Annotated in this window: 51 protein-coding genes and 2 pseudogenes; 23 read left to right on the top strand and 30 right to left on the bottom strand. The window is 72.9% G+C overall.

Annotated features, from left to right (window positions below):
- Positions 1-105 precede the first annotated feature (105 nt).
- Positions 106-396, top strand: a complete 291-nt coding sequence (locus ACRWND_RS12935; protein WP_431948866.1) for a hypothetical protein — start codon at positions 106-108, stop codon at positions 394-396.
- 75 nt (positions 397-471) lie between these two features.
- Here ACRWND_RS12935 and hutH read toward each other — a convergent pair whose 3' ends face one another.
- The 6 genes and pseudogenes from hutH to ACRWND_RS12965 form a co-directional block, all read right to left on the bottom strand.
- Positions 472-2,037, bottom strand: coding sequence for a histidine ammonia-lyase (hutH, locus tag ACRWND_RS12940; protein WP_431948938.1), 1,566 nt, complete (start codon positions 2,035-2,037; stop codon positions 472-474).
- A gap of 141 nt (positions 2,038-2,178) precedes the next feature.
- On the bottom strand, positions 2,179-3,330 hold the full coding sequence (locus ACRWND_RS12945; RefSeq protein ID WP_431948867.1) for a diguanylate cyclase domain-containing protein: 1,152 nt from the start codon (positions 3,328-3,330) through the stop codon (positions 2,179-2,181).
- Between the two features lie 102 nt (positions 3,331-3,432).
- Positions 3,433-4,236, bottom strand: coding sequence for an enoyl-CoA hydratase/isomerase family protein (locus ACRWND_RS12950; RefSeq protein WP_431948868.1), 804 nt, complete (start codon positions 4,234-4,236; stop codon positions 3,433-3,435).
- 69 nt (positions 4,237-4,305) lie between these two features.
- Positions 4,306-4,542: pseudogene (locus ACRWND_RS12955) on the bottom strand (adenylate/guanylate cyclase domain-containing protein); the annotation flags it as partial.
- 65 nt (positions 4,543-4,607) lie between these two features.
- Positions 4,608-5,756 (bottom strand): adenylate/guanylate cyclase domain-containing protein, encoded by a 1,149-nt coding sequence (locus ACRWND_RS12960; RefSeq protein WP_431948869.1) that lies wholly within the window; start codon positions 5,754-5,756, stop codon positions 4,608-4,610.
- A gap of 91 nt (positions 5,757-5,847) precedes the next feature.
- Positions 5,848-6,690, bottom strand: a complete 843-nt coding sequence (locus ACRWND_RS12965) for a biotin--[acetyl-CoA-carboxylase] ligase (RefSeq protein WP_431948870.1) — start codon at positions 6,688-6,690, stop codon at positions 5,848-5,850.
- Between the two features lie 218 nt (positions 6,691-6,908).
- Between ACRWND_RS12965 and ACRWND_RS12970 the strand changes: the two genes are divergently transcribed.
- From ACRWND_RS12970 to ACRWND_RS12985, 4 genes are all read left to right on the top strand, one after another.
- Positions 6,909-8,498, top strand: a complete 1,590-nt coding sequence (locus ACRWND_RS12970; protein WP_431948871.1) for an acyl-CoA carboxylase subunit beta — start codon at positions 6,909-6,911, stop codon at positions 8,496-8,498.
- A 15-nt stretch (positions 8,499-8,513) separates the two neighbouring features.
- Positions 8,514-8,720 carry an acyl-CoA carboxylase epsilon subunit gene (locus ACRWND_RS12975; RefSeq protein WP_431948872.1) on the top strand — a complete coding sequence of 69 codons (207 nt, stop codon included), beginning with the start codon at positions 8,514-8,516 and terminating at the stop codon, positions 8,718-8,720.
- Between the two features lie 144 nt (positions 8,721-8,864).
- The gene (gene mmpB / locus ACRWND_RS12980) at positions 8,865-8,996 is read left to right on the top strand and encodes a morphogenic membrane protein MmpB (protein ID WP_431948873.1); all 132 of its coding nucleotides are present in this window, start codon (positions 8,865-8,867) and stop codon (positions 8,994-8,996) included.
- Positions 8,997-9,010: 14 nt separating this feature from the next.
- The gene (locus ACRWND_RS12985) at positions 9,011-9,622 is read left to right on the top strand and encodes a nucleoside triphosphate pyrophosphatase (protein WP_431948874.1); all 612 of its coding nucleotides are present in this window, start codon (positions 9,011-9,013) and stop codon (positions 9,620-9,622) included.
- Between the two features lie 60 nt (positions 9,623-9,682).
- Here ACRWND_RS12985 and ACRWND_RS12990 read toward each other — a convergent pair whose 3' ends face one another.
- Positions 9,683-10,144, bottom strand: a complete 462-nt coding sequence (locus ACRWND_RS12990; protein ID WP_431948875.1) for a hypothetical protein — start codon at positions 10,142-10,144, stop codon at positions 9,683-9,685.
- Positions 10,145-10,519: 375 nt separating this feature from the next.
- Here ACRWND_RS12990 and ACRWND_RS12995 point away from each other — a divergent pair, with 375 nt between their 5' ends.
- On the top strand, positions 10,520-12,292 hold the full coding sequence (locus ACRWND_RS12995; protein WP_431948876.1) for an acetyl/propionyl/methylcrotonyl-CoA carboxylase subunit alpha: 1,773 nt from the start codon (positions 10,520-10,522) through the stop codon (positions 12,290-12,292).
- 91 nt (positions 12,293-12,383) lie between these two features.
- Here ACRWND_RS12995 and ACRWND_RS13000 read toward each other — a convergent pair whose 3' ends face one another.
- Positions 12,384-13,373, bottom strand: coding sequence for a DeoR/GlpR family DNA-binding transcription regulator (locus ACRWND_RS13000; RefSeq protein WP_431948939.1), 990 nt, complete (start codon positions 13,371-13,373; stop codon positions 12,384-12,386).
- A gap of 190 nt (positions 13,374-13,563) precedes the next feature.
- On the bottom strand, positions 13,564-15,012 hold the full coding sequence (locus tag ACRWND_RS13005; RefSeq protein WP_431948877.1) for an NAD(P)H-quinone dehydrogenase: 1,449 nt from the start codon (positions 15,010-15,012) through the stop codon (positions 13,564-13,566).
- 63 nt (positions 15,013-15,075) lie between these two features.
- On the opposite strand from ACRWND_RS13005, the gene ACRWND_RS13010 reads away from it, so the two are divergent.
- The 3 genes from ACRWND_RS13010 to ACRWND_RS13020 all read left to right on the top strand — a co-directional run bounded on the left by ACRWND_RS13010 (position 15,076) and on the right by ACRWND_RS13020 (position 18,560).
- The gene (locus ACRWND_RS13010) at positions 15,076-15,513 is read left to right on the top strand and encodes a gamma-glutamylcyclotransferase (protein ID WP_431948878.1); all 438 of its coding nucleotides are present in this window, start codon (positions 15,076-15,078) and stop codon (positions 15,511-15,513) included.
- A 253-nt stretch (positions 15,514-15,766) separates the two neighbouring features.
- Positions 15,767-16,600: a purine-nucleoside phosphorylase gene (locus tag ACRWND_RS13015; protein ID WP_431948879.1), complete on the top strand. Its 834-nt coding sequence runs from the start codon at positions 15,767-15,769 to the stop codon at positions 16,598-16,600.
- A 235-nt stretch (positions 16,601-16,835) separates the two neighbouring features.
- Positions 16,836-18,560 carry a phospho-sugar mutase gene (locus ACRWND_RS13020; protein ID WP_431948880.1) on the top strand — a complete coding sequence of 575 codons (1,725 nt, stop codon included), beginning with the start codon at positions 16,836-16,838 and terminating at the stop codon, positions 18,558-18,560.
- A gap of 114 nt (positions 18,561-18,674) precedes the next feature.
- Here ACRWND_RS13020 and ACRWND_RS13025 read toward each other — a convergent pair whose 3' ends face one another.
- The 3 genes from ACRWND_RS13025 to ACRWND_RS13035 all read right to left on the bottom strand — a co-directional run bounded on the left by ACRWND_RS13025 (position 18,675) and on the right by ACRWND_RS13035 (position 20,971).
- Positions 18,675-19,328 carry a PH domain-containing protein gene (locus tag ACRWND_RS13025; RefSeq protein ID WP_431948881.1) on the bottom strand — a complete coding sequence of 218 codons (654 nt, stop codon included), beginning with the start codon at positions 19,326-19,328 and terminating at the stop codon, positions 18,675-18,677.
- A 78-nt stretch (positions 19,329-19,406) separates the two neighbouring features.
- Positions 19,407-20,369 (bottom strand): hypothetical protein, encoded by a 963-nt coding sequence (locus tag ACRWND_RS13030; RefSeq protein ID WP_431948882.1) that lies wholly within the window; start codon positions 20,367-20,369, stop codon positions 19,407-19,409.
- The gene (locus ACRWND_RS13035; protein ID WP_431948883.1) at positions 20,369-20,971 is read right to left on the bottom strand and encodes a SigE family RNA polymerase sigma factor; all 603 of its coding nucleotides are present in this window, start codon (positions 20,969-20,971) and stop codon (positions 20,369-20,371) included. The genes ACRWND_RS13030 and ACRWND_RS13035 overlap by 1 nt, the downstream gene beginning before the upstream one ends.
- Positions 20,972-21,101: 130 nt before the next feature.
- Here ACRWND_RS13035 and deoC point away from each other — a divergent pair, with 130 nt between their 5' ends.
- From deoC to ACRWND_RS13050, 3 genes are read left to right on the top strand one after another with little or no spacing between them, the layout of a single operon-like run.
- Positions 21,102-22,097: a deoxyribose-phosphate aldolase gene (gene deoC / locus ACRWND_RS13040; RefSeq protein ID WP_431948940.1), complete on the top strand. Its 996-nt coding sequence runs from the start codon at positions 21,102-21,104 to the stop codon at positions 22,095-22,097.
- A gap of 9 nt (positions 22,098-22,106) precedes the next feature.
- Positions 22,107-23,603, top strand: a complete 1,497-nt coding sequence (locus ACRWND_RS13045) for an aldehyde dehydrogenase family protein (protein ID WP_431948884.1) — start codon at positions 22,107-22,109, stop codon at positions 23,601-23,603.
- Complete coding sequence (locus ACRWND_RS13050; protein ID WP_431948885.1) at positions 23,596-24,489, top strand: aldehyde dehydrogenase family protein; 894 nt, start codon at positions 23,596-23,598, stop codon at positions 24,487-24,489. The genes ACRWND_RS13045 and ACRWND_RS13050 overlap by 8 nt, the downstream gene beginning before the upstream one ends.
- A 119-nt stretch (positions 24,490-24,608) precedes the next feature.
- Here the strand turns inward: ACRWND_RS13050 and ACRWND_RS13055 are convergent, their stop codons facing one another.
- Positions 24,609-24,959: a hypothetical protein gene (locus tag ACRWND_RS13055; protein WP_431948886.1), complete on the bottom strand. Its 351-nt coding sequence runs from the start codon at positions 24,957-24,959 to the stop codon at positions 24,609-24,611.
- A 172-nt stretch (positions 24,960-25,131) separates the two neighbouring features.
- Here ACRWND_RS13055 and ACRWND_RS13060 point away from each other — a divergent pair, with 172 nt between their 5' ends.
- On the top strand, positions 25,132-25,755 hold the full coding sequence (locus tag ACRWND_RS13060) for a uridine kinase family protein (protein WP_431948887.1): 624 nt from the start codon (positions 25,132-25,134) through the stop codon (positions 25,753-25,755).
- 189 nt (positions 25,756-25,944) lie between these two features.
- Here ACRWND_RS13060 and ACRWND_RS13065 read toward each other — a convergent pair whose 3' ends face one another.
- Entirely contained in the window at positions 25,945-26,727 is a 783-nt protein-coding gene (locus ACRWND_RS13065) for a SigE family RNA polymerase sigma factor (protein WP_431948888.1), read from the bottom strand.
- Positions 26,728-26,914: 187 nt separating this feature from the next.
- Here ACRWND_RS13065 and ACRWND_RS13070 point away from each other — a divergent pair, with 187 nt between their 5' ends.
- The 5 genes and pseudogenes from ACRWND_RS13070 to ACRWND_RS13090 all read left to right on the top strand — a co-directional run bounded on the left by ACRWND_RS13070 (position 26,915) and on the right by ACRWND_RS13090 (position 30,620).
- Positions 26,915-27,592: a response regulator gene (locus ACRWND_RS13070; RefSeq protein ID WP_431948889.1), complete on the top strand. Its 678-nt coding sequence runs from the start codon at positions 26,915-26,917 to the stop codon at positions 27,590-27,592.
- On the top strand, positions 27,490-29,142 hold the full coding sequence (locus tag ACRWND_RS13075; RefSeq protein WP_431948941.1) for an ATP-binding protein: 1,653 nt from the start codon (positions 27,490-27,492) through the stop codon (positions 29,140-29,142). Before ACRWND_RS13070 ends, ACRWND_RS13075 begins: the two co-directional genes overlap by 103 nt.
- A complete protein-coding gene (locus ACRWND_RS13080; protein ID WP_431948890.1) occupies positions 29,139-29,795 on the top strand; it encodes a hypothetical protein in 657 nt (218 codons plus the stop codon). Before ACRWND_RS13075 ends, ACRWND_RS13080 begins: the two co-directional genes overlap by 4 nt.
- Positions 29,792-30,337 carry a VanZ family protein gene (locus ACRWND_RS13085; RefSeq protein ID WP_431948891.1) on the top strand — a complete coding sequence of 182 codons (546 nt, stop codon included), beginning with the start codon at positions 29,792-29,794 and terminating at the stop codon, positions 30,335-30,337. Before ACRWND_RS13080 ends, ACRWND_RS13085 begins: the two co-directional genes overlap by 4 nt.
- 83 nt (positions 30,338-30,420) lie before the next feature.
- Positions 30,421-30,620 (top strand): annotated as a pseudogene (locus tag ACRWND_RS13090) (PspC domain-containing protein).
- 78 nt (positions 30,621-30,698) lie between these two features.
- Here ACRWND_RS13090 and ACRWND_RS13095 read toward each other — a convergent pair.
- Positions 30,699-31,034 carry a hypothetical protein gene (locus tag ACRWND_RS13095; protein ID WP_431948892.1) on the bottom strand — a complete coding sequence of 112 codons (336 nt, stop codon included), beginning with the start codon at positions 31,032-31,034 and terminating at the stop codon, positions 30,699-30,701.
- A 164-nt stretch (positions 31,035-31,198) separates the two neighbouring features.
- The gene (locus ACRWND_RS13100) at positions 31,199-32,392 is read right to left on the bottom strand and encodes an adenosine deaminase (RefSeq protein WP_431948893.1); all 1,194 of its coding nucleotides are present in this window, start codon (positions 32,390-32,392) and stop codon (positions 31,199-31,201) included.
- A 100-nt stretch (positions 32,393-32,492) separates the two neighbouring features.
- On the opposite strand from ACRWND_RS13100, the gene ACRWND_RS13105 reads away from it, so the two are divergent.
- Entirely contained in the window at positions 32,493-33,278 is a 786-nt protein-coding gene (locus ACRWND_RS13105; RefSeq protein WP_431948894.1) for an alpha/beta hydrolase, read from the top strand.
- 254 nt (positions 33,279-33,532) lie between these two features.
- On the opposite strand, the gene ACRWND_RS13110 is transcribed toward ACRWND_RS13105, so the two are convergent.
- Complete coding sequence (locus ACRWND_RS13110) at positions 33,533-34,513, bottom strand: LysR family transcriptional regulator (protein WP_431948895.1); 981 nt, start codon at positions 34,511-34,513, stop codon at positions 33,533-33,535.
- 63 nt (positions 34,514-34,576) lie between these two features.
- On the opposite strand from ACRWND_RS13110, the gene ACRWND_RS13115 reads away from it, so the two are divergent.
- Positions 34,577-35,872, top strand: coding sequence for an MFS transporter (locus ACRWND_RS13115; RefSeq protein WP_431948896.1), 1,296 nt, complete (start codon positions 34,577-34,579; stop codon positions 35,870-35,872).
- A 125-nt stretch (positions 35,873-35,997) separates the two neighbouring features.
- Here the strand turns inward: ACRWND_RS13115 and ACRWND_RS13120 are convergent, their stop codons facing one another.
- From ACRWND_RS13120 to ACRWND_RS13170, 11 genes are all read right to left on the bottom strand, one after another.
- Entirely contained in the window at positions 35,998-37,275 is a 1,278-nt protein-coding gene (locus ACRWND_RS13120) for a thymidine phosphorylase (protein WP_431948897.1), read from the bottom strand.
- 15 nt (positions 37,276-37,290) lie between these two features.
- Positions 37,291-37,731 (bottom strand): cytidine deaminase, encoded by a 441-nt coding sequence (locus ACRWND_RS13125; RefSeq protein WP_431948898.1) that lies wholly within the window; start codon positions 37,729-37,731, stop codon positions 37,291-37,293.
- On the bottom strand, positions 37,728-39,017 hold the full coding sequence (locus ACRWND_RS13130) for an ABC transporter permease (RefSeq protein ID WP_431948899.1): 1,290 nt from the start codon (positions 39,015-39,017) through the stop codon (positions 37,728-37,730). The genes ACRWND_RS13125 and ACRWND_RS13130 overlap by 4 nt, the downstream gene beginning before the upstream one ends.
- On the bottom strand, positions 39,014-40,129 hold the full coding sequence (locus tag ACRWND_RS13135; protein WP_431948900.1) for an ABC transporter permease: 1,116 nt from the start codon (positions 40,127-40,129) through the stop codon (positions 39,014-39,016). The genes ACRWND_RS13130 and ACRWND_RS13135 overlap by 4 nt, the downstream gene beginning before the upstream one ends.
- Entirely contained in the window at positions 40,126-41,676 is a 1,551-nt protein-coding gene (locus ACRWND_RS13140; RefSeq protein WP_431948901.1) for an ABC transporter ATP-binding protein, read from the bottom strand. Before ACRWND_RS13140 ends, ACRWND_RS13135 begins: the two co-directional genes overlap by 4 nt.
- Positions 41,677-41,936: 260 nt before the next feature.
- Positions 41,937-42,989 carry a BMP family lipoprotein gene (locus ACRWND_RS13145; protein WP_431948902.1) on the bottom strand — a complete coding sequence of 351 codons (1,053 nt, stop codon included), beginning with the start codon at positions 42,987-42,989 and terminating at the stop codon, positions 41,937-41,939.
- A gap of 155 nt (positions 42,990-43,144) precedes the next feature.
- Entirely contained in the window at positions 43,145-44,410 is a 1,266-nt protein-coding gene (locus tag ACRWND_RS13150; protein WP_431948903.1) for a M20 family metallopeptidase, read from the bottom strand.
- 798 nt (positions 44,411-45,208) lie between these two features.
- A complete protein-coding gene (locus ACRWND_RS13155; protein ID WP_431948904.1) occupies positions 45,209-46,324 on the bottom strand; it encodes a hypothetical protein in 1,116 nt (371 codons plus the stop codon).
- A 3-nt stretch (positions 46,325-46,327) separates the two neighbouring features.
- Complete coding sequence (locus tag ACRWND_RS13160; protein WP_431948905.1) at positions 46,328-47,284, bottom strand: N-acetylneuraminate synthase family protein; 957 nt, start codon at positions 47,282-47,284, stop codon at positions 46,328-46,330.
- Positions 47,281-48,525, bottom strand: coding sequence for a cytidylyltransferase domain-containing protein (locus ACRWND_RS13165; protein WP_431948906.1), 1,245 nt, complete (start codon positions 48,523-48,525; stop codon positions 47,281-47,283). Before ACRWND_RS13165 ends, ACRWND_RS13160 begins: the two co-directional genes overlap by 4 nt.
- Positions 48,526-48,554: 29 nt before the next feature.
- The gene (locus tag ACRWND_RS13170; RefSeq protein ID WP_431948907.1) at positions 48,555-49,862 is read right to left on the bottom strand and encodes a DUF6716 putative glycosyltransferase; all 1,308 of its coding nucleotides are present in this window, start codon (positions 49,860-49,862) and stop codon (positions 48,555-48,557) included.
- Positions 49,863-50,050: 188 nt separating this feature from the next.
- On the opposite strand from ACRWND_RS13170, the gene ACRWND_RS13175 reads away from it, so the two are divergent.
- The gene (locus ACRWND_RS13175) at positions 50,051-51,031 is read left to right on the top strand and encodes a glycosyltransferase family 2 protein (protein ID WP_431948908.1); all 981 of its coding nucleotides are present in this window, start codon (positions 50,051-50,053) and stop codon (positions 51,029-51,031) included.
- The gene (locus tag ACRWND_RS13180) at positions 51,031-52,374 is read left to right on the top strand and encodes a polysialyltransferase family glycosyltransferase (RefSeq protein ID WP_431948909.1); all 1,344 of its coding nucleotides are present in this window, start codon (positions 51,031-51,033) and stop codon (positions 52,372-52,374) included. Before ACRWND_RS13175 ends, ACRWND_RS13180 begins: the two co-directional genes overlap by 1 nt.
- 369 nt (positions 52,375-52,743) lie before the next feature.
- Here the strand turns inward: ACRWND_RS13180 and ACRWND_RS13185 are convergent, their stop codons facing one another.
- Positions 52,744-54,324, bottom strand: coding sequence for an acyl-CoA mutase large subunit family protein (locus tag ACRWND_RS13185; protein WP_431948910.1), 1,581 nt, complete (start codon positions 54,322-54,324; stop codon positions 52,744-52,746).
- A 123-nt stretch (positions 54,325-54,447) separates the two neighbouring features.
- Here ACRWND_RS13185 and ACRWND_RS13190 point away from each other — a divergent pair, with 123 nt between their 5' ends.
- Positions 54,448-55,365 (top strand): peptidoglycan-binding protein, encoded by a 918-nt coding sequence (locus tag ACRWND_RS13190; RefSeq protein WP_431948911.1) that lies wholly within the window; start codon positions 54,448-54,450, stop codon positions 55,363-55,365.
- On the opposite strand, the gene ACRWND_RS13195 is transcribed toward ACRWND_RS13190, so the two are convergent.
- Entirely contained in the window at positions 55,356-55,793 is a 438-nt protein-coding gene (locus ACRWND_RS13195; protein ID WP_431948912.1) for an SRPBCC family protein, read from the bottom strand. The two genes, ACRWND_RS13190 and ACRWND_RS13195, sit on opposite strands and share 10 nt — an antisense overlap.
- Positions 55,794-56,016 lie beyond the last annotated feature (223 nt).

Below are 56,016 nucleotides of genomic sequence, written 5' to 3' on the forward strand. Positions count from 1 at the left end.
GAGGCGGAGGGGGGAACCCCCCCCCCGGGCCGACTTCCCCCCGCGGCGGTTGCATCACTACCATCGACTCCCACGGTCAAGTCGCCGCAACCGCTGGGGGATCCGTTGACCTCGCACCGTCCGTCCGCCTACGTCGCCGTCACGGCGGCCGCCGTCCTGGGTGCCCTGTACTTCGTGCCCAACGCGTCCGCCAGCGCGGAGCACACGGCGAGCACCACCGCGCAGTCGTCCGCCTCCACCGCCGCCCTGACCAGGTCCGGCACCGGTCAGGAAGAGCATCTGGCGGACACCGGAAGCGTCGACACCACGCCGTACCTGGTCGGCGGTACCGCCTTCCTCGGCCTAGGCGCGGCACTCCTGATCAACGCCGGCCGTCGCGCCCGCGACGTCCACTGAAGTCCCCTCCCGCCCGGTCCCGGCCCGCGGGCCGGGACCGGGCGGGTCCGGGTTTGGGCGGGTCCGGGTTTGGGCTCAGGAGAGCGGGCCGGTCACCGACTCGGCTGCCGCCACCAGGGCGCCGCCGCGCACGAAGTCGTACGCCGCCGCCAGATCCGGGGCCAGGAAGCGGTCCGGACCGGGGCCGCCCACTCCCGCCTCGCGCGCCGCCTTCAGCACCGCCTGGGTCGCCGGGGCGGCCACCAGAACCTCGCTGCCCTGCACACGCAGCTCGACGGCACGGGCGGCGGCCATCAGCTCGACCGCGATGATCCGGGCGAGGTTGTCCACCGACTGCCGCAACTTGCGCGCGGCCGACCAGCCCATCGAGACGTGGTCCTCCTGCATCGCCGAGGAGGGGATGGAGTCCACCGACGCGGGCACCGCGAGCCGCTTGTTCTCGCTGACCAGCGCGGCCTGCGTGTACTGGGCGATCATCAGGCCGGAGTCCACGCCCGGGTCGTCGGCCAGGAAGGCCGGCAGGCCGTGCGAACGGCTCTTGTCCAGCAGCCGGTCGGTGCGCCGCTCCGCTATGGAGCCGAGGTCGGCGGCGGCGATGGCCAGGAAGTCCAGCACATAGGCGACGGGCGCGCCGTGGAAGTTGCCGTTGGACTCCACGCGTCCCTCACCCGCGGTGTCGCCGAGGAGGACGACCGGGTTGTCGACGGCGGCGGCCAGCTCGCGGTCGGCCACCGTCATGGCGTGCGCCACGGTGTCCCGGCCCGCGCCGGCCACCTGCGGGGCGCAGCGGATCGAGTACGCGTCCTGCACCCGCGGGGCGTCGTCCTGGTGGTGCCCGGTGAGCCCCGAGCCGGCGAGCACACGGCGCATGTTCTCGGCGCTGGCCGCCTGACCGGGGTGCGGGCGGATCGCGTGCAGCTCGGGCGCGAGCACCTTGTCGGTGCCCAGCAGCGCCTCCAGCGACAGCGCGGCGGTGACGTCGGCGGCGGTGAACAGCCGGCGCAGGTCCTCGATGGCCATGACGAGCATGCCGAGCATGCCGTCGGTGCCGTTGATGAGGGCCAGGCCCTCCTTCTCGCGCAGCTCGACGGGCTCGATGCCGTGCTCGGCCAGCAGCTCGGCGGCGGGGCGCACGACACCGTCGGGGCCCTCCGCCTCGCCCTCGCCCATCAGCACCAGCGCGCAGTGCGACAGCGGCGCCAGGTCGCCGGAGCAGCCCAGGGAGCCGTACTCGTGGACGACGGGGGTGATGCCCGCGTTGAGCAGCGAGGCCATCGTCTCCGCGACGACGGGACGGACCCCGGTGCGTCCGGAGGCCAGGGTCTTCAGCCGCAGGAACATCAGCGCGCGCACGACCTCGCGCTCCACACGCGGGCCCATGCCGGCGGCGTGCGAGCGGACGAGGCTGCGCTGCAGCTGTGCGCGCAGCTCGGGGCTGATGTGCCGCACCGCGAGCGCGCCGAAGCCCGTCGAGACCCCGTACACCGGCTCCGGTTTCGCCGCCAGGGCGTCCACGACCTCGCGGGCCGCGGCGATCCCGGCCAGCGCCTCCGCGGACAGCTCCACCCGCGCACCGTCGCGGGCCACCGCCAGCACATCCTCCGCCGTGACCCCGTGGGCCTCGACCACCACGCTATGCATACCCATATTCACGAACCCTACGGACTGTATCGCTACCTGTCACGTGCCGGACGGACCTCTTCCGCGCAGCCCGGGCGCCGACGGGGCGGGGACTTCCGGGCTCTGCTCCTGACGCCGGCCACCCGGCTGCCCGGCCGCCGCTCAGTCCCGCCCGCGGAAGCGGCGCCGCTCCACGTCGGGGCCCGCGGGCTGGTCGGCCAGGCGGACCACCGGGTCCTCGGGCGCCCCACGCCCGGCGACCACCGGCTCCACCGAGTGCAGCGCCTTCGCCCGGTACTGGGCCGCGTCCGCCAGCCGGAACAGCCGGCGCCCCGAGGCCACCACGCCGATCTCGGCGTCCGTGGACGCCACCCCCACCGCCACCCCGTCGCCCAGGCCCAGCCACTTGGCGCGCACGCACAGCTCCTCGGCGACCGCCACGACCTCCTCGGCGCTGTGCCCGACCGAGAGCAGGCAGAACTCGTCGCCGCCCAGCCGCGCCACCAGGCTGCCCTCCAGGGCGGACCCGCACAGCGACAGCACGGAACCGAAGCCGACCAGCAGCCGGTCGCCGACGGCGTGACCGAGCTGGTCGTTGACCCGCTTGAGCCCGTTGAGGTCGCAGACGACCAGGCTCACCGGGGTCCCGTCGGCACGGTGCCGCTCCACCGCCTCCTCCAGCCGCTGGTCGACGGCCCGCCGGTTGGCCAGCCCGGTCAGCGGGTCGCTGAAGGCCAGCCGGCGCACCTCCGCCAGCCGTTCGGTCTGGGCGATCCCGGCGGCGGTGAGGGTCGCCAGCACCGTCGCGAACTCGGCGTCGTCCCGGTCGAAGACCGGCCGTCCGGCGCCCCGGGCGACGTACAGCTCCCCCCAGGCGAGCCCGTGCAGCATGATCGGCGCGATGACGCAGGAGGTGCGGCCCCGCCGCCGCAGCGTGGCCACCCGCTGGTGGCAGTAGGCACCGCCACGGCCCGGGCACGGACCCTCGGCGGTCTCGATCCAGGCGTGCGGCTCACCGCCCTCGGTCCACTTGGCGTGCAGGAACTCCACGATCTCCGGGAAGTCCGCGACCGAGTACACCTCCTCGGCGGGTTGCGGCTCCTCCCCCGGCGCCAGGTCCCCGTCGTTGACCAGGACCCGCAGCCGTCCCCGGTCGCGCTCCCAGCGGGAGATCGCCGCCATGGAGCCGCCTAGCGCGACCCGTGCCGAGGAGGCGGCGCCGACGGCCGCCTCCATCGGCGACTTCGCCGCCGCCACCGCCCGCGCGAGTTCGGCGACGGCGCGCAGTCGAGCGTCCCCGCCGGTGCCGTTCATGCGCCCGTCTCCTGTCGCAGCCAGCAGATCTTCCTACCAGTCTGCGACAGTCGCACGGCCCCGCACGTCACGCGGCGGCGGCACGGTCGTGTCCCCGCTCAATCACTCACCCGGCCACACCGGGTCGCGCTTCTCGTTGAACGCCGCGACGCCCTCGGCACGATCCCCGGAGAAGGCCACCGCCCGCCACGCCGCGTCCTCCACATCCAGCCCGGTCCGCAGATCCGCCCCCTGCCCCAGACGCAGCGCGCGCTTGGCCGCCCGCAGCCCCACCGGGGAGTTGGCCGCGATCGTGGCGGCCAGTGCCAGCGCCTCCACGCGGTCCTGGCCCTCCTCCGCGAGCACGTCCACCAGCCCCAGCGCCAGCGCCTCCGCCGCGGGCACCCGGCGACCGGTGAAGACCAGCTGCGCCGCCCGCGCCGCACCCACCCGGCGCGGCAGCAGCTGCGTGCCGCCACCTCCGGGGATCACACCCACCGTGACCTCGGGCAGCCCGACGACGGCCGTGGGGTCAGCGACGATCACGTCGCACGCCAGGGCCAGCTCGTACCCGCCGCCGAGGGCGAAGCCGTGCACCGAGGCCACCGAGGGCATCGGCAGCTCCAGCACGCCCGTGTAGGCGGCCCGCGTGTGCGGGCGCTGCCGCGCGAGGTCGGCGTCGGTGAAGGAGTTGCGCTCCTTGAGGTCGGCGCCCACGCAGAACGCCCGCTCATGGGTGGAGGTGAGCACGACGCAGCTGACCGAGCGGTCCGCGGACAGCGCCGCGCACGCCTCGGTGAGCGCCCGGGCCATGTCCGTCGAGATGGCGTTCATCGCCTTGGGCCGGTCCAGCACCAGTTCCGCCACCCGCCCGGCGTCACCGTGCCTGCGTACCGCCACCCACTCGCCAAACCGCTGCTCGGTCATCGCGCCGCCACCTCCGGGTCGCCGTTAACGATCGTGAACGTCGACGGCCAGCGTAGTGGCCGCGCCCGCTCAGCCGCCCCGGCGGTTCAGCAACCAGGGCTCGACCACGCCGAGACCGCGCACCGGCCGCCGCCACATCGGCTGCAGACCGAAGCGGTACTTCTCCTCCGACCCGGGCTCGAGCTCCGCCTCCGACTCGGGCGCCTCGCCCGCCGCGACGAGCGCCTGCGCCAGCTCACCGTCCACCAGCACCGCATTTCGAGGCGCTATCGAGGTCAACCGGCTCGCCAGGTTCACCGTGGTGCCGGCGCCGGTCTGGCGCCGTCGACGACCGCGAACCCCGACCACGATTTATTAGTGGCCGCGCCCGCTCAGCCGCCCCGGCGGTTCAGCAACCAGGGCTCGACCACGCCGAGACCGCGCACCGGCCGCCGCCACATCGGCTGCAGACCGAAGCGGTACTTCTCCTCCGACCCGGGCTCGAGCTCCGCCTCCGACTCGGGCGCCTCGCCCGCCGCGACGAGCGCCTGCGCCAGCTCACCGTCCACCAGCACCGCATCCCGAGGCGCTATCGAGGTCAACCGGCTCGCCAGGTTCACCGTGGTGCCGAAGACGTCGCCCATGCGGGTCGTGACGGTGCCGAAGGCCATGCCGACCCGCAGCGCCGGCATGGTCTCGTCCCCGTTCATCGTCTCGATGAGCCGCATGCCGATCTCGGCGGCCGTGCCGGCGTCGTCCGCGACGAACAGCACTTCGTCGCCGAGGGTCTTGATGAGCCGTCCGCCGTGCGCGGCCACCTGGTCGGCGGCCGTGGTCTCGAACGCCTCCACCAGCTCGCCGAGTTCCTCCTCCTCCAGCCGGCGGGTGAGCCGCGTGAAGCCCACCAGGTCCGCGAAGCCGACGGCGAGCCGGCGGTCCACCGCCTCCTCGTCGTCCGAGCGGACGACCCGGCTGGTGGCGGCGGCGAGCTGCCGGCGCCACACGTACGTCAGGAACTCCTCCAGCTCCGGCAGCAGCAGCTCGACCAGCGGGTAGGCCACCTCACCGCGGGTCATGCCCGGTTCGGGCGGCTCGGTCAGCTCCTCCAGGAAGGAGTCGGTCTGCCACTCGGCCAGCCGGGCCGTGGTCTGACCGGTGGAGCGCGCGACCTGGATCGCCGTGCTCTCGCTGATCAGTCCCGCCTCGACCAGACCGGCCAGCCGCCGCAGCGCCAGGACGTCGGCCTCGGTCAGCGCGCGGGCCTGGCCTATGTCGGCGAAGCCCATCGCGCGCCAGAACCGGGCGGCGAGGTCCATGGAGACGCCGGCACTGCGGGCCGCCTGGAAAGGGGTGTAGTGCCGTTCGTAGCCGATGATCAGCTGTTCCAGGCGGAGCGCGATCGGGTCCTCTTCGAGGACGTGCCCGCGGGCGGAAGCGCCCCGTTCCTCGGGCTCCTCACGCTCCTCGCGTTCCGGCTGCCCGTCGTCAGGCCCGCCCGGCTCTTCCTGCGGCGGGAGGCCGCTCGCGTCGTCCACGGTCACCGCCCGCCCCCTCCTGGGTCCCTGCGCACCGGCCCTTCCGATCACCGCGCCGGAGGCTGCCGCCTCAACAATACGGCAGGTGTGGCCTGGCTCACTCTCCCGCCGGGCGCACATGGACGACGTCGCCCGCGCCGACCGCCCGCTCGCCCTCGCCGGTCGCCACGACCAGCCGCCCGTCGTCGTCGACCGCCACCGCGCGCCCGGTGATCGTCTCCCCGCCCGGCAGTTCGGCCCGCACGGTGCGGCCCAGCGTCACGCACCCGGCGGCGTACGCCTGCTGCAGCCGGGAGCCGCCCGGCTCGCCGCCGGCGCCCAGCCACTCGCCGTACCAGTCGGCGAGCGAACGCAGCACCGCGCGCAGCAGCGGATCGCGGTCGGTGACCTCGGCCCCGGCGAGCGCGAGTGAGCCGGCGGTCGGGACCGGCAGCTCCGCCTCGCGCAGTGTGACGTTGAGGCCGATGCCGATGACCACGGCGTCGTCGCCGACGCGCTCGGCGAGGATGCCGCCGGTCTTGCGCTCCTCGCCGCCGACCGTGACGAGCACGTCGTTGGGCCACTTCAGCCCGGTGTCCACGCCCGCCGTCCGCGCCACGGCGCTCGCGGTCGCCACGCCGGCCAGCAGCGGCAGCCAGCCCCAGAGCCGGTGCGGAACGGCGGTCGGCCGCAGCAGCACGGAGAAGAAGAGCCCGGAGCGGGCGGGGGCCTGCCAGCGGCGGTCCAGGCGGCCGCGCCCCGCGGACTGCTCCTCGGCGACCAGGACCGCGCCCTCGGCGGCGCCCTGCCGCGCCCGGGCCCCCAGGTCGCTGTTGGTCGAGCCGGTGGAGTCGACCACGTCCAGGTCGGTCCACAGGCTTTCCGGGGTGACGATCGCGCGGCGCAGGGCGGTCGCGTTGAGCGGTGGCCGCTCCAGGTCGGACCAGCGGTTCGAGGTCATGATCCCAGCCTAGGGTCTGCCCCCCGGATCGCCGCGGACGCGGCCCGCCCGGCTCCGGGACGACGCGGCGGCCGGGAAGGCGGACCCTGGGAGTGGGTGTGTCCAACGCCGCACTGACCACGCAGCATCCGCGCGGTTACGCTACGGAAACAGCGTTCTACCCGCCAGTCACATCACACCCCCCAAACGACCCGACGAGAGCAGGAGAGCCGCCCCCCATGGCCGAGCCGGAGATCGACATCCACACCACCGCGGGCAAGCTGGCGGACCTGCGCCGCCGCAGTCACGAGGCGACCCACGCCGGCTCGGCGCGCGCGGTGGAGAAACAGCACGCCAAGGGCAAGCTGACCGCCCGCGAGCGTGTCGAACTGCTGCTCGACGAGGGCTCCTTCGTCGAGCTGGACGAGCTGGCACGGCACCGCTCGACCGCCTTCGGCCTGGAGAAGAACCGCCCCTACGGCGACGGCGTCGTCACCGGCTACGGCACCGTCGACGGCCGCCCGGTGGCGGTGTTCTCCCAGGACTTCACCGTCTTCGGCGGCGCGCTCGGCGAGGTCTTCGGCGAGAAGATCGTCAAGGTCATGGACTGGGCGCTGAAGACCGGCTGCCCGGTCATCGGCATCAACGACTCCGGCGGCGCGCGCATCCAGGAGGGCGTCACCTCGCTCGGCCTGTACGGCGAGATCTTCCGCCGCAACACCCACGCCTCCGGCGTCATCCCGCAGATCTCGCTCATCCTGGGCCCCTGCGCGGGCGGCGCGGTCTACTCCCCCGCCATCACCGACTTCGTGGTGATGGTCGACCAGACCTCGCACATGTTCATCACCGGCCCGGACGTCATCAAGACCGTCACCGGTGAGGACGTCGGCTTCGAGGAGCTGGGCGGAGCCCGTTCGCACAACACCGTCTCCGGCAACGCCCACCACATGGCCGGGGACGAGAAGGACGCCATCGAGTACGTCAAGGCGCTGCTCTCCTACCTGCCGTCCAACAACCTGCAGGAGGCCCCGGCCTACCCGCAGGAGGCCGAGCCGGCGGTCACGGCGCAGGACCTCGAACTCGACACACTGATCCCGGACTCGGCGAACCAGCCCTACGACATGCACCAGGTCGTCGAGCACGTCCTGGACGACGGCGAGTTCCTGGAGACCCAGGCGCTGTTCGCGCCCAACATCGTCACGGGCTTCGGCCGGATCGAGGGCCACCCGGTCGGCGTCGTCGCCAACCAGCCGATGCAGTTCGCCGGCTGCCTGGACATCAACGCCAGCGAGAAGGCGGCGCGCTTCGTGCGCACCTGCGACAGCTTCAACATCCCCGTCCTCACCTTCGTCGACGTCCCCGGCTTCCTGCCCGGCACCGACCAGGAGTGGAACGGCATCATCCGGCGCGGCGCCAAGCTGATCTACGCGTACGCCGAGGCCACGGTGCCGCTGATCACCGTCATCACCCGCAAGGCCTTCGGCGGCGCCTACGACGTCATGGGCTCCAAGCACCTCGGCGCCGACCTCAACCTGGCCTGGCCGACTGCCCAGATCGCCGTCATGGGCGCCCAGGGCGCGGTCAACATCCTGCACCGCCGCTCCCTGGTCGAGGCGGGCTCCCCGCAGGAGGCCGACGCGCTGCGCGCCCAGCTGATGCAGGAGTACGAGGACACCCTGCTCAATCCCTACACCGCCGCGGAGCGCGGCTACGTCGACACGGTCATCCTGCCCTCGGAGACCCGCCTGCACCTGGTGAAGGCGCTGCGCACGCTGCGCAACAAGCGCGAGAGCCTGCCGCCCAAGAAGCACGGCAACATCCCCCTGTAAGGAGCGCGCCCACTCATGGTGATCAAGGTCGAACGGGGCAACCCGACCCCCGAGGAGCTGGCGGCCGTCGTGGCCCTCGTCCAGGCCCGGGCCGCGGCGGCCGCGCGGCCCGCCGACGGTCCGCCCGCGGCCGACGAGTGGGCGTCCCCCGCCCGGAACGTCCCCCTCGGGGTGCCGCGCCCGGCGCCGGCGTCCTGGCGCTCCACCTACTGGCCGCACTGACCCGCCTGCCGACCGCGCCGGCCCGCGCCGGACGCCGGGCCGGTCCGGGGCGGCTTGGGACGTCCTGGCTGATCAAGGCGGTCTGCCCGCGCCTGAGTATCCGTACTCAGGCGCGGGCGTCCGCCAGGGCGCAACCTGGACGGCATGCTGTGGTCAGACCCGTCCGAGGAACCCCCCGACGAGATGCGGCAGGCGCAGGCGATGCTGCGCCGCGCGATGCTCCTGATCGCCGTCGCCGTCGTCCTGGTCACCGCCCTGGTGGCCTGGCACGGCTGACTACGATGGCGCACATGACCGACAGCAGCCGCACCCCCCGTCCGCTCGTCCTCGCCTCGGCCTCCCCCGCGCGCCTGGGGCTGCTGCGGCAGGCCGGCCTCGACCCGCGGGTCGTCGTCAGCGGTGTGGACGAGGACGCGATCAGCGCGGACAGCCCCGCCGAGCTGGCCCGGGTGCTTGCCGAGGCCAAGGCCTCCGCGGTCGCCGCGGGGCTCCGCGACGCCGAGGTCGTCATCGGCTGCGACTCCGTCCTGGATCTGGACGGCCAGGCCCTGGGCAAGCCCGTCGACGCCGAGGACGCCACGGCCCGCTGGAAGTCCATGCGCGGCCGCCACGGGGTGCTGCGCACCGGGCACTGCGTCATCGATCTCGCCACCGGCCGCCGGGTCTCGGCGACCGCCTCCACCACGGTGCGGTTCGGCACCCCGGACGACGCCGAGATCGCGGCCTACGTCGCCTCGGGCGAGCCGCTCCACGTGGCCGGCGCGTTCACCCTGGACGGCCGCTCGGCGCCGTTCGTCGAGGGCATCGAGGGCGACCACGGCAACGTCATCGGTCTCTCGCTGCCGCTGCTGCGCCGTCTGCTCGCCGAGCTGGACCTGCGCATCACCGACTTCTGGGTCTGATCCGACCGCCCGGCGCCGGGCGGCCCGGCATCGGGCCCGGCCCGGCCGGTTCGGCCCGGCTCACACCGCCGCGGGGGCGACGGGCGGCGGGGGTGTGCTCCCGTCGGGCGCGTCGCGCCGGACGGCTTGCGGCGTCTGCCCTGCGTAGAGCACGAGGGTGAGCACCACGAACCCCAGGACGACCATCATCACCGCGTACGCGGCCCAGCCCACGGGGGCGGCCAGCGCCGCGCCCAGGACCCCGTGGGTCACCGCGCACAGCAGGAGGGCGATCCGTCCGACGCGGCCCGGGGCCCGGTCGCGGCGCGCCATCCGCACGAGGACGGCCGCGCATGCGATGAGGAAGAGCGCCATCGCCACACCGGCCGCCCAGGCGCCCGCCGCCATCGCGCCCGGGTCGAGCCCGGCCAGGGACATCTGCTGGTGGCGCACGGCGATGCCCATGATCCAGTGGACGAGGGCGAAGCCCAGGGCCTCCAGGACCAGCACCACGGCCGCCGCCGCGGCGACACTTCTGCGCACTGCGCCTCCCCGTCCCAGGCCCCTATTACCGGCGGTATTCCCCGAGGCGCACGCTACTAACGGGTAGAAGATGCGGCAAGAGTCCGCGCGGCACCACCCGTATGGGGCGCAAGTCCGGCAAAGATTTACCCGGGCCTTCGTGGAGTTCCCACAAAAACAGTGCCCCGTCGGTCACGGTGGAGGGCGGTGACCGGGCCCACACCGCTGGGCTCCAAGCACCGGGATAAAGAGGGCTTTACCGTAGGAAGCCAAGGCATCCGGGTCCCGATGCGGGGCCCGAATCACCCTCCGTGTGGGCAAGCTCACCCCCAGGGGTGCCTCGGCACGAAGTGTCGCCAGTACCTAAACTCTGCTTGTTTCAAGGAGGGAGCCATCGTGCGCAAGGTGCTCATCGCCAACCGCGGTGAAATCGCAGTCCGCGTCGCCCGTGCCTGCCGGGATGCCGGGATCGCCAGCGTGGCCGTCTACGCGGAGCCCGACCGGGACGCGCTGCATGTGCGCGTGGCCGACGAGGCGTACGCGCTGGGCGGTGACACTCCGGCCACCAGTTACCTGGACATCTCCAAGGTCCTGACGGCCGCGGCCGAGTCCGGGGCCGACGCCGTCCACCCCGGCTACGGCTTCCTGTCGGAGAACGCCGACTTCGCCCAAGCCGTCCTGGACGCCGGGCTCACCTGGATCGGCCCCCCGCCGCAGGCCATCCGCGACCTCGGCGACAAGGTCGCCGCGCGGCACATCGCCCAGCGCGCCGGAGCCCCCCTGGTCGCCGGCACCCCGGACCCCGTCTCGGGCGCCGAGGAGGTCGTCGCCTTCGCGCGTGAGCACGGTCTGCCGATCGCGATCAAGGCCGCCTTCGGCGGCGGCGGACGCGGCCTGAAGGTCGCCCGCACGCTGGAGGAGGTCCCCGAGCTCTACGAGTCGGCCGTCCGCGAGGCCGTCGCCGCCTTCGGCCGCGGCGAGTGCTTCGTCGAGCGCTACCTCGACCGCCCGAGGCACGTGGAGACCCAGTGCCTGGCGGACACCCACGGCAACGTCGTGGTCGTCTCCACCCGTGACTGCTCCCTGCAGCGCCGCCACCAGAAGCTGGTGGAGGAGGCCCCCGCGCCCTTCCTGACCCCGGAGCAGAACGCCCAGCTCTACGCGGCGTCCAAGGCCATCCTCAAGGAGGCCGGCTACGTCGGCGCCGGCACCTGCGAGTTCCTCGTCGGCACCGACGGCACCATCTCCTTCCTGGAGGTGAACACCCGTCTGCAGGTCGAGCACCCGGTCACCGAGGAGGTCACGGGCATCGACCTGGTCCGCGAGATGTTCCGCATCGCCGACGGCGAGGAGCTCGGCTACGACGACCCGCCGATGCGCGGCCACTCCTTCGAGTTCCGCATCAACGGCGAGGACCCGGGCCGGAACTTCCTGCCCGCCCCCGGCACCGTCACCCGTTTCGATCCGCCGACCGGACCCGGTGTCCGGCTGGACGCAGGCGTCGAGGCCGGCAGCGTCATCGGCCCGGCCTGGGACTCCCTGCTCGCCAAGCTCGTCGTCACCGGCGCCACCCGCCAGCAGGCCCTGCAGCGCGCCGCGCGCGCCCTCGCCGAGTTCCAGGTCGAGGGCATGGCCACCGCCATCCCGTTCCACCGCGCGGTGGTCGCCGACTCGGCGTTCGCTCCCGAGGTCTACGGCGAGACCGGTCCCTTCACCGTCCACACCCGGTGGATCGAGACCGAGTTCGTCAACGACATCAAGCCCTTCGCCGCCCCGGCCGACGCCGAGGAGGACATCGAGTCCGGCCGCGAGACCGTGGTGGTCGAGGTCGGCGGCAAGCGCCTGGAGGTCTCCCTGCCCGCTTCGCTGGGCATGACCCTGGCCCGTACCGCCGCCGCCGGCGGCGCCCGCCCCAAGCGCCGCGCCGCCAAGAAGGCCGGCGCGGCCGCCTCCGGCGACTCCCTGACCTCCCCGATGCAGGGCACCATCGTCAAGGTCGCCGTCGAGGAAGGCCAGCACGTCAACGAGGGCGACCTGGTGGTGGTGCTCGAGGCGATGAAGATGGAGCAGCCCATCAACGCCCACCGCTCCGGCACCGTCAAGGGCCTCACCGCGGACATCGGTTCCTCCGTGTCCTCGGGCGCTCTCCTCTGCGAGATCAAGGACTGACCTCTCCCTCGCGGACCGCAGCACGAACACCGCGGGTCCCGGCCGCTCGTCCGGCCGGGGCCCGCGGCGTCTCGCCGTCAGGGGCCGGCGGCTACCGCCTGCGCGGGGCCAGGTCGGCGATCCGGGCCGACTGCTGATCCCCGCTCAGAGGGGTGGTGCGCAGCGGTGACATCCCCGACATACCGCCGACCGACTGGCCGGCGGCCCTGGCACGCGGCTCGCCGGGAGCCGCCCCGCCCGCATACGGACCGGAGGGCTGCTGGTGGCGCCGTGGGCCCGGCACGGGCGGCATGTCCCGCCGCTGCCGGCCGTGGGACATCCCGGACTCCGCGGAGTCCGTCGACGCGACGGAGACCTGGACACCGCAGTCGGCCAGGGCCTGGAGCTCCGTGGCGGCGCGGTCGTCGCCGGCCGGCGGCTCGTCCGTGACCAGATGGGTGATCAGGTCGGTGGGCACCGTCTGGAACATGGTGTCCGTGCCCAGCTTGGTGTGGTCTGCCAGGACCACGACCTCCGCGGCCGCCTGGACCAGGGCCCGGTCGACGCTGGCGGAGAGCATGTTGGACGTCGACAGCCCGCGTTCCGCGGTCAGACCCGCCCCGGACAGGAAGGCCCGGGACACGCGCAGCCCTTGCAGCGACTGCTCGGCCCCGCTGCCGACGAGGGCGTAGTTGGAGCCTCGGAGCGTGCCGCCGGTCATGACCACCTCCACCCGGTTCGCATGCGCCAGGGCCTGCGCCACCAGCAGGGAGTTGGTGACGACGGTCAGACCCGGCACCCGGGCGAGCCGGCGCGCCAGCTCCTGGGTGGTCGTGCCGGCGCCGACGACGACGGCCTCGCCCTCCTCGACGAGACCTGCCGCGAGATCGGCGATCGCCGTCTTCTCCGCGGTCGCTAGATGGGATTTCTGCGGGAAGCCGGACTCCCGGGTGAAGCCCCCCGGCAGCACCGCACCGCCGTGCCGGCGGTCGAGCAGTCCTTCTGCCTCCAGCGCCCGCACGTCACGCCGTACGGTCACTTCCGAGGTCTGGACGACGCGGGCGAGCTCGCGGAGCGACACCGCTCCGTTGGCACGCACCATTTCGAGGATCAATTGGCGACGTTCTGCTGCGAACACGAAACTGACAGTAACGCCAATGACCGTCTGCTATCAGCAGTTTGCACCGATTAACAGAAGTTGTTCGCAGAGGCGGACGTGCCGTGCTATATGCATCCCCGGTCACGGTGCCGGGCACGCGCGGACGCGGCCGCCCGGCACGTGCCGCCGCGGATCACAGCTCGCCGGCCGCCTTGCGGGTGGCCAACTGCCGCGCGGATTCGGCGATCGAGCCCGACAGCGAGGGATAGACCGTGTAGGTGTTCGCTATCTGCTCGACCGTCAGATTGTTGTCGACCGCGATCGCGATGGGGTGGATGAGTTCGCTGGCGCGCGGCGAGACGACGACGCCGCCGACCACGATGCCGGTGCCAGGACGGCAGAACAGCTTCACGAAGCCGTCCCTGATGCCCTGCATCTTGGCCCGCGGGTTGCGCAGCAGCGGGAGTTTGACGACCCGTGCGTCGATCAGGCCCGCGTCGACGTCGGCCTGGGTGTAGCCGACGGTGGCGATCTCGGGGTCGGTGAAGACGTTGGAGGAGACCGTCTTGAGGTTGAGCGGGCCGACTGTCTCGCCCAGGAAGTGGTACATCGCGATCCGGCCCTGCATGGCGGCGACCGAGGCGAGCGCGAACACGCCCGTGACGTCGCCCGCCGCGTACACGCCGGGGGCCGAGGTGCGGGAGACCTTGTCCGTCCAGATGTGGCCGGACTCCTTCAGCTTGACGCCCGCGCCCTCCAGACCCATGGCGGCGGTGTTCGGTATCGCGCCGACCGCCATGAGGCAGTGGCTGCCGGTGATCACACGCCCGTCGGAGAGGGTGACCTCGACGCGGTCGCCGACCCGCTTGACGGCCTCGGCGCGGGAACGGGCCATGACGTTCATGCCGCGGCGGCGGAAGACGTCCTCCAGGACGGCGGCGGCGTCCGGGTCCTCGCCCGGCAGGACGCGGTCGCGTGAGGAGACGAGCGTCACCTTGGAGCCGAGCGCCTGGTACGCGCCGGCGAACTCGGCGCCGGTCACGCCCGAGCCGACCACGATGAGCTCCTCGGGGAGCTCCTCCAGGTCGTAGACCTGGGTCCAGTTCAGGATCCGCTCGCCGTCCGGCTTCGCGTCGGGCAGCTCACGGGGGCGGCCGCCCGTGGCGATCAGCACGGCGTCGGCGGTGAGGGTCTCCGTACTGCCGTCGGCCGCCTCGACGACGACGGTGCGGGAGCCGTCGATCGCCTGCATGCCCTCCAGCCGGCCGCGGCCGCGCATCACGCGGGCGCCCGCGCGGGTGACGGAGGCGGTGATGTCGTGGGACTGGGCGAGCGCGAGGCGCTTGACGCGCCGGTTGACCTTGCCGAGGTCGACACCGACGACGCGGGCGGCCTTCTCGGTGGGCGGTGTGTCGTCCGCCACGATGATGCCGAGTTCCTCGTACGAGGAGTCGAAGGTGGTCATCACCTCAGCTGTCGCGATCAGGGTCTTCGACGGGACGCAGTCGGTGAGCACCGAAGCCCCGCCCAGGCCGTCGCAGTCGACGACCGTCACCTCCGCACCCAGCTGGCTGGCCACCAGGGCCGCTTCGTATCCGCCGGGTCCGCCACCAATGATCACGATCCGAGTCACGTACCCCATTGTCCCGCACGCGCCAACTGATCACTTACGGGGGCGGCGTCCCCCTGTCGTACTCTCGTGTCCATGTCGCTCTACGCCGCCTACGCCGGCAACCTCGACGCCCGGCTGATGACGCGCCGCGCCCCGCACTCCCCCCTGCGCGGCACCGGTTGGCTCAGCGGCTGGCGGCTGACCTTCGGCGGCGAGCAGATGGGCTGGGAGGGCGCGCTCGCCACCCTGGTGGAGGACCCGCTGCACCAGGTCTTCGTCGGGCTCTACGACATCGCCCCGGTCGACGAGGAGGCGGTGGACCGCTGGGAGGGCGTCCCACTGGGGATCTACCGGCGCCACATGGTGCGGGTGCACACCCTCGACGGCGACCTGCCCGCATGGATCTACGTCCTCAACGACTACGAGGGCGGACTGCCGTCGGCGCGCTATCTCGGCGAGATCGCGGACGCGGCCGAGTCGGCGGGCGCCCCGCACGACTACGTCATGGAGCTGCGCAAGCGGCCCTGCTGACGGCGTTCGGCACGACCGCGCGCGCCGGAACGCGCGGCAGGGCGCGCGGTGCCGCGGAGGACACCGCGGCAGCGCCGCGTGCGGCACCTCGTCGCACCCCGGATCAGGCCGGCCCGGCCGGGCGCCCATGGCGCGGCGTGACGGCCCTCCCAGGCCCCCGCGCGGGCAGTCAACCGGCGGATTCTCTGAAATTTCGCAGACCGTGACCCGGAGCGTCTACGCGCGTAGGAGATAACCGGCTACTCTCATGCGCGTGAACTCTTCCGCAACTCCCCCCGCCGCCCGCACCCCGCTGGGCGACCCGTACGCCGCCGCCACGGCCGCCGCCGCCCGCCTGCGCGAACTGACCGGCGGCGAGACCCACGACGTCGCCCTGGTCATGGGCTCCGGATGGGTGCCGGCCGCCGACGCCCTCGGCGAGGCCGAGTACGAGTTCGCGGTGACCGAACTGCCGGGCTTCCCGCCGCCCGCCGTGGCGGGACACTCCGGCACCGTGCGTTCCGTGCGGATCGGCGACAAGCGGGCGCTGGTCTACCTCGGCCGCAACCACTACTACGAGGGCCACGGAGTCGCCACCGTCGTGCACGGCGTGCGCACCGCCGTCGCCGCCGGCTGCAAGACCGTCGTCCTGACCAACGGCTGCGGCGGGCTGCGCCCCACCTACCGCCCCGGCCAGGCCGTGCTGATCGGCGACCACATCAACATGACGGCCACCTCGCCGATCGTCGGCGCCAACTTCGTCGACCTCACCGACCTGTACTCGCCGCGTCTGCGTGCCCTGTGCAAGGAGATCGACCCCTCCCTGGAGGAGGGCGTCTACGTCCAGCTCCCCGGCCCGCACTACGAGACCCCGGCCGAGATCAACATGGTGCGGGCCATCGGCGGCGACCTCGTCGGCATGTCCACCGCGCTGGAGGCCATCGCCGCCCGCGAGGCGGGCGCCGAGGTGCTCGGCATCTCCCTGGTGACCAACCTCGCCGCCGGCATGACGGGCGAGCCGCTGAACCACGAGGAGGTCCTGGAGGCGGGCCGCGACTCAGCCGCCCGGATGGGCAGCCTGCTCGCCCAGGTGCTCAAGCGGATCTGACCACCCCGCGCGCGAGTTCGAGGGTGCCCTCACTCTGGTGAGGGAAGGCACCCCACACGGGGAGGTGGGGAGCGGCGCTCGCCGCCGCGGCCGGCTCCGCCGCCCGGCCGGAGGCGACCGTGCCACACGCCCCGCCCTTCCGCCGAGGCACCCGTCACGGCACGACGGGCCGAGGCCAGGCCGACCCGAGCGCGGCGCGGTCGGCACCGAAGACCGAGACATCGCAGGAGATCACGTGGCAAGCGCAAGCGAGAACGCGGAACTGATCCCTCAGGCGCGCACCTGGCTGGCCGAGGACCCGGACCCCGACACCCGAGCCGAGCTCGAGGCCCTGCTCGCGGCCGTCGAGGCCGGTGACACGGCCGCGGCCGACGACCTCGCGGCCAGGTTCGCGGGCACCCTGCAGTTCGGCACGGCGGGACTGCGCGGGGAACTCGGCGCCGGCCCCATGCGCATGAACCGCTCCGTGGTCATCCGGGCCGCCGCCGGTCTGGCCGCCTACCTCAAGGCGCGGGGACAGGGCGACGGGCTGGTCGTCGTGGGACACGACGCCCGCCACAAGTCGGTGGACTTCGCCCGCGACACCGCCTCCGTCATGGTCGGCGCCGGCCTGCGGGCGGCCGTGCTGCCCGGCCCGCTGCCGACACCCGTGCTGGCCTTCGCCATCCGCCATCTCGGCGCGGTCGCGGGCGTCGCGGTGACCGCGAGTCACAACCCTCCGCGCGACAACGGCTACAAGGTCTACCTGGGCGACGGCTCGCAGATCGTCCCTCCCGCCGACGCCGGGATCGCCGAGGAGATCGCCGCGGTCGGCCCGCTCGCCGGCGTGCCGCTGGCCGACGAGGGCTGGGAGACGCTCGGCGAGGAGGTCGTGGAGGCCTACCTGGACCGCGCCTCCTCCGTCGTGGACCGGCACACCCCGCGCGACGTCTCGGTGGTCTACACCCCCCTGCACGGGGTGGGTCGCGATGTGCTGACCGCCGCCTTCGTGCGGGCCGGGTTCCCCGCTCCGCACGTCGTCGCCGAACAGGGCGAGCCCGACCCGGACTTCCCGACCGTCGCCTTCCCCAACCCGGAGGAGCCGGGGGCGATGGACCTGGCCTTCGCCGCCGCCCGGGCGCTCGGCCCCGACATCGTCATCGCCAACGACCCCGACGCCGACCGCTGCGCCGTGGCCGTGCCCGACCGCGCCGCCGCGGGCGGCTGGCGGATGCTGCGCGGCGACGAGGTCGGCGCGCTGCTCGCCACCCATCTGGTGCACCGCCGGGCCATCGGCACCTTCGCGGCCAGCATCGTCTCCTCCTCCCTGCTGTCCCGCATCGCGGCCCGCGCGGGCCTGCCCTACGCCGAGACCCTGACCGGCTTCAAGTGGATCTCCCGGGTGGAGGGCCTGCGCTTCGGCTACGAGGAGGCGCTCGGCTACTGCGTCGACCCCGCGGGGGTGCGCGACAAGGACGGTGTCACCGCCGCCCTGGCCGTGGCGGAGCTGACCGCCGAGCTCAAGGCCAAGGGCCGCACGCTCGCCGACCTGCTGGACGACATCGCCCTGGAGTACGGGCTGCACGCCACCGATCAGCTCTCGGTGCGGGTCGCCGACCTGTCGGTCATCGACGACGCGATGAGCCGGCTGCGCGAGCGGCCGCCCAGCTCGCTGGCCGGACTCTCCGTCGTCACCGCCGAGGACCTCGCCAAGGGCAGTGCGGAGTTGCCGCCCACCGACGGGCTTCGCTACCGGCTGGCCGGCTCCCCGGACGCCGGTGTCGAATCGGCCCGGGTGATCGTGCGGCCGAGCGGCACGGAGCCCAAGCTGAAGTGCTACCTGGAGGTCGTGCTGTCCGTGCCGGGCGCCGACCGGCTGGCAGCGGTCCGCGCGCAGGCAGCCGAGGTCCTGGCGGCCGTCAAGGCCGACCTCGCGACCGCCGCCGGGCTCCCCGGGGACGAGGCCGCGGCACGCCCGTGACCCCGCGGGGTGGCGCCGCCCCGAGCCGGCCCTTCCCGGCGCGGGCGCGGGGCCGCGTCATCCCCGTCCCTGCGGGTGCTCAGCCGATGGGCGAGCACCGCGTCCGGTGCGCGCTCAGCCGATGGCGAGCAGCACAATCAGCACGACCGCACCGGCCACCGCCGGGGCGATCACCTCGAACGCCCAGCGGACCGTGACCTCGCTGGGAGCGCCTTCCCGGCCGCCGTGCCGCTGCGCGAGCTCGCGCAGCTCGTCCACCACGCGGTCGGACCAGGCCCTGGTCGCGTCCTCGGTGCCGGCACGGGACCCCGGGGTCACGCCCGGCTCGCCCCCGGTGGCCGCGCGCGAGGCGGCCCGCGCCGCCCGCTTGCGCGCCCGCATCGACACCGGGATGGCCCACATCTGGTACTTCCTGCCCTCCGCGAACAGCTCGGTCGAGTACCCCGCGCGCAGCCCCTCCACAGCGCCCCAGGACGCGCTGATGGTGCGGAAGGGATTGCGGACCAGGATGCGGTCCTCGCCGGCCCGGACCACCGGGCGCAGGGTGAACGCGACGATCAGCGGCACGATCAGCAGCATCAGCGCGAGGGCCACCCAGGGGGTGTTCCCCGTGCCGCGGACGATCGCGTCGATGCCGAGCCACAGCGTGATGGCGAGCATGAGCGCACCGCCGGCGACACCGGCCGCCGAGCGGAAGGACCGCTCGGCGTACTTCGGCTGCCCGGGGCCGGGCTGCGGTTCGGGGGCGGGGTTCTTGGAGCTCGTCATGAGATCAGATTGTGCCTGACCCCGGAGCTTCGCCGGGCGGCGCGGAGGTTGCGTTAGTGCATCGGCGTCAGCGCTCGCCTACTGGTACGCCTTGTCCTTTCGCGAGTCGTAGACGCGCTTGCCCGCAGCGTCGTAGCCCTGGATGTGGGGCAGGGATTCCTCCGGCGCGGTGAGTATCCCGGTCGCGACGAAGTAGCCGTGGTCGAGCGCGGCCTGCTGCGTGACGCCGCCCCAGGAAACGGTGACCTTGGCGACCCCGGGGTCGACCGTGCCGATGCTGCCCCAGCGGAAGGGAAGCTTGATGGGCAGCCGCGGTCCGGTGGCGCCGTACTCCTTGTAGAGCTGGTAGCCGTTGTCGTCCGGCACGACGGGCCCACGGCCCGCAGCGCCGTCCGCTCCGACACTGCTGCCGACACTGCCCGCCTCCCCGTTCTTGTCCGTGCAGATCAGACGGACGGGGTTGCCGTCCACGGTTGCGACCGCCACGACGCGGATGCCATCGCCCGGGGAGTTCTCGTCACCTGAGGCGTTCAGCGCGAGTATCACGCGGTAGTCCTCGGCGTTCCCGTAGTCGCGTGCGAAGGGGAACCCCTTGGGTCGGTGTTCCCCGCTGTACGCGAGGCACCTCCCCAGTACCTCGGCCGCCTGCTCCATCGTGATCCCGTCGGCCAGCTGCCCCGGTGTCGCCGGGCCCGCGGGCCCGCCGGGCGACGCGCTCGTCCGCCCCGGGGCGGACGAGTGCGACTCGGCGGCGCTCGCCGGCGCCGACAGGCGGGTGTCATTCGCGGGCTGGGCAGCGTCTGGCTGGTAGTGCATCGCGATGGCCGTGCCGGGCACCGCGACCAGCGCCGCCAGCCCCGCCCCCGCGGCGAGCACCCGGCGTCTGCGGCTCGTCCTGCCGTGCCGCACGATCGTGGCGTAGGGCGCCTCGCCCGTGCGCAGCACGTCCGTCTGTTCCTCGAGGAGCTCGCGCAGCCGCGCCTCGAACTCCGTGTCACCGTCCGCGGGGCCGTGCCCCGGCGTGTTCCCCATGTCCCTCATCAGGCTCCTCCTCCGACCTTCGCGTCCTTCGCCATGCCCCACGGCCCCGTCCCAGCGCTCGCCCCAGCCCCGGGCCCCGCGGCCGCCCCGGCGCCGACGGGCTCCGCAGCCGGCACGGCCGTGCCCAGCCGGGCCCGCAGCTTGGCCAGGCCCCGGGCCGCCTGGCTCTTGACCGTGCCGGCCGAGCAGCCCAGCACGTGGGCCACCTCGGTCTCCGACAGGTCGTCCCAGTACCGCAGCACGACCACGGCCCGCTGCCGTGCGGGCAGCTCACCGAGCGCCGCCAGCAGCACCTCGCGCTGCGCCACCCGCGCGGTGGGGTCGGCCCCCGCACCTTCGGGCGGTATGTCTGTGAGCCGTTCGGCCACGCGTTTCTTGCGGAAGCGGTCCTTGTTGCAGCTGATCAGGATCCGCCGCACATACGCGTCCGGATTGTCGCTGCGCTGCACCCGCCGCCAGGACCGATAGGCCTTGGCCAACGCCGTCTGCGCCAGGTCCTCGGCGTGATGCCCGTCACCTGTGAGCAGATAGGCGGTCCTGACCAGATGGGTCCATCTGGCGCGGACGTAGCCTTGGAATTCCGCCTCGTCGTCTGGATTCATCGATGACCCCCTTCACCCACCAGACCACCGGTTCCGCCGATTCGGTTGCCGGGCCCCGCCTGCGAGTCCGAACAGACCCATCCCGACCGGTGACATCCGCTACGCGCGTAGATATGCTGGCCTGGTGACCATGCCCAGCACTGTTCCCGCTCACGGCCCCGACGCCGCGGCCCGGCTGGCGTCCATGGCCGACGTCACGGCCTCCGACGCCGCGCTGCGCCGCTTCCTGCACGGGCTGCCCGGCGTCGACGCGGTCGGCCTCGAAGCCCGCGCCGCAAGCCTCGGCACCCGCTCGATCAAGACCACGGCGAAGGCGTACGCCATCGACCTCGCGATCTCGATGATCGACCTCACCACACTCGAGGGCGCCGACACCCCGGGCAAGGTCCGGGCGCTGTCCGCCAAGGGCGTCAACCCGGACCCGACCGACCGCGCGACCCCGCGGGTCGCCGCGATCTGCGTCTACCCGGACATGGTCGCGACGGCCAAGGAGGCCCTCGGCGGCTCCGGCGTGCGTGTCGCCTCCGTCGCCACCGCCTTCCCCGCCGGGCGGGCCGCGCTGCCGGTCAAGCTGGCCGACACCGCCGACGCGGTGGCCGCGGGCGCCGACGAAGTGGACATGGTCATCGACCGGGGCGCCTTCCTGTCCGGCCGGTACCTGAAGGTCTTCGAGGAGATCAAGGCGGTCAAGGAGGCATGCCGCCGCCCTGACGGCAGCTCCGCCCGCCTCAAGGTGATCTTCGAGACCGGCGAGCTCGCGACGTACGACAACATCCGCCGCGCCTCCTGGCTCGGCATGCTCGCCGGCGCGGACTTCATCAAGACCTCCACCGGCAAGGTCGCGGTCAACGCCACCCCCGCCAACACCCTGCTGATGCTCGAGGCCGTGCGCGACTTCCGCGCCGCCACGGGCGTGCAGGTCGGCGTGAAGCCGGCCGGCGGCATCCGCACCTCCAAGGACGCCATCAAGTTCCTGGTCCTCGTCAACGAGACCGTGGGCGACGAGTGGCTGAGCAACGAGTGGTTCCGGTTCGGCGCGTCCAGCCTGCTGAACGATCTGCTCATGCAGCGCCAGAAGCTGAGCACCGGCCGCTACTCCGGTCCCGACTACGTGACGGTGGACTGAGAACTCACGATGACCAAGACCAAGCACAACCAGCAGCCCCAGCAGACCCCGCCGGCCGGGCAGCCGAAGCCGGGCTCCGCCTTCGCCTACGCGCCGGCGCCGGAGTCCCGTTCCGTCGTCGACATCGCCCCCTCTTACGGCCTGTTCATCGACGGCGAGTTCACCGACGCCGCCGACGGCCGGGCCTTCAAGACGGTGAGCCCCTCCAGCGAGGAGGTTCTCTCCGAGGTCGCCCGGGCCGGCGAGGCGGACGTCGACCGGGCCGTGCGGGCCGCCCGCAAGGCCTTCGCCTCCTGGTCGGCGCTGCCCGGCTCGGAACGCGCCAAGTACCTGTTCCGCATCGCCCGGATCATCCAGGAGCGCTCGCGCGAGCTGGCGGTGCTGGAGACACTGGACAACGGCAAGCCGATCAAGGAGACCCGCGACGCCGACCTCCCGCTGGTCGCCGCGCACTTCTTCTACTACGCGGGCTGGGCCGACAAGCTCGCGCACGCCGGCTTCGGCCCGGACCCCCGCCCGCTGGGCGTGGCCGGCCAGGTCATCCCCTGGAACTTCCCCCTGCTGATGCTGGCGTGGAAGATCGCCCCGGCGCTGGCCACCGGCAACACGGTCGTCCTCAAGCCGGCCGAGACCACCCCCCTGTCGGCCCTGTTCTTCGCCGACATCTGCCGCCAGGCGGGCCTGCCCAGGGGCGTCGTCAACATCCTCCCCGGCTACGGGGACGCCGGCGCCGCGCTGGTGGCCCACGAGGGCGTCGACAAGGTCGCCTTCACGGGCTCCACCGCCGTCGGCAAGCAGATCGCCCGCACCGTCGCCGGCAGCCGCAAGAAGCTCACCCTGGAACTGGGCGGCAAGGGCGCCAACATCGTCTTCGACGACGCGCCGGTCGACCAGGCGGTCGAGGGCATCGTGGGCGGCATCTTCTTCAACCAGGGCCAGGTCTGCTGCGCGGGCTCCCGGCTGCTCGTCCAGGAGTCCGTCGCGGACGAGGTGCTGGACGCGCTCAAGCGCCGGCTGTCGACGCTGCGCCTCGGCGACCCGCTGGACAAGAACACCGACATCGGGGCCATCAACTCCGCCGAGCAGCTCGCCAGGATCACCGAGCTCGCCGAGGCCGGCGAGGCCGAGGGCGCCGAGCGCTGGTCGCCCGCGTGCGAACTGCCCTCCACGGGCTACTGGTTCGCTCCCACCGTGTTCACCGGGGTGACCCAGGCGCACCGCATCGCCCGCGAGGAGGTCTTCGGCCCGGTGCTGTCGGTGCTGACCTTCCGCACGCCGGCCGAGGCCGTGGAGAAGGCCAACAACACCCCGTACGGGCTGTCCGCCGGGATCTGGACGGAGAAGGGCTCGCGCATCCTCTCGGTCGCGAACCAGCTCCGGGCCGGGGTGGTGTGGGCCAACACGTTCAACAAGTTCGACCCGACCTCGCCCTTCGGCGGCTACAAGGAGTCGGGCTTCGGCCGCGAGGGCGGCCGCCACGGTCTGGAGGCGTACCTCGATGTCTGACGCAAGGCTGTCCGTCTTCAAGACCTACAAGCTGTTCGTCGGGGGCAAATTCCCCCGCAGCGAGAGCGGGCGGGTGTACGAGGTGACCGACTCCAAGGGCGCGTGGCTCGCCAACGCCCCGCAGTCCTCCCGCAAGGACGCCCGTGACGCGGTGTCCGCCGCCCGCAAGGCGTTCGGCGGCTGGTCGGGCGCGACCGCGTACAACCGGGGGCAGATCCTCTACCGCGTCGCGGAGATGCTCGAGGGCCGCCGGGAGCAGTTCGTCCGCGAGGTAGGCCAGGCCGAGGGGCTGTCGAAGTCCAAGGCGGCGGCCGTGGTGGACGCCGCGATCGACCGCTGGGTCTGGTACGCGGGCTGGACGGACAAGATCGCTCAGGTCGTGGGCGGCGCCAACCCGGTGGCGGGGCCGTACTTCAACCTGTCGAGCCCCGAGCCGACCGGTGTCGTCGCGGTCGTCGCGCCCCAGGAGTCGTCCTTCCTGGGTCTGGTCTCGGTGATCGCCCCGGTGATCGCCACCGGCAACACCGCGGTCGTGGTGACCAGCGAGCGGGCCCCGCTGCCCGCGCTGTCGCTGGGCGAGGTACTGGCCACCTCCGACCTGCCGGGCGGGGTCGTCAACATCCTCTCCGGCCGCGCCTCCGAGGTCGCTCCGACGCTCGCCGCGCACATGGACGTCAACGCGCTGGACCTGGCCGGGACGGTGGACGACCCCGAGCTCGCGAAGGAACTGGAGGTCGCCGCCGCGGACAACCTCAAGCGCGTGCTCCGTCCACAGGCTGTGGACTGGGCCGCCGAGCCCGGCACGGACCGGATGACGGCCTTCCTGGAGACCAAGACCGTCTGGCATCCGGCCGGGGCCGGCGCGTCCTCGGGTTCCGCCTACTGACCGCTTCCCCCCGGCGGCCCGTCCCGTCACCGGGACGGGCGGCGCCCGCACGGCCGTACGGCCCCCACGACCGATGCGTCGGCGCGGAGGCCCGCCGCTCGCCTGTACCGGCGACGGCGTCAGCCGCGCTGCAGCTTGCCGACGCCGTCGCCGACCAGCGGCAGGTCGGCGACGGTGCGGCTGTCGGCGACCGGCTTGGTGACGTACGCCGTGGAGACCGGCTTGAAGTCGGCGACCTGCGAACCCACGGAATTGTCCAGCGGGTTGACTGCCGTCCGCGCGAGCGGGTTGACCGGCAGGTGGTTCACCGTGCCGACCAGGGCAGACGTCGCGGCCCGGCCGTTCTCGGCGAGCGTGGCCTCACCTCCGCTTCGGGCGTCCGCGTGCGCCGCCCCCGCGGAGGCGACGGCCGCGACGGACGACACCGCGAGCACGGCGGCGCGGAGGAGATGACGGGAGAACTGCGGCATGAGGATCCACCTGCCTGGTCGCCGGCCCGCGCACGGACCGGTCAGCGGACGGCGCGACGGCCGTCGCCTAACGCGACAATGACGTCACCAACCGTAGTTGGTTGAACATCACGCATCCAAAGCATGTCCCGGCGGGTCACTCCAAAGACGGAATGCGTCACACTGGTGTCCCGTGAGCTCTCGCCCTCCCGCCGCCCGCGTGATCCTGCTGACCGGCCCCTCCGGGTCCGGCAAGTCCTCCCTCGCCGCCCGCACCGGCCTGCCCGTCCTACGGCTGGACGACTTCTACAAGGAGGGTGACGACCCGTCCCTCCCGATGCTGCCGAGCGGCATCGGCACGGACTGGGACTCCCCCCGGTCGTGGAACGCCGACGCCGCCGTCGCCGCCGTCGCGGAGCTGTGCGCCACGGGCCGGACCGCCGTTCCGGTCTACGACATCGCCACCAGCTCCCTCACCGGACGGACGCAGATCGGCCTCGCCGGGGCTCCGCTCTTCATCGCCGAGGGCATCTTCGCCGCCGACATCGTCGCGCGCTGCGCCGAACTCGGCCTGCTCGCCGACGCCCTGTGCCTGAGCCGCGGCGCGGTCACCACCGCCCGCCGCCGCTTCGTCCGGGACCTGCGCGAGGGGCGCAAGTCGCTGCCCTTCCTGCTGCGCCGCGGCTGGAACCTGATGCGCGCGGAGCGGGGCATCGTCGCCCGCCACGCGGAGCTCGGGGCGCATGTGTGCGACCGGGACGAGGCGGTGGAACGGATCGGTCGCGCGACCGCCCCACCGGCCGCCGTCCGGGTCTGAGACCGGCGGCACGCGGGTCCCTTCGGACATGCACGAGGGAGCGGTGCGCACGGACCCCCCGCCGTGCGACCGCTCCCTCGTGCTTCCCGTTCCCCCGGTGGTCCCCCCGTTCCCCCGGGCCGGGCCCCGTTCCCCCGTGTCCCCCGACCCGGAGCCCGTTCCCCCCTGTTCCCCCGGTTCCCCCCGGCGTCAGGCCACCAACTCGCCGAACGCCGCCGCCTCGTCGACGCCCGCGCTGAGCGTCGCGTCCTCACGCAGCCGGCGCAGGGAGCGCCAGATGCTGCTCTTGACCGTGCCGACGCTGATGCCCAGGATCTTGGCGATCTCCGGGTCGGTGCGGCCCTCGTAGTAACGGAGCACCAGCATCGTGCGCTGCGGCTCCGGAAGCTTGGCCAGTGCCTGCCACAGCACGGCCCGCAGCTCGGTGCCGCGCATCGCGTCCGTCTCGCCCACCGTCTCCGGCAGCTCCTCGGTCGGGTACTCGTTGAGCTTGCGGCGCCGCCAGGCGCTGATGTGCAGGTTGGTCATGGTCCGCCGCAGGTAGCCGCCGACCGCGGCCTTGTCGCTGATCCGGTCCCAGGCGCGGTAGGTGGAGAACAGCGCGGTCTGCAGCAGGTCCTCCGCCTCGTGCCGGTCGCCCGTCAGGTGGTAGGCGGTCGCGTACAGGGAGGCCCGGCGCTCCTGGACGTAGGCGGTGAAGTCCGCGTCCGCGGTGAAGCACCGCTGCCCCGGGATCTCCCGGGGCCCCGTGTCCTCGCCCTGAATACCCTGAATGCCCTGACCGCCCTGACCGCCCTGACCGCCCTCGATCGCCGTGATGTAGGACGGCCGGTTGCGGAGGGCCTGGCGAACGGCGCCACGGGCGCACCCGCCCCCGCGCCTCGCGGCAGCGGGCATCTCGGCGTCACGTCCCGCGGTGTGCAGGCGCGGCTGAAGGACTGCGGTGGCCGTCGTGCTGTGCAGTGCGTTCATTTCGCGCCCCCCGTGGGTGGAGCCGGTCCGGTCGTCGTACCCCTCCGGCGGGGGCCGCCCGATGGCGTCCCCGTCGATGACCACTAGCGTGCCCGGCCAGTTTCATGGCGCTGTCCGCCGAGTGTCACAACCGCGCAACAGACCACGGCGGTACCTACCGGGTGCCCTCTTGGGAGAGAATGCGAGGGTGCCTTTCCTGTTGCTGATCGAGGACGACGACGCCATCCGAGCGAGCCTCGAACTCGCCCTGTCGCGCCAGGGCCACCGTGTGGTGGCCGCGGCCACGGGCGAGGACGGGCTGCAGCTGCTGCGCGAGCACCGGCCGGACCTGATCGTGCTGGACGTGATGCTGCCGGGCATCGACGGCTTCGAGGTCTGCCGGCGCATCCGCCGCACCGACCAGCTGCCGATCATCCTGCTGACCGCGCGCAGCGACGACATCGACGTGGTGGTGGGCCTGGAGTCCGGCGCCGACGACTACGTCGTCAAGCCCATCCAGCCGCGCGTCCTGGACGCCCGTATCCGCGCCGTGCTGCGCCGGGGCGAGCGCGACAGCACCGACTCGGCCGCCTTCGGCAGCATCGTCATCGACCGCTCGGCGATGACCGTCACCAAGAACGGCGAGGACCTGCAACTCACTCCGACCGAGCTGCGGCTGCTGCTGGAGCTGAGCCGCCGCCCCGGGCAGGCCCTGTCCCGGCAGCAGTTGCTGCGCCTGGTGTGGGAGCACGACTACCTCGGCGACTCGCGGCTGGTGGACGCCTGCGTGCAGCGGCTGCGCGCCAAGATCGAGGACGTGCCCTCCTCGCCGACCCTGATCCGTACCGTCCGGGGTGTCGGGTACCGCTTGGACGCACCGGCGTGAGTCGACCCGACCACCAGGACACGGCCGGTGACGACGATGCGGATCGGCCGCTGAGCGGCTGGAGGTCACGGCTGCTGCGGCTCACCAGTCTCCGGCTGCGCCTGGTCGCCGTCTTCGCCGCCGTGGCACTGGCGGCCGCCGTCTCCGCCTCCGGCATCGCCTACTGGCTCAACCGCGACGCCGTGCTGACCCGCGCCCAGAACGCCGCCCTCAACGACTTCCGCGCCTCGATGACCCGCAACGCGGGCTCGCTGCCGCGCCATCCGTCCTGCGACAAGCTGGCCGACGCGGCGCGCGGCATCGGCGCCGGCACCCAGAACTACCAGGTACTGCTGATCGGCACCGGCCCGGACGGCGAGCGCTGCGCGACCAAGTCGCAGAGCGACGGCTTCTCGCTGGACGCCGTGCCCCTGAGGCTGCGCAAGGCCGTCAGCAAGCGCAACCCCAAGACGGGCGACCCCGCGGAGTACCACCTGTACTGGCAGCGGGTCACCCTCGACGACCAGCCGTACCTGGTGGGCGGGGCCAAGGTGATCGGCGGCGGGCCGACCGGCTACATGTTCAAGTCGCTGGAGGCCGAGCGCAAGGACCTCAACTCGCTGGCCTGGTCGCTCGGGATCGCCACCGCCCTCGCCCTGATCGGGGCGGCGCTGCTGGCCCAGGCCGCCGCGTCCACCGTGCTGCGGCCGGTGGCACGTCTCGGCGAGGCCGCCAGGCGGCTCGGCGAGGGCAAGCTCGACACCCGCCTGCGGGTCACCGGCACCGACGAACTCGCCGAGCTGTCGCGGACGTTCAACCGCACCGCCGAGCGGCTGGAGCGGCGGGTCGACGAGCTCAGCCAGCGTGAGGCGGCCAGCCGCCGCTTCGTCGCCGACATGTCGCACGAGCTGCGCACCCCGCTGACCGCGATCACCGCCGTGACGGAGGTGCTGGAGGAGGAGACGGACTCGCTCGACCCGATGATCGCTCCCGCGGTGCGGTTGGTGGTGAGCGAGACCAAGCGGCTGGGGGAGCTGGTGGAGAACCTGATGGAGGTGACCCGCTTCGACGCGGGCACCGCGCGCCTGGTCCTGGACGACGTGGACGTCTCCGACCTGGTCACCGCCTGCATCGACGCCCGCGCCTGGCTCGACGCGGTGGAACTGGACGCGCCGCGCGGCATCATCGCGCAGCTCGACCCGCGTCGCATCGACGTGATCCTCGCCAACCTGATCGGCAACGCCCTCAAGCACGGCGGCTCGCCGGTCCGGGTCAGGGTCCGGCAGGACGGGGACGAACTCGTCGTCGAGGTCGCCGACAACGGCCCCGGCATCCCGGAGGACATACTGCCGCACGTCTTCGACCGGTTCTTCAAGGCGGACGCCTCCCGGGCCCGTTCCGAGGGAAGCGGCCTGGGCCTGTCCATCGCCTTGGAGAACGCCCACATCCACGGCGGGGAGATCTCCGCGGCCAACAACCCCGGGGGCGGCGCGGTGTTCACGCTGCGGCTGCCGATGCGCACCGAGGCGGGCCGGGCGGCGGAGCCCGGGGAAGGGAACGACAGCACATGACGCAGCCGTCCCGGGAGACGGCGCCGGACGCCCCGGGCGCCCGCCCAGCGGGCGCCGCCGCCCGGCGTGCCCCGCTCCTCGTCCTGCTCGGCGTCGTCCTGCTGGCGGGCTGCGGCATCCGCACCACCTCTGTGCCGGTGGACGCGGGGCCGGCGCCGTCCCGCGTGTCCTGCGCGGTGCCGGACGAGGAGGCCACCACCACGGCGACGGCCTCCGCGTCGCCCAGGGGACTGACCGCGCGGGTGTATCTGGTGTGCAGCGCCCAGGTGGCCGCGGTGAGCCGCTCGGTGCGGGCCGAGGGCCTGGACCGGCTGGGCACCGCCGCGCTGCTCCTGCGCGAGCTGCAGCGCAAGCCGCGCGCCGGCGAGGCGTCGGCCGGGTTCACCACGGCGGTGCAGGGCGATCTGGCGGTGGGGCGACCGCGCCGCGGCGACCCGCGCGGGTCGCTGCGGCTCAGCGCCCCGCTGAGCGATCTGCCTCCGTTCGCGCTCGCCCAGGTGGTGTGCACCTACGCCGGATCGGCGGTGGGCTCCGGTGACGGCTCGGTTCTTCTGGGCGGCTCCGACGGCACCCCGGTGCGCCGCTACACCTGCACCGGTGACCTGCGCACCGACCCGGAGGCGGCGGAGACCGCCGGAACCGCCGTGAAATGACAGACGTCCTTCCAGACGTGCGGCGCGACGGCTCTTACCCGAAAGTGCGCGCGGTGGGACTGGTGCTCACCGCCGTCCATCTGGCTCTGGTCGGGTGGCTGACACTGCGCCCGCAGTACGTGCCCTGGGTGGACGCGCCCAACCTGCGACCGTTGGCCACCCTCCGCTCCGACCTCGCCACGGGCCCCGCGGAGGCTGCCCGCCGGATCGGCACGGGGCTGGCCCTGCTGGCCCCGCTGGGTGTGCTGCTGCCGCTGGCCGGAGGGCGGGTACGGGTGTCCGCGGCGGGCTCGTTCGCGCGCACGGTCTTCGCGGGGCTGATGATCTCGCTCGCCCTGGAGTTCGCCCAGACCGGGGTGCCGGGCCAGATCTTCGATGTGGACGCCCTGCTGCTGAACACGGCCGGCGTCGCGCTGGCCCACCTCGCCGTGGTGCCCGCGACGCGCGCGTGGGCGCACCGGCGCAGCGTCCGTCGGCAGGATCAACTGAGCGGTGCTCAGGGACGCACCCCGACGCTTCCCAGGGTCGGGATCGCACCGTAGAGCGACGTCGCGCGGTGGTCCGCTCTCCTACGGTGATGTCATCGGCCGGAGAGACCGGCCCGGATCGCGAAGGAGCACCCGCCATGTCCGCACTGGTCCGCCCGCGTCAGCGCCGGATGATCGCCGGGTCTGCGCCGGGCTCGCAGACCGGTTCGGCACCTCCGCCACCACGATGCGCGTGATCTTCCTGCTGTCCTGCCTGCTGCCGGGACCGCAGTTCCTGCTCTATCTCGCGTTGTGGCTGCTGCTGCCGAACGAGACAGGCGCCAGGGCCGCCGTGTGACACCACGGGCCCCGGAGCACCGACGGGCCGCGCCCCTTAAGAGGGGGCGCGGCCCGTCCGGCGTTCGTCTCGCGGTGCTCAGCCGCCGATCGGCAGGCCCTGCAGCGGGAGCTGGCCGAGCTGGCCGCCGACGGGGAGACCGCCGAGCAGCGTGTTCACGCCCTGGGGCGTGTTCTGTGCGCCGGGGATGAGCTTGGCCGAGGCCGGCAGGCTGCCGGCGACGGCGTCGACCGGGACCGCCTTCGCGACGCCGGAGACCGGCACCGAGGCCGGGACGGCGGCCGGCAGGGTCGCGGCGTCCGGCAGGCCCAGGCCGGAGGGCAGCGGAGCGGCGGAGGCGGCGCCCGCGGCTGCCCCGACGAAGGCCACGCCCAGCGCGGCGGCACCGAGAGTCTTGACGGTTCCGGTCTTCATGGTGGTGTCCTCGTGATGGGGAATGGTGCGTCCGCCGCGCCACACACGGAAGGTGTTCGCGGGATGTCGCAACGTAGCGACGGAAGGCGGGGCGGTGCAAGCAGCGCCGCGCGGCAGCCCGGGGGCCGCCCCGTCCGACGCCGCAGGGCCGGACAGCCGGGCGCTCATCCCTCTTCCGGCGGGGAATCGCTGGCCACGGCGGTCGCGGCGGTCGTCTGGCGGAACAGCCACTCGGCTTTCAGCTCCGAGTACCCGGGCTTGATCACGTCATTGATCATCGCGAGACGTTCGTCGAAAGGGATGAAAGCGGACTTCATCGCGTTGACCGTGAACCACTGCATGTCGTCGAGGGTGTGACCGAAGGCGGCGACCAGTTCGGTGAACTCGCGGCTCATGGTCGTGCCGCTCATCAGGCGGTTGTCGGTGTTGACCGTGACCCGGAAGTGCAGCCGGCGCAGCAGGCCGAGGGGGTGCTCCGCGTAGGAGGCGGCCGCACCGGTCTGCAGGTTGCTGGTGGGGCACATCTCCAGGGGGATGCGCTTGTCGCGCACATAGTTGGCGAGCCGCCCGAGCGAGACCGTGCCGTCGTCGGCGACCTGGATGTCGTCGATGATGCGCACGCCGTGGCCGAGCCGGTCGGCGCCACACCACTGGAGGGCCTGCCAGATGGAGGGCAGCCCGAACGCCTCGCCGGCGTGGATGGTGAAGTGGAAGTTCTCCCGCTGGAGGTACTCGAAGGCGTCGAGGTGGCGGGTGGGCGGGAAGCCGGCCTCGGCGCCCGCGATGTCGAAACCGACGACACCCCGGTCGCGGTAGCGGATGGCGAGTTCGGCGATCTCCTGCGAACGGGCGGCGTGCCGCATCGCGGTGAGCAGGGCGCCCACCCGGATCCGGCCGCCCGCCTCGCGGGCGCGCCGTTCGCCCTCCCGGAAGCCCTCGTTGACGGCCTCCACGACCTCGTCGAGGCAGAGCCCGCCTTCGACGTGGAGTTCGGGGGCGTAGCGCACCTCGGCGTAGACGACGCCGTCGGCCGCGAGGTCCTCGGCGCACTCGGCGGCGACCCGGGTGAGCGCCTCGCGGGTCTGCATGACGCCCACCGTGTGCGAGAACGTCTCCAGGTAGCGCTCCAGTGAGCCGGAGTCGGCGGCCTCGCGGAACCAGGTGCCGAGCTTGTCCGGATCGGTCTCCGGCAAGCCGTCGTAGCCCGACGCGCGGGCCAGGTCGACGACGGTGCCGGGGCGGACGCCGCCGTCGAGGTGGTCGTGTAGCAGCACCTTGGGGGCGCGCCGGATCTGCTCGGGCGTGGGGGTGGCCCCCGCAGCGCCCGCGGGGAAGGGGAGCGTGCTTGAGCTCGTCATTCCCGAAACATACCCTCTATGCGCGTAGAACTCGGGGTGATGCCGAATATTGACCTGCCGACCAGGTCGTGCGCACCATGCCGTCTGCCATGGTTACGCCATGGCTTCGCAAGCTTTACCGGTGCGTGGTGCGCGGTTGGGGAAGAGGGTGACCCCGGGTCTGAGCCCGGCGGCCTGGCGGGAGACGGACGGCGAGGCGGTCCGTGCCGCGGTGCTGCTGCTGCCCGGCGGACGTGCCTCGAGCACGCGCCGCCGCTCCCCCGTGGCCGCTGCGGCGATGGTGCCGCTGGCCCTCCGTATGGTGCGGGCCGCGGGCCGCGGCGAGGGCCTGGCCGTGCACGTCGTGCACTACCGCTTCCGCGGCTGGAACGGCGGGAACGACCACCCGGCCGAGGACGCGCGATGGGCGGTCGACGAGGTCGTCCGCCGTTACGGTGACGTGCCGGTGTCGCTGGTCGGCATGGACATGGGCGCCCGTGCGGCGTTGCGGGCGGCGGGCCACCCGGCCGTCACCTGCGCGGTCGCCATAGCCCCGTGGCTGCCGGACGCGCACGAGCCCGAGCCGGTCAAGCAGCTCATAGGCCGCCATGTCCTGATCGTGCACGGCACGAACGACGACTCCACCGACCCCGGTCTGTCCTACCGGCTGGCCGAACGGGTCAAGAAGGTCAACCGGGACGTGTGCCGCTTCGAGGTGCACACAGCAGGCCATCAGCTCCGCGACCACCGGGAGGAAGTCGCCGCCCTGGCCTCCGACTTCGTCCTGGGCAACCTGCTGGGGCGGTCCTTCGCCCGCCCGGTCGCCGACGCGCTGGCCGCCCCTCCCCCGCTCGGCCTGCGCATGCCTCTGGCCTCGGGTTTCGGCCGCTCGTTGCGGGCGCGCTGAGGCGGCCGCGGGTCCCGCCTTCGCGCCGGCGGGGTGGGCGGGGTCGGCGGAGTCAACGGAGTCGGCCTACGCAGGTCCGGGATCGGCACGCCGTCGTACTCCCCGACGGCCTCCCGCCGTCGGGGGCGCCGGTTCCCCACCTGGGATGTCCTGCCTGCCGTCAGCTGGGTTTCTCGGGGATCGACGACAGGTGAACACGCGAGCCCAGCAAGCCGAGAGCCGTTGCCGGAGTGGGGAGGGCCGGGCGCGCGCCGTCAGTCGGGGAGGAGCCGACCGCGCCGGTCCAGCAGGAACTTCTTGAACGCGGCCACGGGAGGCGTGTCGGGGTGGCCGCCGAGCCAGGCCACCCCGATCTCCCGGACCGCCCGCGGGGCGGTCACCGTCAGTTCCACGACACCCGGCCGCGGGACGAGCGGCGGCGGCAGCAGGGCCACCCCGAGACCGGCGGCGACCAGCCCGCGCAGGGTCTCCGCCTCCTCCCCCTCGAAGCCCACCCGCGGGGTGAAGCCCGCCTCGGCGCACAGCGCGTCGGTGATGCGCCGCAGCCCGTAGCCGGCCTCCAGGCTCACGAACAGCTCCCCGGCCGCCTCCGCCAGGCGCACCCTGCGGCGCGACGCGAGACGGTGGTCGGCGGGGACGACCAGCCGCAGCCGCTGCTCGTCCAGGCGGCGGACGACCAGGTCGGGCGCCTCCGGCACTGGCGAGGTCAGACACAGGTCCAGTTCGCCGGCGCGCAGCCCGGCGAGCATCGCCTCGCCGTAGTTCTGCACGAGTTGGAAGCGGATCCGCGGGTGGTCGGCGCGAAAGGCCCGCAGCAGGGCCGGCACGGTCTCCGGGCCGAGCGTGTGGAGGAAGCCGAAGGCGACCCGTCCGGCCTGCGGGTCGGCATCGGCGCGCACGGACTCGGCCGAGCGCTCCACCTCGCCCAGCGCCCGCTCCACGGAGGCGAGGAAGCCGCGGCCCGCGGGGGTGAGCGAGACCGTCCGGCCCTGTCGGGCGAAGAGCGTGACACCGAGGTCGAGTTCGAGCCGCGCCATGGAGCGGCTGAGCGTCGACTGGGGCACGCCCAGCTCGCGCGCCGCACGCGTGACGTGCTCGTGTCGCGCCACGGCGGCGAACTGGGCGAGCCTGGGCGCCAGCACCGCCGCCCAGGACGCGCTGTCGAGCTCCGCCCGTATGTCTTTCGCGTCACCGGACGGCGACACCGACCGGGCCGACCTCGCCTCATGCGCCATGGGAACGATTATCGCCACTTCATGCATTGGACGCATGAAATGGCCCCGGCCTAACGTGAAGACATGCCTCCCGCCGATACCGGGGCGTCCGCCGTGACACGGCCGGGCGCCGCCGCCTCAGCCCCAGCCGGCACGCTCCGACCGGGAGAGCCCGGCTACCGCCGCGCCATCGCGGCCCTGTTCGCCGCGGGTCTCGCCACCTTCGCCCTCCTCTACTCGACGCAGGCCCTCCTGCCGGCGCTCTCCACGGGCCTGTCCCTCAGCCCGGCCCAGGCCAGCCTCACCGTCTCGGCCACCACCGGCGCGCTGGCGCTGGCCCTGCTGCCGGTGAGCGCGCTCAGCGAGAAGTACGGGCGCACCGCCGTGATGACGGCATCGGTCTTCAGCGCCTCGGCACTGGCCCTTGCCGTCCCCTTCGCACCGGACCTGACCACGCTGGTCGTGCTGCGTGCCGCGCAGGGCGTGGCCCTGGCCGGACTCCCGGCCACCGCGATGGCGTATCTCGGCGAGGAGATCCACCCCAAGGCCGTCGCCTCCGCGATCGGCCTGTACGTCGCGGGCAACAGCATCGGCGGCATGAGCTCGCGGGTCCTGACCGGCGCGGTGGCACAGGCCTTCGGCTGGCGCGCCGCACTGCTCGCCGCCGGCGTCATGGCGGTGCTGTGCGCCACCGCCTTCCGCCTGCTGGTCCCCGCGGCCCGCAACTTCCGTCCTGGCCCGGTCAGTCCCGCAGCCCTGTGGCACACGGTCACCGGCCACCTGGGCACCCCGCTGCTGCGCCGGCTCTATCTGATCGGGCTGTTGTTCATGGCGGTCTTCGGTGCCGTCTACAACGTGCTGGGCTACCGGCTCGCCGCCGCGCCCTTCGGCCTGTCGCAGACCGCGATCGGCCTGATCTTCCTGGTCTACCTGGTCGGCACCGGCGCCTCCGCGGCCTCGGGCGTCCTGCACGGCCGCCTCGGCCGGCGCGGCGCCCTGTACGTCGCCGTGGTGCTGGCCGCGGGCGGGCTGCTGCTGACGCTCGCCGGTTCCCTCGTGCTGGTGCTGAGCGGGCTGGTGCTCGTGACGGCCGGCTTCTTCACCGGCCACTCCATCGCCTCCGGCGCGGTCAGCCGTACCGCCACCACCGGTCGCGCCCAGGCCTCCGCGCTCTATCTGACCGCGTACTACGTCGGCAACAGCCTCGGCGGCACCCTCGGCGCCTCCGCCTTCCACTCCGCCGGCTGGACCGGCACCGTCGCCTTCTGCCTGGCCGCCGTCCTCGGCGTCGCGGGGGTCACCCTGCACGCGGCCCGGCGGGCGGCCGCGGACCGGCGGTTCGGCGCCTCGGTGGGCCGGACGACCCGGCGGGCGGCCTGACGGACGGCTTCTGACGGAGGGCTTCTGACGGCTTTCGAAGGACGGCCCGTCGGGGGAACGCGAACGGGACCGGTGGAAGGCCACCGGTCCCGTCGGTTTGCCGCGGGGCGCCCCCGCCCGGGCGATCAGGCGATGCGGTCCAGCACGATCGGGTCCGGCGTGTACGCCGCGCCCGCCGGGGAGATCTCGACGCCGCCGCTGAGGGCTTCGAGCGCGTACCCGAACTTCTCCGGGGTGTCGGTGTGCAGGGTGAGCAGCGGCTGGCCCTGGGTGACCTCGGCCCCCGGCTTGGCGTGCAGCTCGACGCCCGCGCCGGCCTGCACCGGGTCCTCCTTGCGGGCCCGGCCGGCGCCCAGGCGCCAGGCGGCGACGCCGACGGCGTAGGCGTCCAGGCCGGTGAGGACCCCGGAGCGCTCGGCCGTGACGACGTGCTGCTCGCGCGCGACGGGCAGCGCCGCGTCCGGGTCGCCGCCCTGGGCGGCGATCATGCGCCGCCACACGTCCATGGCGGACCCGTCGGCGAGCGCCTTGGCCGGGTCCGCGTCCTTCAGGCCCGCCGCGTCGAGCATCTCGCGCGCCAGGGCGAGGGTCAGCTCGACCACGTCGGCCGGGCCGCCGCCCGCCAGCACCTCGACGGACTCGCGGACCTCCAGCGCGTTGCCGGCGGTCAGGCCGAGCGGGGTGGACATGTCGGTGAGCAGGGCCACCGTCCGCACCCCGTGGTCGGTGCCGAGGCCCACCATGGTGGAGGCCAGCTCGCGGGCCTGCTCGAGGTTCTTCATGAAGGCGCCGGAGCCGACCTTGACGTCAAGCACGAGCGAGCCCGTGCCCTCGGCGATCTTCTTGGACATGATCGAGGAGGCGATCAGCGGGATGGCCTCGACGGTGCCGGTGACGTCGCGCAGCGCGTACAGCTTCCTGTCGGCCGGGGCGAGGCCGTCGCCGGCGGCGCAGACGACGGCGCCGGTGTCGCCCAGGACCCGCAGCATCTCCTCGTTCGACAGCAGCGCCCGCCAGCCGGGGATCGACTCCAGCTTGTCCAGGGTGCCGCCGGTGTGGCCGAGGCCGCGGCCGGAGAGCTGGGGGACGGCCGCGCCGCACGCCGCGACCAGGGGGGCGAGCGGCAGCGTGATCTTGTCGCCGACACCGCCGGTGGAGTGCTTGTCCGCCGTCGGGCGGGGCAGCGAGGAGAAGTCCATGCGCTCGCCGCTGGCGATCATCGCGGCCGTCCAGCGCGCGATCTCCGCCCGGTCCATGCCGTTGAGCAGGATCGCCATCGCGAGCGCGGACATCTGCTCGTCGGCGACCTCACCCCTGGTGTAGGCGTCGATGACCCAGTCGATCTGGTCGTCGCCGAGGCGGCCGCCGTCGCGCTTGGTGCGGATGACGGAAATGGCGTCCATGGTTCACGTACCTTCTTAGCGGTTGGTCAGGTCGTCCGGGCCGAACGCGTCGGGGAGCACCTCGCGCATCGTGCGGATGCCGTCGGACATCTCCACCAGCAGGTCGGGGCCGCCGTGCTCCCACAGCAGCTGGCGGCAGCGGCCGCACGGCATCAGCTGGTCGCCGTTGCGGTCCACGCAGGTGAAGGCGACGAGCCGGCCGCCCCCGGTGGCGTGCAGGATCGACACCAGGCCGCACTCGGCGCACAGGCCGAGGCCGTAGCTGGCGTTCTCCACGTTGCACGCCGCGATGACCCGCCCGTCGTCCACCAGCGCGGCCGCGCCGACGGGGAAGCGGGAGTAGGGCACATAGGCCCGGGACATGGCGTCCCGGGCCTGCGCCCGCAGGCCGTCCCAGTCGACGGCGTCGACGGCGTCGACGCCGTCGGCGCCGGCCCGGCCCGCGGGGCCGCTCACTTGCCCTGACCCTTCCGGTACCTCATACCGTCAGCCTTGGGCATCCGCAGGCGCTGTGCCGACAGGGAGAGCACCAGCAGGGTGACGACGTACGGGGTCGCGCCCACGAACTCGCCGGGCACCTCGTCGGTGAGCAGGTACCAGGCCAGCACCAGCGCGCCGACGACGAGGCTGACGCCGCCCTGCCAGAAGCTCCGCTTCCACAGCTTCCAGGCCGCCAGCAGCACCAGCAGGACCACCAGGAGCAGCAGCAGCGCGTGCACCGTGGGGCCGCCGTTGCGCAGCTGGAGCGCGTCGGAGTAGCCGAAGAGGCCGGCGCCGGTGGCGAGGCCGCCGACCCGCCAGTTGCCGAAGATCATCGCGGCGAGGCCGATGTAGCCGCGGCCGCCGGTCTGGCCCTCGAGGTAGATGTGCGCGGGCACCATCGCCAGGAAGGCGCCGCCGAGGCCGGCGAGGCCGCCGGAGGCGATCACGGCGACGTACTTGTACAGGTAGACGTTGACGCCCAGCGACTCGGCCGCGACCGGGTTCTCACCGCAGGAGCGCAGCCGCAGGCCGAACGGGCTGCGCCACAGCAGGAAGAAGCTGCCGACGAAGAGCACCACCGCGACGACCGTGAGCGCGGACACGTCGGTGACCAGGCCGCCGAGGATGCCGGCCAGGTCGGAGACGAAGAACCAGCCGTGCTTCTCGATGCTCGCCAGCCCGTCGGACAGTCCGGGGATGTCGAACGTCGGCAGGGCGTCGACCGGTGGGGACTGCTTGGGGTTGCCGCCCTTGGTGGCCGCCTCACCGGTGGAGAACCACAGCTTGGCGAGGTACTGGGTGGCGCCGAGCGCCAGGATGTTGATGGCCACACCGGAGATGATGTGGTCGACGCCGAAGGTGACGGTGGCGATCGCGTGGATCAGGCCGCCGAGCGCACCGCCGACGACGCCGGCGAGGACGCCCACCCAGGGGTTGGTCTGCCAGCCGGCCCAGGCGCCGAAGAAGGTGCCGAGGATCATCATGCCCTCGAGGCCGATGTTGACCACGCCGGAGCGCTCGGACCACAGGCCGGCCAGACCGGCGAGGCCGATCGGCACGGCGAGACCGAGCGCCGCCGTGATCTGGCCCTGGGCGGTGAGCTGGTCCTGGCCGGTGATGATCCGGACCACCGACACCAGCGCGATGGCTGCGGCGATGATCAGCAGGATCACCGGGAAGGAGAGGCGGCCCTTGCGGCCCGTGGCCCCTGCGGCCTTGGGAGCCGCGGGCGGCGGGGTCTGGGTCGTCGTGGCGGTCACGCCGTCACCTCCTTCTTCATGCGGGCCTGGGCGGCGAGCTCCTCGCCGACCTTCTGCTGCTGGCGCTTGAGGCCGTAGCGTCGGACGAGTTCGTAGGCGATGACGACGCTCAGGACGATGACGCCCTGCATCACGCCGACTATCTCCTTGTCGTAGCCGTTGAACTCCAGCCGGCCGGAGCCGCGCTCCAGGAAGCCCCACAGCAGCGCGGCCAGCGCGATGCCGACCGGGTTGTTGCGGCCCAGCAGCGCCACCGAGATGCCGGTGAAGCCGATACCCGCGGGGAAGAGGTCGGCGCCGTATGCGTGCACGTCGTTCAGCAGCAGCGGCAGGCCGGTGAGGCCGGCCAGGCCGCCGGAGATCAGCATGCTGACGACCACCATGCGCTTGACGCTGACGCCGCTCGCGGTGGCCGCGCTCTCGGACAGGCCGACGCTGCGCAGGTCGAACCCGAAGCGGGTGCGGCCGAGGACGAACCAGTAGCCGACGCCGATGACGACGGCGAACACGACGAAGCCGTAGATCTGGCCGACGTTCTCGCCCAGGTCGAAGGTGAACAGGTGGCCCGAGGAGGGCAGCGGCGTGGTCGACACCGAGGTCTGCGCCTTGTCGAGGTGGCCGAGTCGGCCGTCCTTGAGCAGGTAGCCGACGATGTAGGTGGCGATCGAGTTCAGCATGATCGTCGCGATGACCTCGCTGACCCCGCGGGTGGTCTTCAGCACGCCCGCGATACCGGCCCACAATGCGCCGACGACCATGGCGATCACGATGATCAGCGGGATCTGGAGGTAGCTCGGCAGGGTCACCGCCCCGCCGACAGCGGCGGCGAAGAAGACGCCCAGGCGGTACTGGCCCTCGACACCGATGTTGAACAGGTTCATGCGGAAGCCGACGGCGACCGCGATACCCGCGATGTAGTAGTAGCTGGCCTTGTTGATGATCTCGACCTGGCTGTCGCTCTTGAAGCCGTAGTCGAACATCGTCCCGAAGGCGCCGAACGGCTCCTTGCCCGTGGCGGCCAGCACCAGGGCCGTGATCACGAACGCGGCCACGAGCGCCAGCACGGGGGCGGCTATGGCGAGGAGCACCCGCTCCTTGTCGATCTTCTTCATCGGTCCTCTCCCCCGTGGGCGGTGTCGCCGTCCTCGTGCTCGAGATGGCCGGCGGCCGCGCCGGTCATCGCGGAGCCCAGCTCCTCCGGGGTGATGGTGGCGGGGTCGGCGTCGGCGACCAGGCGGCCGCGGTACATGACGCGCAGGGTGTCGGACAGGCCGATCAGCTCGTCCAGGTCGGCGGAGATCAGCAGCACGGCCAGGCCCTCGCGGCGGGCCTCGCGGATCTGGTCCCAGATCTGCGCCTGGGCGCCGACGTCCACACCGCGGGTGGGGTGCGCGGCGATCAGCAGCTTGGGCTGGTGGCTCATCTCGCGGCCGACGATCAGCTTCTGCTGGTTGCCGCCGGACAGGGACGCGGCGGTCACCTCGATGCCCGGGGTGCGGACGTCGTACTCGCGCACGATCCGCTCGGTGTCGCGGCGGGCCGCGGCCGGGTCGAGGAAGGCGCCCTTGCTGTTGGGGCGCTCGGTGACGTGGCCCAGGATGCGGTTCTCCCAGAGGGGGGCCTCCAGCAGCAGCCCGTGCCGTTGCCGGTCCTCGGGGATGTAGCCGATGCCGCCCTCGCGGCGCTTGCGCGTCGCGAGGTGGGTGATCTCGGCGCCGTCCAGGACTATCCGGCCCTCGTCGGGCGGGAGGATGCCCATGATCGCCTCGACCAGCTCCGCCTGGCCGTTGCCCTCGACACCCGCGATGCCGAGGACCTCGCCCTTGTGGATGGTGAGGGAGATCCGGTCCAGGACGACGCGCTCGATGCCCTCCAGGTCGGTCTCCGACAGGTGCAGACCCTCGACGGTCAGCATCGGGACGTCGGTGACCGTGGACTCGCGGGTCTCGGGGGACGGCAGCTCGCTGCCGACCATCAGCTCCGCGAGCTGCTTGGGGGTCGTGGTCGCCGGGTCGGCGCTGCCGACCGTGGTGCCCCGGCGGATGACGGTGATCTCGTCGGCGACGGAGAGCACCTCGCCCAGCTTGTGGGAGATGAAGATGACGGTCAGGCCCTCGGCCTTGAGCTCGCGCAGGTTGTCGAAGAGCGCGTCGACCTCCTGCGGGACGAGGACCGCGGTCGGCTCGTCGAGGATCAGCGTACGGGCGCCGCGGAAGAGGACCTTCAGGATCTCGACGCGCTGACGGTCGGCGACACCGAGGTCCTCCACCAGGACGTCCGGGCGCACCCCGAGGCCGTAGGCGTCGGAGATCTCGCGTATCTTCGCCCGCGCGCGGCCGCCGATGCCGTACAGCTTCTCGCTGCCGAGGACGACGTTCTCGAGGACGGTGAGGTTGTCGGCGAGCATGAAGTGCTGGTGCACCATGCCGATGCCGCGGGCGATGGCGTCGCCCGGGTCGTGGAAGGTGACCCGCTCGCCGTCGATGGTGATGGTGCCCTCGTCCGGCTTCTGCATGCCGTAGAGGATCTTCATCAGCGTCGACTTGCCGGCGCCGTTCTCTCCCACGAGGGCGTGGACCGTGCCACGGCGAACCGTGATGTCGATGTCGTGGTTGGCCACGACGCCTGGGAATCGCTTGGTGATGCCGCGGAGCTCCACGGCATGGGGGCTGCTGGGGGGGCTGGACGCGTTGATGGCGCACTCTCCTCGCGGAAAAGAGCGGGGCGGGCGGGGTGTTGGCGAACGTACCGCGAGAAGAGGTCTCTACGCGCGTAGCATTGCCAGATCCATAACGTGGTAAGTCACACAACGGACACCGCGTGCGCGGCACCGGCCGCACGCAGGCGCGAGGCCCGGAAAGGGGAGCCTGGGCTGTCCCCTCCCGAGCCTCGCGACCGGTGCCTACGAGAGACCGGACGTCACTTGACGGTGGTCTTGACCTTGATCTCGCCGCTGACGATCTTCTGCTTGGCGGCGTCCAGCTGGGACTTGATGTCGTCGATGAAGCCGCCGCTGGTGGACAGGCCGACACCGTCCTTGGCCAGGTCGTAGGAGCGGGTGCCGGTCAGCGGGCTGCCGTCCTTGACCGACTTGACCGCGTCGTAGACCGCGACGTCCACGTTCTTCAGCGCGGAGGTCAGGATCGAGTCCTTGTACTTGGCCAGACCCGGCTGCTCGTGCTGGTCGGAGTCGACACCGATCGCCCAGGCGCCGGACTTGCCGGCGACGGCCTCGATGGCGCCGTTGCCGGAGGAGCCGGCGGCGGCGTAGATCACGTCGATGCCGTTGTCCAGCATGCCCTGCGCGGCGGCCTTGCCCTTGGCGGGGTCGGAGAAGCCGGAGATGTCCGAGCCACTGGTCAGGTACTGGGTGGTGACCTTGACCTTCGGGTTGGTCTCCTCGACGCCCTGGCGGAAGCCGGCCTCGAACTTGTTGATCAGCGGGATGTCCACGCCGCCGATGAAGCCGACCTTGTTGTCCTTGGTCTTCAGGGCGGCGGCGACACCGGCGAGGTAGGAGCTCTGCTCCTCGGTGAAGACGATGCTGTCGACGTTCTTGGCGTCGACGACGGAGTCGACGATCGCGAAGGTCGTCTTGGGGTACTTCTTGGCCGCGGCCGTGATGGACTCGGCGTACGCGAAGCCGACGCCGATGACGGGGTTGTAACCCGCGTCGGCCAGGTCCTCCAGGCGCTGCTCGCGGTCGGCCTCGGTGTCGGAGGTCTTGGCGGTCAGCTCCTTGACGTCGACACCGAAGTCGGCCTTGGCCTTGTCCAGGCCCTTGGCGGCGGAGTCGTTGAACGAGTGGTCGCCACGACCACCCACGTCGTAGGCGACGCCGACCTTCAGCTTGTCGCTGTTGCCGCCGTCACCACCACCACTGTCCTTGGAGCTGCTTCCGCAAGCGGTCGCGGTGAGCGCGAGAGCCGCGGAGGCTATACCCGCGGCGGCGATCTTGGTTACCCGGCGCAAGAGGGTACCCCTTCAACTCTGAGCGCCCCGTCCGGCGCTGGCTTAACCCGGAGCTTAACGCGCGTAGATGTCAGGTAAAGGGGGGTTGGCGGCCCGTTATCGGATCGTCGCATTTCGGCCAGGTGACCCGGCCGTGTCGACCGGGTCACCGACCGTCATGCCAGCAGCGCAGCGGAGGTGAACAGCTCCACTCCGACCTTGATCGCGCCTTCGTCGACGTCGAAGTCACCTTGGTGCAGATCACGCTTTGACGTGTCCCCAACGGGACGGACACCCAACCGCGCCAGCGCGCCCGGAACCTGTTCCAGGTACCAGGAGAAGTCCTCACCGCCGAGGCTCTGCTCGGTGTCCTCGACGGTGTGCGCGCCATAGCGGGCCGTCATGGCGTCGCGCAGCAGCTCGGTGGCGTCCGCCTCGTTCACCACCGGCGGTACGCCGCGGTGATAGGTCAGCTCCCACTTGGCCCTGTACATGGCGGCCACCTGGTCGATCACCTCGTGGACCAGGTCGGGCGCCTCGTGCCAGGCGTCCAGCTCCAGGCAGCGGACCGTGCCCTCGAGCTCGGCGTGCTGCGGGATGACGTTGGCCGCGTGGCCGGCCTCGATGCGGCCCCACACGATGCTCATCCCGGCCCGGGGGTCGATCCGGCGGGCCAGCGCCATCGGGAGTTCGGTGGCCATCTTGGCGGTGGCCATCACCAGGTCGGTGGTCAGGTGGGGGCGGGCCGTGTGGCCGCCCGCGCCGTCCAGGGAGAGCTCCAGCCGGTCCACGGCCGAGGTGATCGGCCCCTGGCGCAGCCCGATCCGCCCGACCTCGACCTTCGGGTCGCAGTGCACGGCCAGGATCCGGCCCACGCCGTCCAGCGCGTCCGCCTTGATGGCGTCCAGCGCGCCGCCCGGCATGACCTCCTCGGCCGGCTGGAACACCAGCCGTACCGGACGCCTCAGCTTCCCCTCGCGCTCCAGCTCCGCCAGCACCAGGCCGGCGCCGAGCACCACCGTGGTGTGCACGTCGTGACCGCAGGCGTGCGCCCGGCCGGGCACCGTCGAGCGGTACTCCACGCGCTTGGTGTCCGGGATCGGGAGCGCGTCGAGGTCCGCGCGCAGCGCCAGCCGCGGACGCTCCGGGTCCGTGGCGCCGATGTCGCACACCAGACCGGTGCCCCCCGGCAGCACACGGGGGCTGAGGCCGGCCTGCTCCAGGCGGGCCTTGACCGCGGCGGTGGTACGGAACTCCTGTCGGCCCAGCTCGGGGTTCATGTGCAGGTCCCGCCGGAACGCCACGAGTTCGGCACGGAGCCGTTCGGGGAGGACGCCCAGCAGGGCGCCGTCGGGTGCGGAGGGAACCGTGGGCGCCACAGGCACGGGATTTTCGGAGGGTTCGGTGGCTGAGTCGTTCACCTCCGACAGGCTAGACCGCATCTGTGCTCCTGATCGCTACATCGCCGTAAATTCATGCCTCGCGAGAAAGAAAAACTCCCCGTTCGGTGCGTACCCCGCCGGGGACAGGGGTATGAACCAGGTTTATCTCTCGCCACTCCATAGTGGCCCAACGATCGCCCAGCCGCGAGGCAACGCCGTGTGAGCGACCCGGAACGGCCCATGACGCGAGCGTGCCACCGCCCCGGCCACGGAGGGTGACGCCGCAGGCTCGTCGCACCCCCGCTCGGCGGTCAGGGGGCTCGCGAAGTGGTGCCGGGGGACCGGGAGACCCCGGTCTTCGCTCACGCTGAGCTACGTCGCGGACGGGCGACGCGCCATGATCCGACCCCGCACCGGCGGGGCGGGAAGGCCACCGGGGACTTTGCGTGATACCGCTCACGCCCGCAGGGCGGCGGCTGACGCGTGGGTGAAGTGGCAAGAGCGGGGGCACGGTGCCGGCTGCTTCCGCGGGACCACTCACCCGGGACGCCGCCCCGGCACGCCCGGCCGCCGGTCAGGTCCGGCTCCGCGGCGCGGCCGATCAGGGCGCGGGCGCAGGTGCGTCCGGGTCGGGGCCCGGTCGGCGCGGCGCGCGGGGTGCCGGCCCTGCGGCGCGCGACCGGGCCCGGCCACCTCTGCACGGCCGCGACGGTGCCGGACGGCGCGGTGCCGTCGGCCCGGGGTCGGCGGAGGTACCCCGACGCGGAAGGCGGTCGTCCTCCGTACCCGAAGCGCCGCACCACCGGCACGGGGTGCGAACGGCGGTCCGGAGCGGGGACGCGGTCGGGAACGGGGATTTCAGACGACCGGGTTCGCGCCCGAGGCCACCGAGGACAGGCCGTGCAGGTCGCGGGCGCTGCCCGTGATCCCGGACAGGAAGCTCTGCGCCCGCGGCGAGGCCTTGCCGGTCAGCCACTCCGGGTCGACGTCGCAGACGGTGATCTTGACGCCGGTGCCCTCCAGAGCGAGCGGCAGGGTGTGCACGACGGTGGAGGGGAAGCTCACGATGGTGTGGCCGATCGGGCCGCGGCGGGCGATCAGTTCCAGCGGCAGGTCGGGCCGGACGATCTGCAGCCCGGTCTCCGCGGTCAGCCGGTGCAGCTTGTCGGCGCTCTCACGGCGGTGCGCGAAGTAGCGGGTGGCACCGTGCGCCCTGGTCAGGGACGCGACGGCGGCCAGATAGCGCTCGGGGTCGACCACCCCGGTCTCCACCAAAGAGGTGCCGACGATGTCGGTGCCGGCGCTGATGGTGGGCGGGCCGAAGCGTGCCCGGGTCCAGGCGAAGCGGTTGGCCCGCACCGCCATCCCGGCGGGAGGCGAGGCGGGCATCGAACTGAACAGCTCGACCCGCCGCCCGGGGCCGGGAGTGAGCCGGCGCCGGGCCGCCGAGGCGAAGCCCCCGAAGGCCGCGTCCACCGGCGAGAGCCGGCGGCCGCTGCGGTGCCAGCGGACGAGCCGGGCGCGCTTGGCGAGCAGTTCGGTGAACTCCATGGTCGCCGTGCCGTCGTCCACGACGGTGATCTCCTTCGCCCGGCTGAGCGGCAGGAGCACCTGCACCAGCCGGGAGAAGGGGTCGCCGAGGACGATCCGCCCCGCGGCCCGCAGGCCCGGGGCCAGTTCGGCGGCGGTGCGCAGCAGCGAACCCCTGGAGGCGCGGGCTTCGCACCAGCGCACCGTGATGCCCTCGTCCATGGCCAGCTCCGCCATACGGCGGAGCTGGCCGCGCGTCATGGGGTCACGCGGGGCGAGGGCCACGATGGTCAGTGGCCGCCCGGGCGCCACCGGACCCGGCACGGACGGGGCCGTCCCGGGTCGCGGCGAGAGCACCGCGGGCGGGTGGACATGCGCCCACTCCAGCACGTTGAGCAGCTGAACGGGGCTCTCCACGAGTGCCAGAGTGCCGCTGTCGCTCATGGATCAGGCCGACACCGACGCCGGCTCGGCGGCGGCCGCGGCCTGGGCCGCCTCCTGCTCGGCGATGACGCCGGGCACGCGGCGCAGCTTCTTCATCGGGCCGAGCTCGCCCTCGTAGACCTTCTTGACACCGTCGCCGAGCGCCTGCTCGATGATGCGGATGTCGCGGACGAGGCGGTCCAGGCCCTGCGGCTCGACGGAAGCGGCCTGGTCCGAGCCCCAGTTGGCGCGGTCGAGGGTGATGTGGCGCTCGACGAAGACGGCGCCGAGGGCGACGGCCGCGAGCGTGGTCTGCAGGCCGATCTCGTGACCGGAGTAGCCGACCGGCACGTTCGGGAACTCACGCTGCAGGGTGTTGATCATCCGCAGGTTGAGCTCCTCGTGCTTCGCCGGGTAGGTCGAGGTGGCGTGGCACAGGATGATGTTCTCGCTGCCGAGCACCTCCACCGCGTGGCGGATCTGCTTCGGGGTGGACATGCCGGTCGAGAGGATGACCGTCTTGCCGGTGGCGCGCAGGGCGCGCAGCAGCTCGTCGTCGGTCAGCGAGGCCGAGGCGACCTTGTGGACCCGGACGCGCTCGAACTTCTCGAGGAACTCCACGGACGGGACGTCCCACGGGGAGGCGAACCAGTCGATGCCCTTCTTGGCGCAGTACTCGTCGATCGCGCGGTACTCGTCCTCACCGAACTCCACCTTGTGGCGGTAGTCGATGTACGTCATACGGCCCCAGGGGGTGTCGCGCTCGATGTCCCACTGGTCGCGCGGGGTGCAGATCTCAGGGGTGCGCTTCTGGAACTTCACGCCGTCGGCGCCGGCCGTCACGGCCGAGTCGATCAGGGCGAAGGCGTCCTCGAGGGAGCCGTTGTGGTTGATGCCGATCTCGCCGGTGACGTAGACGGGCTGGCCGGGGCCGACCAGGCGGTCGCCGATCGGACGGAGGCGGGCGTTGGTGGTGGTCACTGGGAGAGTTCCCTTCGGGAAAGTGAGGGGCCGAGGATCCAAGAGGCGATCTCGCGGATCGCTCCGCTTCCTCCGGGCGTTGCGGTGACGGAGCGGGCGGCGTCCTTGACGATGTCGTGCGCGTTGGCGACGGCCGTGGGCCAGCCGACGAGCCCGAAGCAGCCGAGGTCGTTGACGTCGTTGCCGACGTACAGGACCCGCTCGGGGGCGATTCCTTGCTCCTCGCACCACTGCTTCAGTGCGAGGTCCTTGCGGTCGATGCCGTGGAGCACGGGGACCTTGAGCTTGCGGGCCCGCGCGGCGACGACCGGGTTGGTCTCCGTGGACAGGATCAGGACGGGCAGACCGTTGTCCCGCAGGGCGGCGATCCCGAGTCCGTCGCCGCGGTGCACGGTGACGGTCTCGCGTCCCTCGGAGTCGACCAGCACCGTGTCGTCGGTCTGGGTGCCGTCGAAGTCGAGTACGACCGCGTCGATGTCGTCGCGGGTCGGGCGCGCCGGAGCCCCGGCGGTGTCCTCCGCCGCGGGGGCGGGGTCCAGCAGGGGGGCCAGGGCGCGGGCGCGGGCCAGGTCGTCCGGCTCGTCGATCTCCAGGACCTTGGCGGGGTCGGTGCGCACCAGCGCGGTGTGGCCGAAGAAGCGGTGCCGCGCCTCGCGGAAGCCCGGGGCGCGCATCGCGTAGGCGGCGCCGGTCTCCAGCAGGTCCTGCGGCCGGTCCTGGCGGCGCGGGCGGTGGGCCTTGTCGTGGTTGACCCCGTAGCCGCCGGTCGCGTCCGCCGCGGCGGCGCCGATCCCCTCGGCGGCGTCGCGCCAGACGAAGCCGTGGAAGGGGGCCACGGTCACCGCGGTGTCCGCGCCGTCCTCGACGACGGCGGCGGCCACGCCGCCCACGTCCTCGCTGGTGATGAAGGGGCTGGTGCACTGCACCAGCAGCACCACGTCGGTGCGGCGCCCGGTCCGCTCCTCGTGCGCGTCCATCGCGTGCAGGACCGCGGCCTCGCTGGTCGCGGTGTCCCCGGCGATGGCGGCCGGGCGCAGGACGACCTCCGCGCCCGCGGCGCGGGCCGCGTCGGCGATGGCGGGGTCGTCGGTGGAGACGACGACGTCGGTGACGAGGGCGGCCTCGCGGCAGGCCCGCACGGCGCGGGCGACCAGCGGCAGACCGCCGACCGGGGCGAGGTTCTTGCCGGGTACGCCCTTCGAGCCGCCGCGGGCGGGAATGACGGCCAACACCGTTGGCATGGAGGCTCCTTGCGACTTGGGGGGCGGGTTCACAGCTGGCCCCACCTGCGGATCACGGGCGCGACGCGCTGCACGCCCTGGCGGTACGCGGCACGCGCCGAGTTGCGCGCGATGTCGCGCACGGCCCCGCGCAGCCCGCTGGGCGGGGCGGACTCGGTCGCGGCGCCGGGCAGGGGCTCGCCCTTCGGGTCCAGCCCGTGGCGGGCGAGCACGCCGGGCAGGTAACCGGGCGCGGTGGCGGTCGTGTAGTACGGCGCCAGCGGCGGCAGGGCAGGGGCGGCGGCCAGTTCGCCGACGCGCTCGCGCACCGCCTGGAAGGGGTCGCCGTCGGAGGCGATGCCCTGGGCGCGGGCCCACTGCGGGCGCACCCTCGGCGCCGCGCCGGAGTCGATCTCGTCCCAGGACGCGTAGGCGCCGGAACCGAGGAAGTGGTGGTTGCCCAGCGCCTCGCGGACGCCGAGGTCGGTGAGGACGGCCGTGGGGATGCCGCGGTGCATCGACTCCAGCGCCGCCGTCGAACTCACGGTGACCAGCAGGTCGGTGCGGTCCAGGACCTCGCCCATGTGCCCGTAGACGAGCGAGAGGTTCTTCGGCGGGTCCAGCTTGGACACCAGCTTCTGGTAGGGCTGCTCCTCGATGTGCGTGGTGTGCTCACCGGGCTTGCTGCGCAGCTTGACCAGGACCTCGCGCTCCGGGTGGAAGCGGGCGTGGTCCACCGCGCGACGCAGCAGGTAGGTGCGGTCCCCGCGGTTGTCCGGCACGGAGGGCTGGACGGCGAAGACCACGGTGAACGGCCGGTCGCCGGACGGCTGGTAGGGCTTGCCCTCCAGAAAGGGCAGGGCGGTCTCGACGACCGTCCCGGCGTCGGCGCCGACGCCCTCGTAGACCTCCCGGAAGCGCCGCGCGTCGTGCGCGCTGTTGGCGAGCACGGCGTCGGCGCCGGCCCGCAGCAGGAGGCCGTCGGCGAGCTTCTCGTAGACGACTCCGACGTAGCCCGTGACGACGACCGGGCGGCGGGGGGCGCCCCGCCAGGCACGGGCGAGTCCGTGCAGCATGGCCTGAACGGTGCCGCCGACGCAGGAGAGCACGACGACGTCTGCGGTGTCCCGGGAGGCGCCGGCCAGGAACTGTGCCGCCGTGACCTCGCGCATCGAGTCCGCCGGGATGCCGACCTCCGCCAGCTGGCGCTCGGTCGGGGTCGCCCGGCCGCGGAGCAGGCGGGCGTCGAGCCGCGCCTCCGGGGCGATGCGGCGCGCCGTCAGCGCACCCCATTTCCATCGGGTGTCCGAGTCGGCGAGGACGGTGACCCTGAGCGGGCCGTCGGTACTTGCTGGCACGTCGCAGACGCTAGGAATGGATTTCGAGCGGGCCTCCAACACCGCACCAACGGTTGGTTAACAACGCGCCGCCGAATGAAGACCCGGTTGCCCCGGGCACCCGATTCACTGTTCCTTCGATTTCCGTTCATCTTGCGGTGGGGGAGGCTTCAGGGTCGGGGACCAGGCCGCCTCATAGGGTGCGCCGCGTGGTCAAGCTCTCCGTCATCGTCCCGTTCTACAACGTGCAGGCATTCGCCCCCGACATGGTGAAGAGCCTCCGCGCGAATTCCCGCGCGGATTTCGAGTTCATTCTCGTGAACGATTGTGCGACGGATGACACCCCGGCGATTCTCGAGCGCGCGCTGCCCGACCTGCCCGGGGCGCGACTCGTCTCCCACGAGCGCAACGGCGGGCTCGCCACCGCCCGCAACACGGGCATCGACGCCGCCCGGGGCGAGTACCTGACCTTCCTGGACGGCGACGACTGGCTGGCCGACGGCTATCTGCCGTGCCTTCTGGAGGCCATCGAGACCCTCGGCACCGACTTCGTGCGCACCGACCACGTCGTCTCCCACGGACGCAAGCGCACCATCGCCCGGGTGCCGCACGGCCGCCGCGGGGTCGCCCTCGACCCGCGCGAGGCGATCCTGCCGGCCGACCGCACGACCTGCGTGGACTACCCGTACGCCTGGGCCGGCGTCTACCACCGGCGGCTGGTCGACGCGGGGCTGCTGCACTTCCCCGACGGGCTGCGCACCGCCGAGGACCGGCCGTGGATCTGGCGGCTGCACCGCGAGGCGAAGTCCTTCGCGGTCGTCGGCCTGCTGGGCGTCTTCTACCGGCGCGGGGTCGCCACCTCGCTCACGCAGATCGGCGACGTACGGCAGTTGGACTTCATCCGCTCCTTCGACCAGGTCCTCGCCGAGACCGCGGCGGACCCGGACGCGGACCGCCTCCTGCCCAAGGCGGTGCGCACCTACTGCGCGGTGATCGCGCACCACCTGGGCGCCATGGGCCGCTACGAGCCCCAGGTCGCGCGCGCGCTGAAGGCGATGAGCGCGGCGGCCCTGAAGCGGATGCCCCAGGAGATCCTGAACGAGGTGCTGGACACGATGGACATGCGGCGCAGCGTGCTGCTGCGCCGCACACGCAGGCGCCTCGGCGCCGCCGGGACGGTGGCCGCCTGATGCCCAGGACCCAGGTGATCCTCGCCTCGACGCTGTCCGGCGCCGCCACGGTGGCCGCCGCGTTGGACGCCGGGCTCCTCGCCCCGGCCGACCGCAGGCTGCTGCTGGTCAGCAACAACGCCGCCGTCCCCGAGACCGCGCCGGCGCTCGACACGGCACCGGGCTTCGCGGCGCTGCGCGACCGCTTCGGCCGGGTGCTCTCGTGGAACGACGCGATCGCCCCGCTGCACCCGTCGGGCTGGTCGCCCCGCCCGGACGACGCGCCGATGTGGGAGCGGTACCTGCGGCGGCTGTGGGACCTCGGCGAGGACGAGGTCGAGTTGGTCGTCGAGTCCCTGCACACCGACCCGGCCCTGGCCCTGGCCGGCGTCTTCCCCGGCGCGCCCCTCGAGGTGTACGCCGGCGGACTCATGGCCTACGGCCCGACCCCGAACAAGCTGGAACCGCTGGTCACGACCAGGGTCAACCGGGTGCTGCACCTGGATCTGGTCCCCGGGCTGCGGCCGCTGCTGCTGTCGGAGCACGGCGTCCCCGCCGAAGCCGTCCCCGCGGACGCCCTCACCGGCGTCGTCACCCGGATCGCGGAGCACGACGAGGCCGCGGCCCCGCTTCCGGAGGGAGGCGCGCTGCTGCTCGGCCAGTACCTGTCGGCGCTGGACGTCCTCACCGCCGCCGAGGAGGAGGAGCTGCACGTCCGCATGGTGCGCGGCGCCGTCGCGGCGGGTCACCGGACGCTGGTCTTCAAGCCGCACCCGGCGGCGCCCGCGCACTGGTCGCGCCTGCTGGAGCAGGAGGCACGCACCCTGGGGGCGGAGCTGACCGTCGCCGGGGGGCCGGAGCTCGCCGAGGCGCTCTTCGTACGGACGCGTCCGCGCCTGGTCGTCGGCTGCTTCTCCACCGCGCTGTTCACCGCGTCCGCCCTGTACGGGCTGCCGGTCGCGCGCGTCGGCACGGGACGGGTCCTGGAGCGGCTGTCGCCCTACGACAACGGCGAGCGCGTGCCCGCCACGATCGCCGACCGGCTCCTGCCGGACCTGGAGGGCCCGCAGGCGGTGGAAGCCTGGCGGCCGCCCACGGTGGAGCGGGTGGAAGCCGAGCTGGTGCCGCTGCTGCGGGCCGTGGGCTACTGCATGCAGCACCAGACGTACCCCCACCTGCGCGAGGACGCGGTGCGCTATCTGACGGGCGGCCTGGACGGCGGCACCTGGCGCTACTTCAGGCGGCGCCGGCTGGCGTCCCTGGGACTGCCCGGGGCGGTGCCGTCCCACCTGGCGTTCCTGCCGGCCAACCCGGCGGTGCGCAGGGTCGCACGGCGGATCAGGCACGTCGCGTCCCGCCGCTGACCGCGGGCGCCGGGCCGCGAGGGGCGCCGGGCCGCAGTACGCGTCGGCGACGGGGGTGCCGACGACCGGACATGACGAGCGCGTGGGTGACGACCGCGCACCGTGGGGGCGAGGGTCCGCTCGATGCCCGCGACGCGCAGCCCGGTCTCGAAGCGCGCGTCGCAGTGGTCGAGCCTCTCCCGGCCGGCCTCGCCCCCCAGCGACGCCCGCGGCGCTGGGGGGCGGCGTTGCCCGCGCACACCGCACCGGGCCCGGGAGCGCGGTCCACCGCAGAGGGCCTGTTCGTGATCCGTTCGGACGGCTACGACGGCCTCGCCACGCGCGAACCTGAGCGTGTCACCGCCTGGCTCGCCCGCTTCGCCGGGTGGGTCAGAACGCGTCCGCGGGGGCGTACGTCCCCCAGACCTCGCGGAGCGCGTCGCAGACCTCGCCCACCGTTGCGCGGGCACGCAGCGCGTCCCTCATCGGGTACAGGACGTCCTCCGTGCCCTCGGCAGCCTTCCGCAGCGCGGACAGCGCCGTGTCCACGGCCCGCCCGTCGCGCCCGGCGCGCAGCGCGGCCAGCCGCGCCACCTGCGCCTCCTCGATCGCCGGATCGACGCGCAGCGGCTCGTAGGGCTCCTCCTGCGCGAGCTGGAAGCGGTTGACGCCGACGACCACCCGCTCCCCGCCGTCGGTCTCCTGCGCGATCCGGTAGGCGTTGCGCTCGATCTCGGACTTCTGGAAGCCGCTCTCGATCGCGCTCACGGCCCCGCCGAGCTCCTCCACCTTGGCCATCAGCTCCAGGGCTGCCGCTTCGAGGTCGTCGGTCATCGACTCCACGGCATAGGACCCCGCGAAGGGGTCGACGGTGGCCGTCACGTCGGTCTCGTACGCGAGGACCTGCTGGGTGCGCAGCGCGAGCCGGGCGGACTTCTCGGTGGGCAGCGCGATCGCCTCGTCGAAGGAGTTGGTGTGCAGCGACTGCGTGCCGCCCAGCACCGCCGCCAGTCCCTGGACGGCCACCCGCACCAGGTTCACCTCCGGCTGCTGGGCGGTGAGCTGCACTCCCGCGGTCTGGGTGTGGAAGCGCAGCATCTGCGACCTGGGGTTCCGCGCCCCGAACTCCTCGCGCATCACACGGGCCCAGATGCGGCGGGCGGCACGGAACTTGGCGACCTCCTCCAGCAGGGTCGTGCGCGAGACGAAGAAGAAGGACAGCCGCGGCGCGAAGTCGTCGACGTCCATGCCGGCGGCGAGGGCGGTGCGGACGTACGCGATGCCGTCGGCGAGCGTGAAGGCGATCTCCTGCGCGGGCGAGGCCCCGGCCTCGGCCATGTGGTAACCGGAGATGGAGATGGTGTTCCAGCGCGGGATCTCGGCGCGGCAGTAGCGGAACAGGTCCGCGACCAGCCGCAGCGACGGCTGGGGCGGGAAGATGTAGGTGCCGCGGGCGATGTACTCCTTGAGCACGTCGTTCTGGATCGTGCCGGTGAGCCGGTCCGCGGGCACCCCCTGCTCCTCGCCGACGAGCTGGTACATCAGGAGCAGCAGGGCGGCGGGCGCGTTGATCGTCATGGATGTGGAGACCCGGTCCAGCGGGATCCCGCCGAACAGCACCCGCATGTCCTCGACCGAGTCGACCGCCACGCCGACCTTGCCGACCTCGCCGTGGGCGAGGGGGGCGTCGCTGTCGTGCCCCATCTGGGTCGGCAGGTCGAAGGCGACGGACAGGCCCGTGGTGCCGTGGGCGATCAGCTGCCGGTAGCGCCCGTTGGACTCGGCCGCGGTGCCGAAGCCCGCGTACTGGCGCATCGTCCAGGGCCGGCTGGTGTACATCGTCGGGTGCACACCGCGGGTGAAGGGGTAGCCGCCCGGCTCGCCGAGCCGCTCGGCCGGGTCCCACCCGTCCAGGGCGTCCGGGCCGTAGACGGGCTCGATCGGCAGACCGGATTCGGACTCGCGTGCCATGCATCAGCCTCCAGCGACTCGGTCCCCTTCCCACAGTGTGCGGCGAACAGCGCACGCGCCGGTGCAACTACATGCCGGGAAAAACAGTCAAAGGGTGTACCGACTCATTTCCAGGGGGATGACGTGGAACTCATACGCGTCGCAAGATCACGCGCGGCGACCGCCGCCGCCGCGGTTCTCACCGCGGCACTCCTCGCCGGCTGCACGGCCCAGGCGAGCGAGCCCACCGCCGGGCCTTCCGTGCCGCGGGAAACCGCCGGTTCCGGGACGAGCCCGACGGCCGACCCGACGGCGAGCCCCACCGCGAGCCCCAGCAGCGCGCCGAGCACCGGCGCTCCCTCGCCGACGGCCTCGGCGTCCGCTTCGGCGTCCGCCACGAAGAAGCCCCAGACCCACCGCACTCCGCCGCCGGTCGTCGTCATCGCGCGGGGCAGCAGCAGCGCGAAGGTCCGCGAGCTGCAGGCCCGGCTGAAGCAGCTCGGCCTCTTCGGACGCATCCCCACCGGCTACTACGGCGACGTCACCGCCACCGCGGTGCGCGCCTTCCAGTCCCGGCACAAGCTGCCCGTCTCGGGCAGCGTCACCGACGTGACCTGGGCGAAGCTGCGCTCGGTCACCCGGCAGCCCACGCGCGCCGCCATGTACCCGCCGGCCAGCAACGCGGTGGCCAAGCTCGACCCGCGCTGCATGACCGGCCGCGTGCTGTGCATCAGCAAGACCAGCCGCACGCTGGCCTGGGTCGTGGGCGGCACGGTCGTCTCGGCGATGGACGTCCGCTTCGGCTCCCAGTACACGCCCACCCGCGAGGGCACCTTCAGCGTCTTCGCCAAGAGCCGGAACCACGTGTCGACGATCTACCACACGCCCATGCCGTACGCGATGTTCTTCAGCGGCGGCCAGGCGGTGCACTACTCCGCCGACTTCGCGGCCCGCGGCTACGCGGGGGCCTCGCACGGCTGCGTCAACGTGCGCGACCGGGGCAGGATCGCGGCGCTCTTCGACCAGGTGCGGATCGGCGACAAGGTCGTCGTCTACTGGTGAGCCCGGGCCAGCAGCCCGTCCAGCGCCCGCCCGAACAGCAGCCGGCCGGCCCACTGCGTGGGTCGGTCGAAGGCTCTGGGCAGCGGGCGCACCCGCACATCCTCGCGCCAGACCACCCGGGAGCCCCCGTCCTCCCCCGGCCACACCTCGATCTCGGCCCAGCCGAGGACGGTCCTGCCGCGCTTCTCCAGCCGGCAGCGCCCGGGGCGGTCCGCGTCCGGCGGCTCCCAGCGCACAATCTCCATGGGGTCGTCGACGGCCACCCGGCCGAGGCCGGTGCGTGCCGTGAAGGACCGCTCTCCCGTGACGACGGCGGTGGTGAGAGGGACCAGCGCGGCATGGCGTTCCCAGTCGGTGACCCGGCGCCAGGCCTCGGCGGCGGGGAGCGGACAGCGCCGCTCGATGCGGAAGACCACGCTCCCGACCATACGCCGACACCAGTGCGGCGCTACGCGAGGACGCGGGCGGAGCGGGGGGAAGGCGCTCCGCCCACGTCCCTCGTTGGGGGCCCGGGCACAGGGTGACCGGGCGACCCATCGACCGATGACCAGTCGGTCTACTGGTTACAGCGCGCGGGGGGCGGAAAGTGTCACACCCCGGGCTCTGCGGCCGCGGGGGACGGACGTGGGGCACGGTGCGAGGAGCGCAGGA

The organism is Actinacidiphila sp. bgisy167 (genome assembly GCF_965342175.1).
Taxonomy (GTDB): Bacteria; Actinomycetota; Actinomycetes; order Streptomycetales; family Streptomycetaceae; genus Actinacidiphila.

Bases quoted from the DNA above. Each gene is read 5' to 3' on its own strand.
- ACRWND_RS13135 (WP_431948900.1), bottom strand. From the start codon at position 40,129: ATGAAGAAGATCGACAAGGAGCGGGTGCTCCTCGCCATAGCCGCCCCC.
- ACRWND_RS13180 (WP_431948909.1), top strand. From the start codon at position 51,031: ATGCCCAGGACCCAGGTGATCCTCGCCTCGACGCTGTCCGGCGCCGCC.
- ACRWND_RS13115 (WP_431948896.1), top strand. From the start codon at position 34,577: ATGCCTCCCGCCGATACCGGGGCGTCCGCCGTGACACGGCCGGGCGCC.
- ACRWND_RS12950 (WP_431948868.1), bottom strand. From the start codon at position 4,236: ATGACCGAGCAGCGGTTTGGCGAGTGGGTGGCGGTACGCAGGCACGGT.
- ACRWND_RS13150 (WP_431948903.1), bottom strand. From the start codon at position 44,410: ATGCGGTCTAGCCTGTCGGAGGTGAACGACTCAGCCACCGAACCCTCC.
- ACRWND_RS13050 (WP_431948885.1), top strand. From the start codon at position 23,596: ATGTCTGACGCAAGGCTGTCCGTCTTCAAGACCTACAAGCTGTTCGTC.
- ACRWND_RS13095 (WP_431948892.1), bottom strand. From the start codon at position 31,034: ATGAAGACCGGAACCGTCAAGACTCTCGGTGCCGCCGCGCTGGGCGTG.
- ACRWND_RS13000 (WP_431948939.1), bottom strand. From the start codon at position 13,373: ATGGTGCGTGCCAACGGAGCGGTGTCGCTCCGCGAGCTCGCCCGCGTC.
- ACRWND_RS13165 (WP_431948906.1), bottom strand. From the start codon at position 48,525: ATGCCAACGGTGTTGGCCGTCATTCCCGCCCGCGGCGGCTCGAAGGGC.
- ACRWND_RS13110 (WP_431948895.1), bottom strand. From the start codon at position 34,513: ATGGCGCATGAGGCGAGGTCGGCCCGGTCGGTGTCGCCGTCCGGTGAC.
- ACRWND_RS13185 (WP_431948910.1), bottom strand. From the start codon at position 54,324: ATGGCACGCGAGTCCGAATCCGGTCTGCCGATCGAGCCCGTCTACGGC.
- mmpB (WP_431948873.1), top strand. From the start codon at position 8,865: ATGCTGTGGTCAGACCCGTCCGAGGAACCCCCCGACGAGATGCGGCAG.
- ACRWND_RS13005 (WP_431948877.1), bottom strand. From the start codon at position 15,012: ATGGGGTACGTGACTCGGATCGTGATCATTGGTGGCGGACCCGGCGGA.
- ACRWND_RS13025 (WP_431948881.1), bottom strand. From the start codon at position 19,328: ATGACGAGCTCCAAGAACCCCGCCCCCGAACCGCAGCCCGGCCCCGGG.
- ACRWND_RS13100 (WP_431948893.1), bottom strand. From the start codon at position 32,392: ATGACGAGCTCAAGCACGCTCCCCTTCCCCGCGGGCGCTGCGGGGGCC.
- ACRWND_RS13085 (WP_431948891.1), top strand. From the start codon at position 29,792: ATGACAGACGTCCTTCCAGACGTGCGGCGCGACGGCTCTTACCCGAAA.
- ACRWND_RS13055 (WP_431948886.1), bottom strand. From the start codon at position 24,959: ATGCCGCAGTTCTCCCGTCATCTCCTCCGCGCCGCCGTGCTCGCGGTG.
- hutH (WP_431948938.1), bottom strand. From the start codon at position 2,037: ATGCATAGCGTGGTGGTCGAGGCCCACGGGGTCACGGCGGAGGATGTG.
- ACRWND_RS13010 (WP_431948878.1), top strand. From the start codon at position 15,076: ATGTCGCTCTACGCCGCCTACGCCGGCAACCTCGACGCCCGGCTGATG.
- ACRWND_RS13080 (WP_431948890.1), top strand. From the start codon at position 29,139: ATGACGCAGCCGTCCCGGGAGACGGCGCCGGACGCCCCGGGCGCCCGC.
- ACRWND_RS12985 (WP_431948874.1), top strand. From the start codon at position 9,011: ATGACCGACAGCAGCCGCACCCCCCGTCCGCTCGTCCTCGCCTCGGCC.
- ACRWND_RS13105 (WP_431948894.1), top strand. From the start codon at position 32,493: ATGGCTTCGCAAGCTTTACCGGTGCGTGGTGCGCGGTTGGGGAAGAGG.
- ACRWND_RS13120 (WP_431948897.1), bottom strand. From the start codon at position 37,275: ATGGACGCCATTTCCGTCATCCGCACCAAGCGCGACGGCGGCCGCCTC.
- ACRWND_RS12965 (WP_431948870.1), bottom strand. From the start codon at position 6,690: ATGACCTCGAACCGCTGGTCCGACCTGGAGCGGCCACCGCTCAACGCG.
- ACRWND_RS13155 (WP_431948904.1), bottom strand. From the start codon at position 46,324: ATGAGCGACAGCGGCACTCTGGCACTCGTGGAGAGCCCCGTTCAGCTG.
- deoC (WP_431948940.1), top strand. From the start codon at position 21,102: ATGCCCAGCACTGTTCCCGCTCACGGCCCCGACGCCGCGGCCCGGCTG.
- ACRWND_RS12975 (WP_431948872.1), top strand. From the start codon at position 8,514: ATGGTGATCAAGGTCGAACGGGGCAACCCGACCCCCGAGGAGCTGGCG.
- ACRWND_RS13035 (WP_431948883.1), bottom strand. From the start codon at position 20,971: ATGAATCCAGACGACGAGGCGGAATTCCAAGGCTACGTCCGCGCCAGA.
- ACRWND_RS13065 (WP_431948888.1), bottom strand. From the start codon at position 26,727: ATGAACGCACTGCACAGCACGACGGCCACCGCAGTCCTTCAGCCGCGC.
- ACRWND_RS13030 (WP_431948882.1), bottom strand. From the start codon at position 20,369: ATGAGGGACATGGGGAACACGCCGGGGCACGGCCCCGCGGACGGTGAC.
- ACRWND_RS13195 (WP_431948912.1), bottom strand. From the start codon at position 55,793: ATGGTCGGGAGCGTGGTCTTCCGCATCGAGCGGCGCTGTCCGCTCCCC.
- ACRWND_RS12970 (WP_431948871.1), top strand. From the start codon at position 6,909: ATGGCCGAGCCGGAGATCGACATCCACACCACCGCGGGCAAGCTGGCG.
- ACRWND_RS12945 (WP_431948867.1), bottom strand. From the start codon at position 3,330: ATGAACGGCACCGGCGGGGACGCTCGACTGCGCGCCGTCGCCGAACTC.
- ACRWND_RS13045 (WP_431948884.1), top strand. From the start codon at position 22,107: ATGACCAAGACCAAGCACAACCAGCAGCCCCAGCAGACCCCGCCGGCC.